Raw genomic sequence first — 57,671 nt, 5'->3', positions numbered from 1 at the left:
CGCTCCTTTAACAGCGCCGCCCCGGCTTTCACATAATAGTCGGTCACTTCCTTTCCCAGGTGCCGGCTCCCGGAATGGATCACCACATAGAGATTTCCTTCCTCATCCCTGTCAACCTCAATAAAATGGTTGCCGCCGCCCAGCGTCCCCAGGCTCAATACCGCCTTTTCCCGGCTCACATGCTTAAAACAGCGAAGCTCCTGCAGTTCAAAGGCCTCCGCCCGGTGATGGGACTTCTGCCTTATTTTAAAGCCGGATGGAATTCTTTCACGTATCACCTTATCCAGCTTCTGAAGCTCCATCCGTTTTTCCCGGAGCTGTATACATACAATGCCGCAGCCGATATCAATGCCCAGCAGCTGCGGAATGATTCTTCTGCCGACCGTCATAGTAAGTCCTATCGGCCCTGCCTGACCGGGATGTACATCCGGCATAATTCTCACTATGCAGCCGTCGCTCACCTCATTATTGCATATCATCTCGATCTGCGCCTTTGCGTAGTCCTCCGCATCGTCTGCAAAAATCTTCGCCTGCGCATATTTTCCTGTTATCTTTTCCATATATTTTTCTGTCTCCATACTTCCGTTTTCTGATTTTGGGCGCAAAAAAAGCACCTCAACAAGAGGTGCCGGATTGCCTTACTATATATGAACCGTCTAATCTTCTATATACGAACCGTCTATACAGTCCTGCCAAGAGTAAGAGCAGCTGCGCCTTTTGCCTTTTGTCCCATATATTCTGTTTTCCCTTTTGTTATCCACAGCATGACAATCACTCCTTCCATTTAAACATGTTCGTTGTTACACAGCTACTTTAACATACCTTATGAATACTTGCAATTATTAATGCAAAAAATTCCCCTTAATTTGGGGACTTTACAGGACTATCAAAAGACGGGGCAAACCATTCAGAACCAACATTTTTTCTTTCAGCTATAATCATATTATTCCGCCTGCCTGAATGAATATAATACTGATTCCGAATATGTTTTAGCGCAATCATACCCTGCACCTCATTATCTCCCTCAACAGGCAACTCATATGCCTCATATCTGTTTAACAAACAAAAACCTCAGTGAAGATCTTCACTGAGGTTCTTAACAGGGCTACAAGGATTCGAACCTTGAAATGACGGAGTCAGAGTCCGTTGCCTTACCGTTTGGCGATAGCCCTATCTGTATTTTGTACAAGCTTTTTTTGCCGCTTGCAAGAATAGATTATATATGATTCCCTGAAATAATGCAAGTACTTTTTTCATAATTTTTTGAAAATTTTTCAATTTTTTTAATTTCAGCAAAAAGCGCTTTAAAAATACTCTTTCCGCCAAAAAACACCGCCGGATTTTCCGGGCAAACAGCCCCCGGCGGTTCCAAATGAGAGCCGCCGGGGCTCTTTTCAGGGCTTAAACCCGTTCTTTTATACTTCAAACATCAAATCGCCATAGGTAGGGAACGGCCAGTCCGCTTTATCCACCAGCATTTCCAGCTCATCCGCAGGCGCTCTCAGCGCTTCCATGGCGGGCACCACCACATCCTTATAGCGGAATGCCTGCGCTTTCACATCTTCCATGGCGAAGGCCGCCGCCTCTTCTCTCTGCAGCACCTCCAGCGCTTCCTTCATCTCAGTAAGCTTGCTGTTCACCCTGGACAAAAGATCCGCCTGCACAACAGGCTCCACGCCTGCCGCCTTTACATCAAGCACTGTTTTTGCCAGCTTCTGACTGTACTTTATAACCGCAGGGATTATCTGCTTGGAAGCCATGTCAATCATGGTCAGCGCTTCAATATTAATGCTCTTCGCATAGGTCTCATACTCAATCTCTTCACGGGATTCCAGCTCTGCTTTGGTAAAAATATGAAACCGTTCAAACAGCTTCACCGTTCTTTCCGTAGTCAGGGCGCCTGCCGCTTCAATCATGGACTTGATATTGGGAAGTCCCCGTCTCTCCGCTTCCTTCACCCATTCCTCAGAATACCCATTTCCATTGAAAATAATCCTGTGATGCTCGGTCAGATACTGTTTAATCAGATCATGCACGGCCATGTCGAAATCATCCGCTTTTTCCAGAATATCCGCCGCTTCGCAGAAAGCCTCCGCTACAATGGCATTCAGTGTAATATTAGGGCTTGCCACAGAATCCGCGGAACCTACCATACGGAATTCAAACTTGTTCCCCGTAAAAGCAAAGGGTGAGGTCCTGTTCCTGTCCGTGGCATCCTTGGGAAGATCCGGCAGCGTGGATACACCGGTCATCAGTTTGCCGCCCAGAAGGCAGGACTTGGCTTCTCCGGTCTCAATCAGCTGTCTTACCACGTCCTCCAGCTGCTCGCCCAGGAATACGGAAATAATAGCCGGAGGCGCTTCATTGGCTCCAAGCCTGTGATCATTTCCCACATCAGCAGCGCTCTGACGAAGCAGATCCGCATGGATATCCACAGCCTTCAGGATACAGGCCAGCACAAGCAGGAACTGGATGTTTTCATTGGGTGTCTCGCCGGGATCCAGCATATTCATGCCGTCATCCGTAGTGATAGACCAGTTGTTGTGCTTACCGGAACCGTTCACGCCCGCAAAGGGCTTCTCGTTCAGCAGGCATCTGAGTCCATGGCGTTCCGCCAGCTTTTTCATCGTTTCCATTATAATCTGATTGTGGTCTACCGCAATATTGGCCGTTTCATAAATGGGAGCAAGCTCATGCTGCGCCGGAGCCGCCTCATTATGCTGCGTTTTGGCAGTGACGCCCAACTTCCACAATTCAATGTTCAAATCCTTCATGAAAGCGCCCACGCGCTCCCTGATAACTCCGAAGTAATGATCCTCCAGCTCCTGTCCCTTAGGCGCCGGCGCTCCGAACAGCGTACGGCCTGCGAAAATCAAATCCTCTCTTTTCAGATATTTCTGGCGATCCACCAGGAAATACTCCTGCTCCGGTCCCACGGAAGCCGTTACCTTGGTAGCTCTCGTATTCCCGAACAGCTTAACAATACGCAGCGCCTGCTCCCCGATTGCTTCCATGGAACGAAGCAGCGGTGTTTTCTTATCCAGCGCCTCGCCCGTATAGGAACAGAAGGCGGTGGGAATACAGAGAATCACCCCCGTGGCATCCTCCTTCAGGAAAGCGGGAGAGGTAATATCCCACGCCGTATAGCCTCTTGCTTCAAAGGTGGCCCGCAGGCCTCCTGAGGGGAAGGATGACGCGTCCGGCTCTCCCTTGATCAGTTCCTTTCCGGAAAACTCCATCAGCATCCTGCCGTTTTCATCCGGATGACCGATAAAAGAGTCATGCTTTTCAGCCGTAATGCCTGTCAGCGGCTGGAACCAGTGGGTATAATGGGTCGCGCCGTGTTCTACAGCCCAGTCCTTCATGGCCTTCGCCACAATGTCCGCGGTTGCAAGGGAAAGCTCCCCGCCCTGGTCCATGACCTTCTTCACCTCTTTATATACATTCTTGGGAAGACGCTCTCTCATAGTGCCCAGGTTGAATACGTTTTCGCCGAAAATTGCTTCAACGTTCAAAACTTCGCTCATTTTATCCTCCATTCCGCCGCCGCGAATTACGGCTTTCTCTCTAAATTTTCACGCCCGCAGTCCCGCAGGCATCCCGCATCCGTTATGTATGCGTTTCCTGACGGAAACCGACTTTCCACCTTCGGAAAAAACAAAGCTGCGCCGTTGCCATAACTCCCCGCCTTCCCCGGATTTTCTGCTGCCCATATCACAAAGTTCCGGCAGCCCGGGTTTTTTCAACTTATATTATCACAACTTTTTTATACTTGCATCAAAAAAATTAAAAACATGCCCCAAATCAGACAATATGCAGACAGCAGCCCGGAAAAAAGCGTTTTCCCCGGCAGCTGTTAATCGTTTTTAACTCTCAGGATATCATACTGTTCCGGCGCCGCCGAAAGCTGCAGGAATAAAACCTGCCTTGGATGAGGCGCGCTTTCCACCTCGTTTCCCTCCTCATCAAGAATACGTTCCACCTTAACGGGGATATTCCTTCCATCGGGCTTCATGATTTCTATTTCGTCCCCGGTACAGAACTTGTTACGCTGCTCGATTCTGGCAAGTCCGTCTTCCCGGACAGCGCCGACAATACCCAGATAAATATATTCACTGACATAAGTGTTATTGTCATAAATCTGCGCCTGCTCCGAAGGTTTGCCGAAATAGAATCCGGTAGTAAACTGCCTGTAGGTACATTTGGCGATTTCGTCCCTGTACCACGGCAGGTTATTCCGGTATTCCTCCTCCGAACGCAGATAATCGTCAATGGCCTTCCGATAGGTACGGGCCACGGTTGCCACGTAGAGGGCGGTTTTCATCCTGCCCTCAATTTTAAAGCTGTCGATTCCGGCCTCCATAAGCTCCGGAATATGTTCTATCATACACAGATCCCTGGAATTAAAAATAAAAGTCCCTCTTTCATTTTCATAAACCGGCAGATATTCGCCGGGGCGGCTTTCTTCCATCACCGCATATTTCCAGCGGCAGGGATGGGTGCATTCCCCCTGGTTTGCATCTCTTCCGGTAAAATAATTGCTCAGCAGGCACCTTCCCGAATAAGAAATACACATGGCCCCGTGCACAAAACTCTCTATTTCCATTTCCTCCGGAATATTCTCACGGATTTCCCTGATTTCCTCCAGCGAAAGCTCCCTGGCGGAAACGACTCTTTTCGCCCCCTGCTCCCACCAGAAGCGGTAGGTCATATAATTGGTGTTGTTGGCCTGGGTGGAGATATGGATTTCAGCCTCCGGCCATACCTGCCTGGCAATGGAAAACATGCCCGGGTCGGAAATAATCAGCGCATCCGGGCCGATTTCCCTAAGCTCCCCAAAATAAGCGCGGGCGCCCTCCAAATCCCTGTTATGCGCCAGGATATTGGCAGTGACATATACCTTCACGCCGTTCTCATGGGCAAAACGGATTCCCTCCTGCATATCCTCTTTGGAGAAATTCTTGGCCTTCGCCCGCAGGCCAAAGGCTTCTCCTCCAATGTATACCGCATCCGCACCGAAAATAACCGCGGTCTTAAGTACCTCAAGATTACTGGCCGGAATCAGAAGCTCCGGCTTTCTGTTTTTTTCACTCATACCGTTCTTATCCCTTTCCGTTACAGCAGCAGTCCGGATATCCAGACAGCCGCTCATGATCCGCAAAACGCCGGAAGAAGCACAATCAGCTCCCTCCAGGCGTAATTCAAAGTCCGTTATTTTTACTCTTTACACTGACGGCCACACCGTCTCCCACAGGAAGCACGGAGGTAATCAGCTCCGGATGATGCTTCAGTACATACAGGTATTCCCGCATACGGGCATGGATGGTCCTGTCCCTTCTGGTCACCGCGTACCGGGATTCCAGAATGTCCCCGTCCTGGAGCACATTATCCGATATCAGCAGCCCGCCGTCCCTTAACAGGCGAAGCGTATCCGGCAGAAAATGCAGATACTGGCCTTTGGCCGCATCCATAAAAATAAAATCATAGCTTCCGCTCAACTCCCTGAGCACCTCTGCCGCATCACCTTCCAGCAGGTGAATCTGCTCTTCCTTCCCAAACCTGCGGAAATTCTCTTTTGCAATGGGAATTCTTTTTTCATATTTTTCAATGGTTGTGATCTGACAGCCCTGCGGTGCATATTCACTCATGCAAAGGGCAGAAAAACCAATAGCCGTCCCCACCTCCAGAATCCGTGCAGGCCTGTTAATGGATATCAGTGTCCTTAACAGGCTCTGGGTTTCCGTGCGGATAATCGGCACATTGGTTTCCCTTGCTTCCTTTTCCAGTTCGTTAAGATATGCCGGATTCCCCGTATCCAGGGAATTGATGAAGGCCGTCAGGCGTTCATCGGTTATCATAGGTTAACTTCCTTCCCCGTCCTGGTCCTCCTCCGAAGAGGCCGCCATAATCTGTATCATTTCATCCGGCGTCATGGAGGTGTTCAGCGTATAGGTTCCCGCTTTCAGGCCATCCTTATAGCCGGCCAGCTTCTCCTGCAGGACAAACAGGCCTGCGTCACGGACCAGCCCCGCATCCTCAAGCTTCTGCGCAATCACCTTCACATCGTCGCCGTTCTGAATCATAATTTCTATATCAGTTCCGGGGGCATCTGCCATCGGCGGTTCTCCGAAGATTCTTTCCCCGTATTCAAAGGCCATGCTTCCCAGACGGTAGATGACCATGACCACAAGTACGATTACAACGATTTTAATTACGGAATGCACCGCCATTCCCGCTGCCTCTTTTTTCTTCATCGACCGCTTTTTTCCCTTCCTACTCAAAATCCATTGCCTCCGCCAGTTTTACGTCAATTTCCTGCATCATACGGCAGAAAGCCAGTTCGGCATCCAGGAATTCCTCCACCAACGGGTCTTCCCTGAATTTCTCATATTCTCTCTCAAAAGCATCCAGCTTGTCAAGTAAATCTTCTGTCTGAACCGAATTCTGCAATTCAAAGTTACGGACGCGGTACTCGTCAATCTTTTCCCGCATATCGCCCGTATTATCCACTTTCTCGCTCTGTCTGCGGTATTCCCGGTATATGTCAGAGTCCTTTATCGCCTGGGCCAGCTGTTCCAGAGCTTTCTGTACTTCCATCCTTTTATCACTCCGTTTCACTCATCTAGACTTCCATAATGATGGGAAGTATCATAGGACGGCGTTTCGTCTTTTTCCAGATGAAATCACCGAGAGAATCCTTCACTGTGGATTTGATTTTGCCCCAGTCGCTGCAGCCGCGGCCTATGCAGTTGTCAAGGACATTCGTCATCAGGGCTCTTGCTTCTTCCATCAGCTCATCGGATTCCTTCACATATACAAAGCCTCTTGATACCAGATCCGGTCCGCTTACCAGCTGTCCTGTAGCGGAATCCAGCCCCAGTACCACGATCATGATTCCGTCCTCCGCCAGATGCTGGCGGTCCCTGAGCACCACATTGCCCACATCACCGACGCCAAGGCCGTCAACCAGAATGGAGCCAACCTGTACCTTGCCGGTCACCTGAGCCTTTTCCTCATCCATTTCCAGAACATCTCCGGAATTTATCATAAAAATATTTTCCTTGGGTATTCCCAGATCCGCCGCCAGCCTTGACTGCGCCTTACGGTGCTTGAATTCACCGTGGACAGGGATGGCATATTTAGGCTGTACCAGTGTATAAATCAGCTTGATCTCTTCCTGGCATGCATGTCCGGATACATGGACATCCTGGAAAATTACCTCCGCACCCTTTATGGAAAGCTCATTGATTACCTTGGTAACCGCCTTCTCGTTGCCGGGGATCGGATGGGAAGAGAAAATAATAACATCATTGGGAGTAATGGAAATCTTCCTGTGCGCGCTTCCCGCCATACGGCTCAAAGCCGCCATGCTCTCTCCCTGGCTCCCCGTTGTAATGATAACGGTGCGTTCATCCGGATAATTCTTCAGCTGTTCAATATTAATCAGCGTATTTTCAGGAATATTCAGGCAGCCCAGGTTCATGGCAGTATCAATGATATTTACCATGCTCCGGCCTTCCACAACAACTTTACGGTTGTATTTATACGCAGAGTTAATAATCTGCTGCACCCTGTCCACATTGGAAGCAAAGGTGGCAATCAGGATTCTCTGATTGGGATGCTCATGGAAAATGGTGTCAAAAATGCGGCTCAAAGTCCTCTCGGATGGTGTAAAGCCGGGTCTTTCGGCGTTAGTGCTGTCGCACAGCAGAGCCAGTACGCCTTTTTTCCCGATTTCTGCAAAACGCTGCAGATCTATGGCATCACCGAATACCGGTGTATAATCCACTTTAAAGTCCCCTGTATGAACAACGGTGCCCGCCGGGGAGTAAATAGCGAGAGCTGCCGCATCCACAATACTGTGGTTTGTCTTAATGAATTCAATCCTGAACTGGCCCAGATTAATGGACTGGCCGAATTTGATAACCTTCCTCTTGGTATGATTCAGAAGGTTGTGCTCCTTGAGCTTGTTTTCGATAATTCCCATCGTCAGACGGGTGGCATAAACGGGGATATTCAGCTGCTTTAATACATAGGGGAGCGCTCCGATATGGTCTTCATGTCCGTGGGTGATCACGAAGCCCTTTACCTTGTCCACATTTTCCTTCAGGTACGTGATATCCGGGATCACCATATCGATTCCCAGCATATCGTCGTCGGGGAACGAAAGACCGCAGTCCACCACAACAATACTGTCCTCGTACTCGAAGGCAGTAATGTTCAGTCCAATCTGCTCCAGCCCGCCCAAAGGTATTACTTTCAGCTTGGAGCCGCCATTATTCACTTGTTTTGTTTTTTTCAATCAAATTACCTCCACATTCCTTACAGTACCCGTAGAGCTTCACCTCATGATCGGTAACCTTAAAGCCTGTCGTCCGCGCAATTTCTGCTTCCAGTTCGTCCAGCAGATCATCCTCCACGCTCATGACCCTGCCGCACGAAAGACAAATCAGGTGATGATGGTGATGGCTGTTTTTTTTCGTCCCCATATCGCCAATTTCATACCTTACAAATCCATCATCCAGGTTAATCCGGTCTATCAGATGCAATTCCATAAATAACTGTATTGTTCTATAAACAGTAGCCAGCCCTATTTCGGGACTGTCTGTTTTAACTAAATCATATATTTCCTCTGCAGTCAGGTGGGAATCCGGCTTCGATGCCAGCGCGTTCAGCACAACAAGACGCTGACGGGTTACCTTCAGTCCTTTTTCTTTCAGTATTCCTTTAATCTTTTCTTCATCAAGGGCCATGTCCACTACCTCCTACCGAAAAATTGCTGACCGGCAGGAAAGCTTATCCAACGTAACATTTCCTGACTGCTAATTTTCCCGGATTATTTTTCCAGGTCGATATCCTCCAGCATATCGGAAAAAATCTCGGCCACCGCATCCAGCTCGCGTTCATCCTCCACGATTTCATAGATGGCCTCTTTATCTTCAGGTGCTGAGATATCCTTCAGGATCAGGGCTTCCCCCTCTTCCTCCTCCGAATCCATGGAATCGGTTACCAGGATATAATCACAGCCTCCCAGTCTTGTCTGTTCCAATACGTAAAATTCAACTTTTTCGCCGCCGTCGGGGCAAAATTCAATCTTTTCCAAAATAACTTTCCTGCTTTCTTCTCTCTTACAGCCCGGTTTCCATCCGGACTTCTGTTTCTCCGGCATCCTCGTCCGGCTCAGGCTTTTCCTGCTCCAGAACACCATCCTGTCTGTTCTTCCTGTAATCCAGATAGCCCTGCAGTATCAGGACCGCAGCGATCCTGTCCACATGCTCTTTCCTGTCTTCCCTGCGGATTCCCGCTTCTATCATGGTGCGGTCCGCAGCCACCGTGGTAAGCCGCTCATCCCAGAAGGTAATGGGCAGCGCAGTACGCCGCATCAGCTTTTCCGCAAATTCCTTGGTCAGGGCGACACGGTCTCCCTCCGAATCATTCATATGCTTCGGATATCCCAGCACAATTTCCTCCACCTCATACTCCAGAATCAGTTCCTCAATCCTGGCAAGCGTCTGGCGGAGTTTGTTTTCTTCTTTTCTACGGATAATCTCAATTCCCTGGGCAGTAATCAATAAAGGGTCACTGATGGCGACACCCACCGTCTTTGACCCGAAGTCCAGTCCCATAATTCGCATATTTACCATCCTTTTACGGGGTCCACCCGTTCCCGGCCGCAGCCCCCTGCCGTCCCGTCAGGCCGCGCTTACCGCTTGTCCCAGTTATTGTTCTTAATATACTCCTTGAGCATCTCTTCCACCAGCTCGTCGCGCTCCGCACGCATAATCATGCCTCTTGCGTTCTTATGGCTGGTAATATAAGTCGGATCTCCGGACATAATATATCCCACTATCTGGTCAACCGGGTTATAACCTTTTTCCGTCAGTGCTTCATAAACCGCAGCGAGGATAACCTTTACCCCGTTCTCCGGCTCTTTTTCCACCTTAAAATACTGCGTGCTGCCAAAATCCTGGTCCTGCATTTTATACTCCATTCCGTCTTCCGCCTGCCGTTTTCATATAAAACAGAGGGCGGCATTCCTGTCAAGATACCTGTTCCATTCTATCTTACTCTACTTTCCGGAAAATTTCAACGTAATTTAATGTGTGCAATAACGAATCCGTTTTTTTGTAATAATGCCTTTTTATCTTCGGTCCGTTTTTTCCACATCCATACACAAAGGCACTCGCAGGGAAATCCTCTGTACAGGCCAGACGGAGAAATCCTGGGATCTAGTTTTCCAGCAGAAGGATATCTTCCTCAAGCAGTTTTACCGCCCTGCCGGATATTAACTGGTTTCCTCCCGCCTTTTCTGCCAAAACCGCCGCCTTCACATACGTTTCGGTATGGCCGACACGATACTCTTTTCCGTCAATTTCCCTGGCTTCTTCCGTGAGAATCGTAATTTCATTCCCTATGTAGCCCTGTCTGTATGCCGCTGACTGCTGCCGCTCCAGCTCCAGCAGCCCGGCGCTGCGCTGCGCCTTCACCTGCTCCGGCACCTGATTATCCATGGCGGCAGCCACGGTTCCCCGACGCCTGGAATACTTAAACACATGCATTTCGAAGAAATTCACCTTCTCCAGGAAACGCTTTGTCACCGCAAATTCTTCCTCCGTTTCCCCGGGGAATCCTACAATCACATCTGTCGTAACCGCGGGATTGGCAAAAACACGCCTGAGAAGCGCCACCTTGTCATAGTATTCCTCCGTCGTATAATGTCTATTCATTCTTTTTAAGGTTTCATCACAGCCGCTTTGCAGGGAAAGATGAAAATGAGGGCACACCTTGGGAAGCGCAGCCAGGCCGCCGGCAAACTCCTCCGTAATAATCCTCGGCTCCAGTGATCCCAGCCGGATTCTTTCAATCCCGTCAACAGCTGCAATATCCCTGATCAGATTCAGCAGATACGCCCTTTCCATGGCTGTTCCCCGCAAATCCTTCCCGTTTTCCAGATAATCCCCATCTGTTTTATCAATGAAATCCATCCCGTAGGAGCTCAGATGAATCCCTGTCAGGACTACCTCTTTAACACCGCTTTCCGCCAGCCCCCTGATTTCCCGCAGCACATCCTCCTGACGCCTGCTGCGCACCCTGCCCCTGGCATACGGTATAATACAATAGGAACAAAACTGATTACAGCCGTCCTGGATTTTGATATAAGCCCTCGTATGGGCAGACAGCGCCGTCTCTCCGGACTCTCCGCCGGCACCAAAAGCCCCTCCGCCAACGCCTGCCGGATCCCCATCTTCAGGGCCGCGCCCCACGTTAGAACCGGCTTCTCCACCGATCCCCTCCTCATCCTGAGGCCGAAGCAGCGTCATCTCCTCATACGCCTCCTCCCGGCTGATATCCACTACAGAACGCCGGGAAAGCGTCTTCTCCTCCCACACATCACCGCCGGATTCCCTCCCGCCGGCCTTCTCCCTCTTTGCAAGAAAGGCCTCCAGAATCTCCACAATATCCTTCTTCCTGTTATTGCCCACAGCCAGATCGATACTGCCGTCAAGCAATGCCTCTTCCTTCCCCGCCTGCACATAACAACCCACTGCCACCACCACCGCATCCGGGTTCATCTTCTTCGCCCGATGCAGCATCTGCCGGCTTTTCCGGTCCGCAATATTTGTCACAGTACACGTATTTACGATATATATATCCGCTTTTTTATCAAATGATACAATATCGTATCCTTTTTCTTGTAACTTTTGTCCGATTACCTCTAACTCATAGGCATTTACTTTACAACCCAAATTATGTAATGCTACACTTTTCATATTATTCCCCACTATTTTTGTCATGTTTGGTGCTTGACTTTTACCCCCCATCCCTTTAATATGTAAGCAGAAGGTATAAGATAACGTAACCGGTATGCCGGCCATTGTTATCCAACAAATAAGGAGGTAAAACAAAATGAAAACCGTTAAGATTTCATTAAATTCCATTGATAAGGTAAAATCATTTGTTAATGACATTACCAAATTTGATTATGACTTTGATTTAGTATCCGGAAGATACGTAATCGATGCAAAATCAATCATGGGCATCTTCAGCCTCGACTTATCCAAGCCGATCGACCTGAACATCCATGCTGAGGATAACTCTGACGAAGTTCTGGAAGTACTCAAGCCTTACATGGTTTAATCCTTCCCGCAACCGTCCAAGTTAAAAACAAATGAGAGAAAAGGGCAAGAGACCACCCCACAAAAAAGAAGGGAAAGGGAACTTGTTCCTTTCTTTTTTTATAGCTACGAGCCGGGCGCAAACCCCAAATAAGAACTGCCCGAAATACAGATAACCGCCCTTTATTATCTGCATTTCGGGCAGTTCTTATTTGGGGATTTGCATGCGGCGACAGCCGCAAAGTTTCAGAATTCCCGCAGGGGATTCTGAAACCTGTCCGGCTCGATCCACCCGTGCGATGGGGCCCCCGCCCCGAGCCCGTCTCCCTCTCCTCTCATTAGCGATGGGACCCCGGTCCCAAGCCTACCTCCTCCCCCCATTAGCGATGGGACCCCCGGTCCCGAGCCTACCTCCTCCCCCCATTAGCGATGGGGACAGCGCAGCGCCTCCCCGAGCCCGCCCCTCACTCCTCTCCCCAAACCATCTCAATCCTTCCCCACAACCACCAATTCCTTCGACTCCACAGCCATCTTCACCAATTCATCGATCTTATCATCCAAAAACCTCTCATGCTTCCGGATCACATTCAAATTCGGCTTCGTCACCGGATGCTTTGCCACAAAGATCGTACAACAATCCTCAAACGGCAAAATCGACGTCTCATACGTCCCAATCCTCTCAGAAATATCAATAATCTCCTGCTTATCCATCCCAATCAGCGGCCTGTACACCGGCATCTCACACGCATCATCCGTAGCCGCCAGCGAATGCATCGTCTGAGAAGCCACCTGCCCGATACTCTCGCCCGTAATCAGCCCCAGACACTCCGTATCCCTTGCGATCATCTCCGCAATCCGCATCATATACCTTCTCATAATTATCGTCAGCTCATCATGCGGACACTTCTCATAAATATACAGCTGAATATCCGTAAAATTCACCACATGCAGATAAATCGGCCCACTGTACCTTGACACCAGCTTTGCCAGATCCACCACCTTCTGCTTCGCCCTCTCGCTCGTATACGGAGGCGCATGAAAATAAACCGCATCAATCTTCACACCGCGCTTTGCGATCATATACCCCGCCACAGGAGAATCAATCCCTCCCGAAAGCAGCAGCATCCCCTTACCATTCGTCCCCACCGGCATTCCTCCCGGCCCGGGAATCTCTATGGAATAAATATAAATCTTCTCCCGGATCTCAATATACAGCATCACATCCGGCTTATGCACATCCACCTTCATATCCGGGAACGCATCCAGCAGGACGCCGCCCACCTCTGAATTGATCGTCATAGAATCCAGCGGATAATTCTTCCTTGCCCTTCTCGCACTCACCTTGAACGTAATATGCTTGTCCGCATACACATCGTCCATATATTCCACAAGCGTACCGCACAGCTTGTCAAACCCTTCGTCCTCCACCTGCACCATCGGACAGATTTCCGCGATACCGAACACCCTCTGCAGATGCTCCACCGTCTCATCATAATCATACTCCTCAGACAGCACGTCCACATAGATTCTGCCCCGGGTACGATGAACCGCGAAATCTCCCTCACACCGCTTCAGCGCATACTTAATCTGCTGCACAAGCGCATCCTCGAAAATCCCCCGGTTCTTTCCCTTTACGCCGATTTCTGCGTACTTTATCAAAAACGCCTTAAAAACCATACATCCTCCTATCCTGCCCTGCCCGGCTGCTTTTCACATGCCGCCCGACAGCCCAACGACTCCTGCCGGTTTTTCGTCCGGCCAAAAGGCCGGACGCCGACTCTATCTTCTTGTAAACCTGCGCAGCATGGGCACCATCTCATACAACGCATTCAACGCATAACGGATCTCTTCCTCCGTGGTAAACACCGACAGGCTGAAACGAAGCGTAGAGCCCATCAGCTCCTTATCCAGACCAATCGCCCGCAACGTAGCCGATGCCGCCGTTCCCGGCTTATTGGAAGAACATGCGCTTCCCGAAGAAACATAAATTCCCCGCTCCTCCAGCGCATGCAGCAGAACCTCGCTCCGGATTCCCCGGAAAGAAACACTGATAACATGAGGCGCGCTCTCACGCCCGGTCAGCCCGTTAATCTGCACGCCGTCCAGCTGTGTCACACCGTCAATAAACATCTGCTTCAAAGCATACAGCCTGTTCACATCCTCATCCAGATTTCCATACATCTCCTCGGCGGCCTTCGCCAGCCCTGCAATTGCCGGTACATTTTCCGTCCCGGAACGCATGCCGCGCTGCTGGCCCCCGCCGAAAATAATCGGCTGGATTTTTACCGCTTCATTGATATAAAGAAATCCCACGCCCTTGGGCCCGTGAATCTTGTGTCCGCTCACAGACAGCATATCGATTCCCATTTTTTTCGGCAGAATCCTGTATTTACCAAATCCCTGCACCGCATCCACATGAAAAAGCGTTCCCGGATTCATCTGTTTAATCAGCCTGCCCGCCTCAGCGACAGGCTGCAGGGAACCGAGCTCATTATTCGTATGCATAATGGATACCAGAATCGTATCCTGCCTCATTGCATACTCCAAATCCTCCAGCCGGATCCGCCCATAGCAGTCCACCGGCAGATAAGTCACTTCAAAGCCCTGTCCTTCCAGATACTGCATCGTCTGCAGGATTGCCGGGTGTTCAATAGAGGTTGTTATCAGATGCCTTCCTGCCCGGCAGTTTGCATAAGCGCTTCCGATGAGGGCAAGATTATCCGATTCCGTACCTCCCGAGGTGAAGAAAATCTCTTTTTCATTCACCTTCAGGATTCTTGCAATCACATCTTTGGCATAGCGCAGATACTGCTCTGCCTGCACTCCTTTCATGTGCATACTGGATGGATTGCCATAGTCCTGACACATGACCTGGGTCATGATAGCCGCTACGCTGTCAAAGCATTTTGTCGTAGCAGAGTTATCCAGATAGCATTCCATAATTTTTCCCAACTTTCTGTATTTGATTTGCCGGTAAAGAAGCGCGGACTCCCCAATCGGAATCCGCCTAACTTATTATATGTCTGCTTTCGACAATTGGTACTCCTAAACGCCCTGATCCGCCTCCAGCTGATACATAATCCAGGCAAGCACGGTAAAGCCTGCCGTTTCCGTCCGCAGAATGCGCCGCCCCAGTGTCACCGGCACGAAACCGCACTCCGAAGCAGCCTCCACCTCACCATCCTCAAAACCGCCCTCCGGCCCGATGAAAACCGCGATGGACTGGCCGGGGCGGATGCCTGCGATCAGCTCCTTTGTCTTTCCCATACCTTCAGCCAGCTCGTAAGGAAAAAGCTTCACATCCATATCCTTTGCAAAATGCAGCGCCTCCTGCATGGACATCACCGGCATTACCTCCGGTACGATGCGGCGTTTGCTCTGCTTGGCCGCAGACTCGGCAATTCCCTGCCACCTTGCCAGCTTGCTCTTTTCCTTTTTCGCATCCAGCTTTACCACACAGCGCTTAGCCGCCACAGGCACCACTGCAAAGGCCCCCAGCTCCACCGCCTTCTGGATGACAAGCTCCATTTTATCCGCCTTAGGCAGACACTGGAACAGGTAAATCCTGGAAGGCAGCTCCAGCCCATCCTCTTTGATAAAACGAAGCGTGCAAACCACCTCGTCTTCCCGGATTTCCTCAATCCCGCATCTGTACTCCCGTCCATCGACGCCGTTGCTTACCGCGATTTCCTCTCCCGGCTTCATACGCAGTACATTCTTAATATGATTCACATCACTTCCCGTGATGATAACCGTCTTTCCCTGAATCTGCCCGGACTCCACAAAAAACTGATACATTCCGATTCCCGCTCTCCTGTCAAACTGGCTGTTACTGTCACACTGGCTTTCTCGCCGTCACGCCAACCCATTCACCCTGATAATTGACCTCAAGAAGCTCCAGCCCGGCAGCCTTTACCGCATCTACCACCGTTGTTTCCTTGTCATCTATAATTCCTGAAGTAATATAGATTCCTCCCGGCTTCAGCTGGCTGCAGATCACCGGCGTCAGGTTTACCAGTACATCAGCCAGGATATTTGCCGCCACAATATCATAACAGCCATACCCCACCCGATCCTGAACTTCTTTTTCCGTAATGATATTGCCAATCATCATTTCGAATTTATCCGGGTCAATATGATTGGATTCCAGATTTTCACGTACCGCTTCCACTGCGCAGGGATCCAAATCAGTTCCCACCACGCTCCTTGCTCCGAACATCAGCGCAAGAATCCCCAGGATTCCGCTGCCGGTGCCCACATCCAGAAGCACGGTTTCCGGCGTCACAAACTTTTTCAGCTGCCTGATGCAAAGCTGTGTTGTCTCATGCATCCCCGTCCCGAAGGCCGTACCAGGATCAATATGAAGGACCATCTTGTCCTTATCCGTTTCCTCCACCTCTTCCCAGGAAGGGATAACAAGGAGATCATCAATATAAAACTGGTGAAAATACTGCTTCCAGTTATTGATCCAGTCAATATCCTCCGTCTCATCCACGGAAATGCTTCCTTCTCCAATGTCGCAGAATATCCGCAGCTCCTCCAGCTCCCTGCGCACATTTTCCATAACGGACTCCTCGTCCGTCTCTTTGCCGTCTACCAGAAGATGCCCGTCCTCTGTTTCCTCCACGAAAAAGCTGAGCCACGCAATCCCGTCATCCTCCGGCCCATCCGGCAGGATGTCCACGAACATCTGCTCCTTTTCCGCGGCCGTCAGCGGCACCTTATCCTCGATCTGCGCCCCTTCCAGGCCAATATCATAAAGGGTGCTGATAATTATGTCCTCCGCATCCGTTATTGTTTTTATCCTGAATTTTTTCCATTTCATATTATATGCTCCTTACAGGTATTCTTTATCCATAATTTTTCACAGCCCGGAAATCAGCCTTACAGTTTCATCCGTAATGATAATTCCCGTCTCCTCAATGACAGGAATTGCCTTTAACGATCCGCAGGACTCCGACATAAAATGAAGATAGCCAAAAGAAGCCGACGCCTCTTCTGGCCTTTCCCAAAAACCTAAATAAAATAAGGCTTTAATTTCGGCTCTTCCCAAAACGCTCCTTCCGCTCCTTTATGCAGGCAGGACAGATGCCTTTGTTTTATCCGGCCGAAAGGTATCTGCTGTAAAGATAAAACTCAAAGAAACCTTCTGTATTCCATCTTTTTTCAAGTTCATACTTCGGCATATTATACCATTAACCAACTGTTGTTTCAATAAGTTAAAACGCAAGATTAAATTTTTAGGACCATACATTCTTTTTTATAGAAACAGATACCATATTTTATAATATCTTTATATCCCTCCATCTCTAATTCCATTGAATATTTTCGCGTCTCAATCTGGTTAAGCGCCTGGATACACCCTGCTTCCATTTCCGAAAAATCGTCTGCCACCTTTAGCTCCATAATAATTGCAAGCCCGCGTATACTTGCGGACTTCATAATAATATCCGGCCTTCCCAGCCCCGACTCCTGATTGGATATCACCCGGTATTTATTTTGTGTTTTCAGCAATCCTGTTAAAAATCCATGATAATAATTTTCCGCATAGTCATAAAAGCTTATCGTCTCCTGCAGACAGGCTGAGAGTTCTTCTTCCATATATCGCACATTTCCCCGCTCAATCGCAGTAAAAAACTTTCCCAGATCTTTCTTTTCAATTTCCTCAGTAAACCAGTTCCGTATGGTACCCTTAAAAATATGCTTAACCTCAATATTGGGAATGGCCATTAAGATATATTCCGTTTCAGCCTGCAGCCGTCTGTCCACCAGCTTCAGATATCCGGTAAAGAATAAAAAGTTCCATAGATTATCATCTGAACCGTATATACTGTCATAAGTAATATCTTCATGTACAGGTTTTTCAATCACCCCGCCATCGATTAAATGCTCCAGTTCTCCCTTGACTGAGATATCCGCCCGCTCTACAAGGCTTTTAACAATATCATTCGAGCTTGTATTCGCCCAATACGGCATCGGCAAGGCTCCTGCATTTTCCCGAAGCGCATCAAGAAAATTAAGTACACTCCAGGGATTATAGACCTCGGCATTACCAAACCGATAGCCATTATACCATTCCTTCATTATTTCCATCTTATCTGCCCGATCGTATTCATCTAACAACGCCTCGGTTTCCTTTTGAGTAAAACCAAAGTACTCATCATATATATTGCTGAGGATGGATACCATTTTCAGGTTATTCAACCCTGTAAAAATCGACTCTTTTGTTATTCTCAGGCATCCCGTGATCACTCCAAACTCAAGATAAGGGTTTGACTTTAAGGCAGATTCAAAAAGCGAACGGATAAAATCCGACATTTCTTCATAGAAACCATTGAAATAAGCATTTTCCAGCGGAACATCATATTCATCTATTAATATGATCGATTTTTGACCTGTACTCTCCCAAAGTGCCTCGCTTAAAAACTGAAGGGCTCCTGAAAAATCATCTTCGGAAGCGGTTTCCTCCAGAATTTTTTGATATCTGACCGCTTTTTCTGGAGAAAGCCTCTCTTTTATTTTCCTATGCCTGTCGAATTCATTGGCCAGTTCTCTTCGCAGCTTATGATAGGCCGATTGATAAGTACGCTGTTTACCGGATTTCAAGGTCAGACAGATAACAGGATACCTTCCCATCTCCCCTCTATACCGTTCTCCTGCTTCCATGATGCCCAGACCATCAAACAGCTTTTTATTTTCCTCCAATTCGGGCTGAGAATCTTTCTTCTCAAAAAAATATCTCAGCATACTCATATTAAGTGTTTTCCCAAATCTCCTGGGCCTTGTAAATAAATTTACATCTCCTTTTTTATCTAACAGTTCCTTTATAAACAACGTTTTATCAACATAATAATATCCGCTTGTAATAAGCTTTTTAAAATCATCAACATCTATTGGTAATGGCTTTTTCATGCTTTACCTCCGTTGAGTTACAGCTTCACAATTCTATCAGCTTCCAGTCTATCATAGGCATGTCGGCTTAGCAAGGATTACCCGGGTTCAACAGCAGTTAAGTATAAACTGTCAGTTACTACTATTACAAACGTTCCAGCCCCATACGGACCGCCTCTATATGATCGAAGGCCAGTCCCCGTTCCGCTTCCACATCAAATATCGGCCTGCACCTCCGTTCGCCTTCACCCTTCGCTTCCTTTTCCACCGCATAGGCAAAACGAACTCCCGCTTCTGCTGATTCCAGGAAAATACATTCCCCGTTTTCCCCTTCCTCCTTCCAAACCCGGAACCAGACAGCTTCCGCTGCATCGTCCCCGGCCCGGACTGAAAGCTCTTCATCATCCACAACAGCCATAAAGGCCACCGAAATTATCCGTGTACGGGGATCACGCTCCACCTCTCCAAATGTGTAAAGCTGCTCCAGACGCATTCCCTTTACGCCTGTTTCCTCCTCCAATTCCCTGGCGGCCGCCTCCCGCAGAGACTCCTTCATCTCCACAAAGCCTCCCGGCAGCGCCCAACAGCCCAAATACGGATGATTTTTCCGCTTTATCAACAGAAGCCTCTTGTTTTCGCCTGACTTATCCACAGCAAAAATGAGCATGTCCACCGTAACCGACGGACGTTCATAATCCCGGGGCTGATATTGGCTGAGAAACTCCTCCTCCGTCAGACCATTTTCATCCACAAGCTTTCCTTCTTCATTTTTCCGCATTCTGTTCCCGCCTTTCTGATTACATTTTTTATTTATAATTAGTTTACATTTTTTCTTCTATACATTCTTTCTGCGGATTATATAGTATCCGCCTGCCTGTTTTTCTTTATTCTAACACATAGCACACCCCTGCACCAGACATCCCGCATCGGGAAAAATCTGATTTTTATTACCCGGCTCAATTATTCAGCTGGCTGAAATTCTGATTTTTATCTGTTGCTCCTTATTTATTGCTTCTTATTTGTTGCTTCTTATTTGTTGCTTCTTATCTGTTATTTCTTATCTGTTATTTCTGTCTGCCATTCATCAAATCATACTGCAATTACACCTGTCCTTTTAGTTTCCAGGCTGATATAATTAAATCAATTATTTTTCCGCAGACACTTGAGCAACAGATAACGGCGCCAAAGATATACTGGCATGAGGTTTACTATCCTTAACCACCGCGTCGGCTGCCGTCCGTATACGCGCGCGCAGAATACCGGATGGCACAGGTCCATGTGGGGAAAAAATCATTTTCAAGGAGGCCCTTTATGCAGATAATCGAATATTTTGAAGATGGGAAAAAAGAATGCTGGATAGAAAAAATCGGGAGCTGCAACTGGAGTGCAGCAAAATATCTGGCAGTGCTGCTCAGGGACGGCCGGTTTGAAACGGTGCTGGGAACAGGCGGCAAGCTTTTTCTTCTGTGCGATGAAGATGAACTTGTTTCCTTTGTTACCCTGACACATCAGGACTGTATCGATGATATCCGGCTGTTTCCCTGGATGGGGTTTGTATTTACAGCGCCTGAGTACCGGGGACACAGATACAGTGAGCAAATCATCAGCCATGCTTGTGAAGAAGCCAGGAGGCAGGGACATAAAAAAGTATATCTGGCTACGGATCATATTGGGTTCTATGAAAAATACGGATTTGTTTATATGGGAAACCGGCCGGATACGGGCGGTGAGGACAGCCGGATTTATTTTAAGCCGCTTTCCTGACAGCTGTATTCCATTCATACAGCGTTCTCTTATGCAAAGCGCTCCTAAGGCGCTCGTCTGTTATCTACCCGTTCCCTCCGGAGAAACGCCGCTATATACAAAAGGCAGCCCCGCGGGCTGCCTTTTGTTATCTGTCAGGAATCCGGAAATTCCTATTTCCAGAATCCTTTTTTCTTCTTTTCTTTCCCTTCCGCAGTTCCGCCATCGCCCATTCTCTTCGCCGCATTCAGGCTGTCGCCGGAAACTTCGTCGAATTTTCTGAGCAGTTCCTTGGCTTCGCCGGAAAGCTTGTCGGGTACCTGGACTACAAGAGTTACGTAATGGTCGCCGCGCACCTCTTTGTTACGCAGGTTGGGAACGCCTTTTCCCTTCAGGCGGATTTTGGTGTCCGTCTGGGTTCCGGGCTTCACATCATAAATAACCTTGCCGTCCACCGTATCAATAACTACCTCGCCGCCAAGAGCCGCTACGGCAAAGGATACAGGGACCGTGGAATAGATATTGTAATCCTGGCGCTGGAATATGGGATGACGCCCTACAATGACTTCTACAAGCACATCTCCCCTGGGGCCGCCGTTGACGCCCGGTTCTCCCATGCCAGCCAGACGCTTGCACTGGCCGTTGTCGATTCCCGCAGGGATATCCACCTCAAACCGCTTCTTCATGGGTACATAACCGCTTCCATGGCAGTCAGTACATTTATCTTTAATTACCTTGCCGGTGCCGTTACAGTCCGGACAGGTCTGTACATTGCGGACCGTGCCGAAGAAGGACTGCTGGGTAAACACCACCTGGCCCTTACCGCCGCACTTGGGACAGGTAATGGGCTGTGTGCCCTCCTTGGCTCCCGTTCCGTGACAGGTCTTACATTCTTCCTTTACATTCAGTTCTATGGTCTTAGATGTACCGAATACCGCTTCTTCGAAGGTTATGTGCACACTGGTACGAAGATTGGCGCCCTTCATGGGTGCATTGCTCGCCCTGCCGCTTCTGCGGGATCCGCCGCCGAAGAAATCACCAAATATATCACCGAAAATATCGCCAAAATCTGCGCTGTTGAAATCAAAGCCGCCGAAGCCGCCGCCACCTGCGCCGTTGTCAAAGGCTGCATGGCCGAACTGGTCGTACTGGCGCCGTTTCTCAGGATCACTCAGTATCGCATATGCCTCCGATGCTTCCTTAAATTTCTTTTCCGCCTCCGCATCTCCCGGGTTCATATCAGGATGGTATTTTTTGGCGAGGACTCTGTATGCTTTCTTAATGGCTGCGTCGTCAGCATTCTTCTCAACGCCTAGGACCTCATAATAATCTCTCTTTTGTTCCGCCATAAATATGCCTCCCTTGGTTCTGCATTCACCGCAGAATCATCTTTTTCTGAACGCAACACTAAGGGACACGGCAGTGCCCCCTAGTGTTGTATTTTTTAAGCTTAAACCTCTCTGAAATCACCGTCAATTACATCATCATCCGGTGCGGAGCCTGCGCTTCCGGCTGCACCGCCCATGTCAGGGCCTGCGCCTGCTGCGCCGCCGGCTGCCTGCGCCTGCTCATAAACCTTGGAGAACAGGGTCTGTGCGCTCTGCATCAGTTTTTCCTGGGCAGCCTTCATATCTGCAACCTGGGATTCTGTCATTTCCTGATCCTTGGTCTGATCCAGCAGAGTCTTCAGAGCAGCCAGATCTGCCTGTACGCTTGCCTTGTCAGCTTCCGGAATCTTGTCACCTACATCTTCCAGCGCTTTTTCTGTCTGGAATACGAAGGAATCAGCTTCATTTCTTGTGTCAATTGCTTCTTTTCTCTTCTTATCCTGAGCTTCGTACTCAGCAGCTTCCTTTACCGCTTTCTCGATATCACCTTCAGACATATTGGAGCCTGCGGTAATGGTGATGTGCTGTTCTTTTCCTGTGCCCAGATCCTTTGCGGATACATTTACGATACCGTTGGCATCGATATCAAAGGTAACTTCAATCTGAGGAACACCGCGTCTTGCCGGCGGGATACCATCCAGTCTGAACTGGCCGAGAGATTTGTTATCCTTTGCAAACTGTCTTTCACCCTGCAGTACGTTGATATCAACTGCAGTCTGGTTATCTGCCGCTGTGGAGAAAATCTGGCTCTTCTTTGTAGGAATGGTAGTATTTCTCTCAATCAGCCTTGTAGCAACACCGCCCATGGTTTCAATGGACAGGGACAGAGGGGTAACATCCAGAAGAAGGATATCGCCTGCGCCTGCGTCGCCTGCCAGCTTGCCGCCCTGGATGGAAGCGCCGATAGCAACACATTCATCCGGATTCAGGGTCTTGCTGGGCTCATGGCCTGTCATCAGTTTTACCTTATCCTGTACGGCAGGAATACGTGTGGAACCGCCTACCAGCAGTACCTTGCCAAGCTCAGATGCTGTGATTCCCGCATCTCTCAGGGCGTTCTGCACGGGGATTGCTGTTCTTTCCACCAGGTCATGGGTAAGTTCGTCAAATTTGGCTCTTGTCAGATCCATATCAAAGTGCTTCGGTCCATCTGCTGTTGCTGTGATGAAAGGAAGGTTGATGTTGGTTGTTGTTGCGCTGGAAAGCTCTTTCTTGGCTTTTTCTGCAGCTTCTCTCAGTCTCTGCATAGCCATCTTGTCGCCGGAAAGGTCGATGCCTTCCTGCTTCTTGAATTCGCTTACCATCCAGTCGATTACTTTATTATCAAAATCATCACCGCCCAGACGTGTATCACCGTTGGTTGCAAGTACTTCGATTACGCCGTCACCGATTTCGATGATGGAAACATCGAAGGTACCGCCGCCCAGGTCGTATACCATGATTTTCTGTTCTTTTTCATTATCAAGGCCATAGGCAAGCGCTGCTGCCGTAGGCTCGTTGATGATACGCTTAACATCCAGGCCTGCGATCTTTCCTGCATCCTTGGTTGCCTGACGCTGTGCGTCATTGAAGTAAGCGGGAACTGTGATAACAGCTTCGTTTACTTTTTCTCCCAGATAGTTCTCCGCATCTGCTTTCAGCTTCTGCAGAATCATTGCGGAAATTTCCTGCGGGGAGTATTTCTTACTGTCAATGTCTACCTTGTAGTCGCTTCCCATATGTCTCTTGATGGAAGCAACCGTTCTGTCCGCGTTGGTTACTGCCTGACGCTTTGCAGGCTCTCCTACCAGTCTTTCCCCTGTCTTGGTGAATGCGACAACACTGGGTGTTGTTCTTGCGCCTTCCGCATTGGCGATAACGGTGGGCTTTCCACCTTCCATTACTGCCACACAGCTATTTGTTGTACCTAAGTCGATACCAATAATTTTGCTCATGATTCTCCTCCATTCTACCGCTTAATACGGCTATTTCATCAGGCCATGCCTGAAATACTTAATTTGCCACCTTAACCATACTGTGTCTTACCACAGCGTCATGATATGTGTAACCCTTCTGGAATTCCTCCACTACGATGTTCTCACCGTATTCCTCATCCTCCACATGCATCACTGCATTGTGGAAATTAGGATCGAATTCCTGACCTGCAGCTTCGATGGGCTTTACTCCCATGTTGTCCAGCTCGGTCATCAGCTGTTTATATACCTTGTTCATGCCTTCCACAAAAGCGGAATCCTTTTCATTCTCCGGTACGGCTGCCAGACCTCTTTCAAAGTTGTCAACCACCGGGAGGATTTTCTCTATCACACTTTTTGCTCCGGTTTCGAACATTGCTGCCTTTTCTTTGTCGGTACGTTTTCTGAAGTTTTCAAATTCGGCCATCTGACGTTTTACCCTGTCTTCCAGTTCGTCTATTTTCACTTTGAAGGCCTCTTCTTTTTTATCTTTCTTTTTCTTTTTGAAGAATCCCTCTTTTTCTACAGAGGAATTATCCTCCGCCTGTTCGGAATCCTCCTGGGTATCCTCCGATGCCCCGGCTTCACCGCCTTCTCCGTTTCCTTCGGAAGAATCAGTATCCGCGTCTGCCGTTTCCTCTGTCCTGGGAGCTTCTGCTGTCTCTTCTCCGGCCTTCGCCTCAGAAGCAGTGTCCATCTCTTCTTCCAGATTACGGTTATCTTTATTTTCCATTTTCTGCTTCACTCCATTCTGTGTACCTGACACTTCTATTTTTTCTTATACAGCGTATCCAGCTGGCTCATGAGATTCTTCAGAATGCCCACGACTCTGTCGTAATCCATTCTCTTCGGTCCGATGATTCCCACCGTCCCTTTCATTCCTTCTCCCAGTTCATAGGTTGCTGTAACAATACTGCAGTCCTTCATTGTCTGTACCGGGGTCTCATCACCGATATATACCTGTATGCCGGTGCTGTTCTCATCAGCAAGTGTTTCCTGAACTATCTGGTTTAATGCCTGTTTTTCTTCAAATGTGGTAATAAGCTGTCCGGCCAGCTCCTTATCCGCCAGCTCCGGATATTTAAGGATGTTGTTGGTGCCGCTGGTATAAATCTCCAGGTCTTCATCCGCCTGAATGGCTTCCGCCACCGCATCGATAATTTCTCCCACCATGCTGCTGTGTATTCCTGCCTGCTGCTTCAGGTTGGCTATTGTCCCCAGATTAATCTCATCCATGGATTTGCCGTTTAAATGCGTATTCAGCAGGATGTTGAGCTTAAGCATGGTTTCCTGATCCGGCGCCTCGTCCACGTGGAGCATTGTGTTCTTAATCACATTGCCTTCCACAACGATAACCGCCAGCACCTGATGTTCATCCACTCTTGAAAGCTGAATGAACTTCAGCTTGTTTCCATGATAAAGCGGCGATGAAATCATTGCCGCATAATTGGTATTTACCGCAAGAACCTTCGCTACCTGCTGGAGAAGATGTTCCATCTTATCTTCCTTCTCCACGAGAAGCTCCTTCAAATCAGCGACTTCCCTGTCCTTCTCTTCCAGCATGCTGTCCACATAAAGACGGTAGCCTTTATCGGAAGGGATCCTGCCTGCCGAGGTATGAGGCTGAATGATATAGCCGAGCTCTTCCAGATCAGCCATCTCATTGCGGATGGTAGCTGAACTCAGGTTCAAATCCGTATATTTGGAAATTGTCCTGCTGCCCACCGGCTCTCCCGTCTCCAGATAGTTCCGGATGATAGCCTGCAGAATCTTCATTTTACGTTCATCCAGTTCGCTCTGCATTACCTCACCTCTTTTTTAAGTTGTTAGCACTCAACCCTTAGGAGTGCTAACACCTTCTGAACATACATTATCACTTCTCCCAAACGTTGTCAACTCGTTTTTTGAAATAAATTAGTGAAAAAAATATGAAAATCATGAACGTAAACTTAAGAAAAAATCAAATATCCCTGTATGAGGAAACATTTTCAAAAGAAACGCCGTATCCTTAAAGAGGCCGGAATCGGACGGATCAGACAAAAGATCCGCCGTTCCTGTCCGGATACGGCGTGTAAATGATGTGAAGTTATATGCAGCCTTATGCTGCGTCAGAACGGTTCTATGTAATACAGTCCTCTGTTCCCTGGGATCAGATGGCAAAGCTGCCGGTAACGTCTCCGTTGATTACATAATATACACTGCTCTCTTCCGGCTTTACATACAGTTCTACGGTTTTGAACTCTTCTTCGTTTCTGCCCAGGTCATATTTCCATACGTCCTTCGCAATTTTTACCAGATCCTCCGATGAGTAGGATTTTCCTGCAAACTGTACGGTTACTGTCTCTTTGATCTCTTCCCTGGCCGCTGCTTTTTTCGCAGGGGCTGCTGCGGGCTTCTCAGCCGCTTTTTTCACAGGAGCTTTCTTAACAGGCTCTTTCTTCACAGTTTCCTTCTTTACGGTTTCTTTCTTTACTGTCTCTTTCTTCACAGCTTCCTTTTTTACAGCTGTTTTCTTTGCAGGCGCCTTTTTGGCAGGTGCCTTTGCCTCTGCGGGCTCTTTTACGGCCGCTTTTACTGCTGGTGTTTTTTCGGGTTCTTTGGTTTCGATTTTGGGCGCATCAGCTTTTGCAGCGATTTTCTCAACAGGTTTTACAGTTTCCTTTGCTTCGGTTTTCTTCGTTTCTGCCATAATTTTTTCTCCTCCTTTAGACCCAGGTACTTTGTCCAAGCACAATACACATAGCAGTAATATACCTGAATATAGGACTAAGTTTACCGCAAAGCCGCGAAGTTGTCAACTTTTCGTCTGATTTCCCGGGATCGTCACCGCAAAACAGCTGCCTTTCCCCGGCTCGCTTTCCAGTTCAATATGACCGTTATAGTACTCCGCAATATGTTTTACGATGGACAGGCCGAGCCCTGTGCCGCCCATCTTTTTGCTGCGTCCTTTGTCCACGCGGTAGAAGCGTTCGAAGATCCTGTCCTGATCTTCCTTTCTGATTCCGCAGCCGTCGTCGCGGACACGAACGCACATATCCGTCCCCCTGGCGCTGATTTCAACCCATACATTACCGCCGGGATGGTTGTATTTGATGCCGTTGCTGACCAGATTCATAATCAGCTCCCGAAGCTGTTTGGCGCTGGCCTCTATGGAGACAGGCTCGCATTCCTTGTGAAGCGTTACCTGATATTCCGCGGCAATGGGTTCGACAGATTCAAAAATTTCCGTAAGCAGCGGCACCATTCGCACCGTGGAGTAGGTCACCTCCGCTTCCTTGGCTTCCAGCCTGGATATCATGAGGATATCATTGATCAGATTTGTCATATTGTCCGTTTCCTTCAGAATCCTGGCAATAAAATCCTTTTTGACGGCCTCATCCGTCACAAAGCCCTGATCCAGCAGCTCCGCATAGCCTCTCACCGATGTGATAGGGGTTTTAAGCTCATGGGAGGCATTGCTGAAAAATTCCTGGCGGATACGTTTTTCCTTTTCCAGGCGATCCATGTGCTCCCGGATTTCCTCCGCCATTTTCATGGTGGTTGCAGAAATCACGTTCAATTCCTTATATTTATAGGTTTTAAAGGTAAAGCTGGGATTGTCGCTGCGCACCTTTTCCATCTCCCTGGAAATCTCATTTAAGGGCGTGGTAATCGTATTTGTAAAACGCACGGCGATGACGACGCTCATGGCAAAAGCAATCCCTGTGCCCAGAAGAAGCACCGGGAAAATCAGTATCATGTAATCCAGCATATTGGTATAAGGAACCGCCATGCGCACCACATAGGGTCCCTTCTTGGAATGAACCGCCACATACAGCATGTTCTCTCCCAGGCTTTCCGAATTCCTGGTAGCAAAACCGGAGCCGCTGCGCAGCGCCTCTTTCACCTCTTCCCTCTCCAGATGGTTTTCCAGGGAATCCACCTGTTCAATTTCGTTGTCCGCCACTACCGTGCCGTCTTCACCGATAATGGTGACGCGGGAATTTTCATCCATGGTCGCTTCATGCAGACGGCTGAGCTGTTCCTGCAGATCCCCGTCATAATTCAGGGAATAGTCCACCACATGAATGGTATTCAGCATGGATTCCCGATTGCTTTTCAGCATATTTTTGCCGATAAAATAGTAAGAAAAAACACTGCTGACCGCGAGGGCCAGCATGAGTATCGCTACGAACCGGAGTAATATCGCTCGTTTCATAATTTAATTATCCCTGTTTTCCGTCTCCTGCGGGAGCACAAAACGATAGCCCACGCTGCGGATAGTCTTGATATATCTGCTGCCTTCCTCGCCCAGCTTCTGGCGCAGGGTACGGATATGAATGTCCAGTGTGCGCGTTTCTATGTCTGCCGTATAATCCCAGAGTTTGTTAAGAAGCTCATCCCGCTCCACCACTCTGGCCCGGTTATCGATCAGATACATAAGAAGCTCATATTCCTTATAAGTCAGAACCACCGGCTCCCCGTTCATGGCCACTTCCCTGGCTGCCGTATCCACACACAAACCGCCCAGACGCACCTTTCCCTCGGACTGCACAGGCTGCTGCTCGGACGCCCTTCTAAGCAGCGAACGAATTCTCGCCGCCAGCTCCAAAACCCCGAAGGGCTTAGTCACATAATCATCCGCGCCGCCGTCCAGCCCCACCACCTTATCGTACTCCTTATCCTTAGCCGTAAGCACAATAATCGGCATACTCTTCAGCTCATCCTCCCGCCCCCTGATAATCCGAATCGCAGAAAGACCATCCATGCCGGGAAGCATCAAATCAAAAACCGCCAAATCCGGCTTCTCCCTCCCAACAACCTCCAACGCTTCCTCCGCAGTCTCAAAAGCCGCCACCTGATAGCCATAACCTTCCAAAGCAATTTTCACCAGATTCCGGATATTCTCATCATCCTCAATCACAAATATCTTCTGCATCCTACTCTCCATTCCGCCACATGCCATTAAATCCTTAACCTGTTTTCATAAAACCCGGTGCCAAGATGTGCCTGGTTCTGGTTCAGCTTCGTGTATGTGGGCGCCGTGCTCTGCCTTCACTGCGGTTCCCTTTGGCCCGGCAGTGTTCCCTGTAAAGGCCGTTTAAAAACGCCGGTCCTTACGCCACGTCTTTTGTGGCGTTAGTACCGCTGCGTTTTTAACCGAGCGAAAGCGTGCCTTTTCAGGGAATACTGCCGGACCAAAGGGAACCGCAGTGAAGGCAGAGCATGGCGCACACATGCACGAAGCTGGACCAGAACTCTCGCCGCTTCCTACCGGGGTTTCTGACAACAGTATATCACTCTTCGTCCAACGCAGGAAGTGGTTTGCGGGATTCGCTGACCACATACCCCGCAATGTTGGTGGCATGATCCGCGATTCTTTCCAGATTGCTGATCAGATCCAGGAATACCACGCCGCTTTCTGGTTCGCATTTCCCTTTGGAAAGACGCTGGATGTGTTTCTCCCGCAGCTCATCCTCCAGCTTATCCACATTCCTTTCATAATCCGCTTCCTGAATTGCATCCTGTGTGCTGGAAAGCTCCCTGGCCTTCAGCGCGCTTTCCAGCGCCAGTATGGTTTCACTGGAAATCAGCTTCAAATCCTTGAAGCCTTTCTTGGAAAAGGAGATCTCATCCTTGCGCATATTTTCGGCAAGCTCCGCGATATTTTCCGCGTGATCTCCTACCCTTTCCAGGTCACTGATGGTATAGAAAAGATTTTTTACCACCTTATGCTGCCCCTCGGTAAGGGAAAGATTATCCACCCTCACGAGGAAGGAGGTGAGAACCTTTTCCATTTCATTTATGATTTTTTCCTTATCAAACACAGAGCGGATCAGTTCCTTGTTGCCTGTCTCCACGCCTTCCAGGGCCGCCTTCAGGTTTTCCAGGGCGGACTGGCCCATCACATTTACCTCTCCCATCACGGTATCCATGGCAAATGCAGGGTTTTCCAGAATACGTTCGTCCAGATGGCGGCGCATTTCCCCTGCCGGCGTTATTTCTGCGATCTCCGCTTCCTTATCATCCCTTATTATATAGGTAGAAAGCTTGACAAGCTTATTTGCAAAAGGAATCAGCATCAGGGTATTGAGTACGTTGAAAATTGTATGGAAAACAGAAATTTCCACACTGTTAATGGCTGCCGCGCCCCATGCCGCATTAAAACGGAACAGGATAAACATGATAATGCCGAAAACCACAGCGCCGATGACATTGAACAGCAGGTGGATAACAGAGGCTCTTTTTGCATTCTTCCCGGCTCCCGCGCTGGAAATCAGGGCGGTCACACAGGTCCCGATATTCTGGCCCAGCGTAATGAACACAGCGGACTGCCAGTTTACCACACCGTTGAGCGCCAGCGTCTGCAGGATACCCACAGAAGCCGAGGAGCTCTGGATAATGGCGGTAACCACAGCGCCGGCCAGCACCGCGAGAACGGGATTCCTGCCAAGGACGGCAAAAGCCTGTGCAAATATGGGCGCTTCTCTGTATGGCTTAATCGCATCGGACATGAAGGAAAGGCCAATAAACAGGATACTGAAGCCTACCAGAATCTCTCCGATTTTTTTCTTTTTTTCTGATTTTGTAAAAAGTACGAGGAACGCGCCGATCCCCAAAAGCAGCGGGGCAAAAAATTCCGGCTTCATTACGCTCCCCCATTCGCTCATGGAAACAATCCATGCCGTAATGGTAGTACCGATATTGGCGCCCATGATAACGCCCACTGCCTGGGCAAGCTCCAGCATACCTGCATTTACAAAGCCTACCACCATAACCGTGGTGGCTGAAGAGCTCTGTATGATAGCGGTGACTCCTGCGCCTACAAGAATAGCCATCAGCCTGTTTTTTGTCAGAAAGCCCATCAGCTTCTGCATTTTTCCTCCGGCTGATTTCTGAAGGCCGTCGGCCATGATATTCATCCCGTAAAGGAACATTCCCAGGCCGCCGATGAAAGAAAACAACATTCCTACATCATTAATAGACATCTCATCTCTCCTCTGCCCTCATCAACGGATATCGCTGTCTGAAACTTACTCGAAATCCTGACGTATCCCTCATTCCGCTTCGGGGCGGTATCTTTTTCCTATGTTTCCGATGAAAAACTGCTGTCCTCCGGATTCTGGCCGGACCACGGCATTTTCTCATTGTCCATCATTATTTTAACAGGTGAGTGTAAAGTACACGCTTAGGTTATGTAAAATCTATGTAAAATATCAGAAATCCAAACCTTACATAAGCCAAATGGCATCTTGTCGTGCACAAGGGTATCTTATCCTGCGCCACATTGTATTTCCTCTGCTGTCCGGCTATAATAACCTCAATCCCAAAGGAAAGAAGGGCTGACCTATACTTTATATGACAAATATCATATTTATTCCCGCCAGGGAACGGGGACTGCGTTATAAAAATACTGTGTATGACAATATCATGTATTTTCCAGCGAGGAAGTGGATGGGCATCGGCACAAAGGAGCCGCTGAAATCTATGGCAGACGAAACTGCACGCAGGGATAAAGTGACCTTTCTGATATCCTCCCACGATTTAAGCCTTTTCAGCAATCTGGCCGACAGCTGTCTGCTCCTGTTTCACGGGCGCATTGTCTGTCGGACTGGGGAAAAACCGGAGGCGGAGGAAATCAGGAAAAAGTATGAAGAATGCAGAATCCGCAGCTTATGCGAAAAAGAAAGGCAGGTGTTTTATTCCGGGGCATTGGAAAAAGAACGGATATGCGTCATTTTTAGCACCCATTAACGTAATTGCGAGGAGGTTCCATGAAGCTGATAATACATCAGGATCGGCAGATTACTGAAACTGAAATTACCATCCGCTGTGCACGCATGGATACCCGGCTGGAGCAGCTGGCCGGACATATCAGGCAATTTGGTTTTTCCCTGACGGGCTATCAGGAGGATAAGGAATTCCAGCTGCCGCTGGAGAAGATATTTTTTATGGATTCCGCAGATGGAAGAACCTATCTTTATCTGGAGAAAGAGGTGTACTACTGCCGGGAGACTCTGGCCTCCCTGGAGGCCCGCCTTTCCCGCACTTCCTTTACCAGGATCAGCAAAAGCTGTCTGGTCAACACCAGCTTCCTGCAAAGTGTGCGGCCGCTGTACAACCACCGGCTGGAGGCCACCCTGCAAAATGGAGAAAAGCTGGTAATTACGCGAAATTATATCGAACCTCTGAAGGAAAAGCTGAAAGGAGCAAATGTATGAAAAATTTTCTGACCGTACGGGTGCCGTCCACCTGTATCTGTTTTACCCTGCTGCTTCTTGCCAATGCCGCCCTGAATCTGCTGAGCGGTATTGATACCGAAGGGTATGATTTCACCGTCCTGGTCCTGTTTCTGATCATATTGCTGTGCCAGGGGGTGGATATTGCCCTGGATCATGTTGAATTCAGGACATGGAAGCAGTACTGCATTACAGAGTCATTAATTTTGTATGTGGTGAACCTGGCAGTATTCCGTATCATTTTCTGGCATTCCTTTTCGGCCAGGCAGCTTATTATTTTCACCCTGATTTTTTTAGTCATTGTAACCGCTGTATTTTCCTATTTCAGAAAGCTGCAGCGTATGCAGGTGGATGAAATCAATGCGCTTATTGCTAAAATGCAGTCAGATGCGCCGCGGCAATAAAAAAAGTCCGAAACTGCGCCCGGCTTCTAATAGAGGGCCGCAGTTTCCAGACTCAGTCAGGAAACATCTCTCGCTTTCAGTATGGCTAATTCCCATTTCGTAACTTGCCGGGCATGGGGTCAATTTCCGTGGCTAAAACACTTTTTTAAGAATAAAATCCTTTTTTCTATGTTATTCTGTGCAATTTGTGTCTTTATTGCCGAGTCATAACCGTGAATTGTGCCTTTTGTGTCGTTCAACTCAACTTTCGCCCCTGCTTCCATCAGTCTTTCAGCATACAAAATTCCTTCATCATGCAGGCAATCATATTCCGCTGTTTCAATGTACGTATCCGGAAGCTTATGAGGCAACAAATTCTGCATGGGCGATGCGTTCCTGATGTTTTCTCCTGTTACGTTCTTTAAATAGAATTCCCACATTTTTTTGTTATTTTGGGAATTCCATAATGGAGTATCAGAGTACAATTTTATGGATTTCGTGGACATGGACGCATCTGTCACCGGATATATTAACATCTGTGCACAGGGAATGGGCAAAGCTACTTTTTCATATGCATTGCAAATCGCAGCAGCAATTGCCCCGCCGGAACTATCTCCTGCGATTCCAATCAGTTCTCTGTCAATAAGCAGGCTTTCCGCATTCTTTAACAGCCATTTATATACGGACAATACATCCTGATATGCCGTTGGATATGGATGCTCCGGCAACAGATGATAATCCGGAAGGACCACCCTGCAGTTTGCTTCCAATGCATAGATACAGGCAAGCTTTTTATGATGGGCTGACGCCTTATAACTGAACGCACCGCCATGGATATATAGCAAACACGGAAGCTTATCCGCTGCTGAAGCAGGTTCGTATATTGCAACCTTTAACGGTAACCTGCCGTTTTCCCGTATTATTATCCGTTTGCAACTAATTTCCCTGGGAATTCCTGTTAATGCGAAAGCCAGCATCTGGTAGATATTTGCTGTCTTTATCAGGAACTTATTATACGGAACCCTCTTTGCTATGCTTTTTAATTCCGGGTCTATCAAATGTGTATAATTCATCTATGCGTTCTCCAAATACAAATTCGTCCGTCCTGGGCTATTAAAGCAACTCGCCAGCCTTCTACACTTCATTTTTCCCATAAATTCCATCGGTTATATCACGCTTTTGTCCATCGGGAGGGGCAATTTACACCCTGCTTAAATGTTGTTTTTTATTTTTAGATTTAATATGTGTAAATAATTTTGCACCAAAATAACAAATTTCTAATTTGCCGTTCAAATAATCAGGATATTATAATGAAACTTTTTTTATCTTCAACATTCCTTCTCATAAGTTTAATGTATCAATTATTCCACAAAGCTTATCGAGGGAGTCTATCGTATAGTTCTGGTTAAATGTCTTAACAGCATTGCTTCTATTAATCAGCACTGAAACCGCCCCGACACTGTTTGCCCCAACTATATCTTTTTCTTCATCTCCCACATAAATCATTTCGTTTGGCAGTATATTAAAACACTCTGCCGTTTTCAAAAATCCTTCTTTACATGGTTTTCTGTAGCCTACATCTACAGAAGTCAGAATTAAATCAATATAAACAGTAAGCATTGCAAAGTCCTTTAAAGAGAACTCGTTATCCATTCCATAAGCAACATCGGTCAATATTCCTGTTTTTATTCCCTTGCTTTTCAATCCTTTTAATGTTTCAATTACTTCAGGAAATGGATGGGCGTCTGCCTGAAAAAAAGAATAAAACGCGGATTTCATGGCATGCAAATCCGCGTTTAAACAATCCCACGCTGACATAATTTCTTTAAAAATTATGTCAGACGTAATTTCAGTCTCTCGATAATTGACTCTTGTGTTGTATTTTGTAAGAATTTCTGCTGCAACGTCCATCATACCGTCTGCCAAAACTATATTGCATTTGGCGGCTGCTTCACAAAGCGCAGGACGATATAAGGAAGTCCAGCTTAAGGGATTATTGTATTTTATTAACGTATGCCCAACATCAAAGGATACTACTTTTATCATATTCCAATCTGCCTTTTAAAAATATCAGCAAAATACCATTTTGCCGGAAACATACAAACATACGCTTAACCAGGCCACCACAAATTTACGCAGCAATCACATAAAAATACAGCAGCACCAGAATACCCAGCACGATACGGTACCAGCCGAAAACCTTGAAATCATGCTTTTTAATATATCCCATGAGGAAGGAAATCACACCCATGGACACTACAAAAGCCACCACCATGCCGATAATCAGAAGCGACGCTTCGGTCATGCTGAAGCCGAGCCCGAATTTCACCAGCTTCAGAAGGCTTGCGCCGAACATGACGGGAATCGCCAGGAAAAAAGTGAATTCCGCGGATACCACCCTGCTGACGCCGATGAGCAGCGCGCCCACGATGGTTGCGCCGGAGCGGGAGGTGCCGGGGAATACCGCGGCGATAAGCTGAAACAGGCCGATAATCAGGGCATCCCGGTAGGTCAGGGACGCCAGGCTTTTGATCCGGGGCTTCCTTCCCTTATTCCAGTTTTCAATTACAATAAAAGCCACGCCGAACAGAATCAGCATAATGGCCACCGTGGTGGCATTATACAGATACGGCTCCACCAGATCATCCAGGAGTATGCCGTAAATCATGGCAGGGATGCAGGCCACCAGAACCTTGAACCACATGACAAAAATATCCGTTTTAATAATGCCGTTTTTCTTACGCCGCTTTGAAAAATCAAAGGGGAACAGCTTATTCCAGAACAGAACCACCACCGCCAGGATCGCCCCCAGCTGAATCACTACCAGGAATACTTCCCAGAATTCAGGAGATACATCCAGCGTGACAAATTCATTCAGCAGTATCATATGTCCCGTGCTGCTGATGGGCAGCCACTCCGTAATACCTTCCACAATTCCAAACAAAACCGCTTTTAAAATTTCGATCATATCATTCTCCAATTTTTATACTGCTGCTGTCCGCCGGACGTACCGGCCAAACAGACAGCCTGTTTTCATTTTCCGAAAACTCCGCCGCCTATCTTTGCACGCTGTCACCGTTTTCCAGATAACGCAGCATATCCTCAAAGCACTCCCGGGCATCTGCATAGCCCTCCTCATAAAGCAGCCGCAGCTTCTCCTTATCCTTCTCTATTCTGCCAATACCGCTGGCCCTTTTCGGACGGATAACAAAAGCCTGGCCGTTTGCTGTCTGGGCATCCAGATAATCCAGCATCCGGTTATAGGCCACATGCCGGTTTGCCATCAGCTCGTAAACTTTGGGATACCTGGCATAACGCACCTTTACCAGTCCCAGATGGCCGGAAGGCTTCCTCCTGTAGCCGGTTTCCTTAGTGAGCACCACAATATTTTTCCGGTTGCCGTCCACAATGGAATGCATGATGGGCACGCTGTCGGAGAGACCGCCGTCCAGATACAGCTTATCCCCGATTTTCACATTTCTCGATACCAGCGGAAGGGACGCGGAGGCCCGCACCGCGATGATATCTTTATGCATATCCTTCAGACGCAGGTATTCCGCCTGACCGGTTTCAATATTGGTAGCCACCGCATACGCTCTGCCCTGATAAGCATTAAAAGCATCATAATCATAAGGATTCAGAACGTTTGGGATATCGTCATAACACATTTTTACCCCGAAAAGATCCCCTGTGGTCAGCACATTGCGCGCACTGCAGTAATGTGCGTCATCCAGATAATCCACGCTGATATCATAAGCCCTGCCCCGCTGGCGCGACAGGTAGCTGCACAGATGGCATGCGCCTGCGGACACTCCATAACAGCTGGAAAACTCAATATTTTGATCCATGAAAAAATCCAGGACTCCGGCGGTATAAATTCCTTTCATCCCACCGCCTTCCAGAACCAGTCCGGCCTGATACATACTGTCTACCTCCAAGTCAAATTTGCTGCCGCTTTACGCAAATTATCCGATACTAACCGATGTTTCCGTACTCCGCCGCCACAAATTTTCTCAGGGCAGCCAGGGAACGCTCCACCTTTTCCGTTTCAATACAGTAAGCCATCCTGAAATATCCGGGACATCCAAAGGTATCCCCCGGAACCAGAATCAAATCGTATTTCAGCGCCTTTTCACAGAAGATTTTCGCATCCTCCTCCAGAGCCTTCGGGAATATGTAAAAGGTTCCGCCTGGCTTCACACAGGTAAAGCCCAGCCCGGTCAGGCAATCATACAGAAGGTTCATGTTGGTCTCATAGACGGAAAGATCCGCCGTTTTATCCAGCACCTTAGCCACTGCAAGCTGGATGATGGAAGGAGGACAATTATGGCCGATCCCTCTGGAAATCTGCCCGCACATGTTCACAATCACTTCCGCATCAGGACAGGCAGGATTTACCGCCACATAGCCGATTCTCTCGCCGGGAAGGGAAAGAGACTTGGAATAAGAATAACAGGAGATGGTATTCGCGTAATAACGTGACACATAAGGCGCCTTAACGCCGGCAAACACGATCTCCCTGTAAGGCTCGTCGGATATAATAAAAATATCGTGCCCGTACTCCTGCTCTTTCTTTCTCAGTATATCCGCAAGCCGCAGGATAGTTTCCTCGGAATATACAATGCCTGAAGGATTATTGGGCGTATTGATAAGAACAGCCATTACCTTCTCACCCAGCATTTCTTCAAAGGCATCAAAATTTATCTGAAAACTCTCCGTATCCGGAGGCACCACCTTCAGCACAGCTCCGGTAAGATTCACATAAGGATTATATTCAGGGAAATAAGGAGCAAATGTCAGTATTTCATCGCCCGGCTTTGTTACCGCCCTGTAGGCATGGGCAAGCGCTCCTGCTGCACCGGAGGCCATAAAAATATGCTCCGGGCCGTAATTCATACCGAATCTTTCGTTCAGGGAAGCGGCAATAGCCGCCCTCACAGACGGTATTCCCAGACTGGGACTGTAGCCATGCAGCGAACATGGATCGCTGTTTTTAAGCATCTCTATCATACACTCCGTAAACTCCTCCGGAACAGGAACGGACGGATTCCCCAGGCTATAATCAAATACATTGTCATATCCTATCTCTTCCCCACGCTTCGTCGCAAACTCCGACAAAATCCGAATCACAGATTTGCCGCCCAGCATGGCTCTATACTGTTCTGATACCATAATTTCCCTCCAAACCGCCTCTTGGCTTTTCATCCCGACCATTGTAACACATGCGGGGTATTTGTTACAACAGTTTGTAAGGTTAAAGTTCGCCCCCTTCCACAGCCCCTGCCACCCGGAGAAGCCCGTGTCTTGCGCCCCGAACTCTAACTGCAAAGTATATTAAAAAAGCCTGAACATGCTGAAAACATGACTCAGGCCTAAATTTAAATTTATTTTTATCAGAAAATCTCTTCTTTCCAAATAATAGCTATAACTTATTTCGCTGTAACATTATGGCAGCCGGTTGTTTCGTTGTCGATGAAAAATTACAGATAATTATTTAAATCCATCGGCATGCGGTAAATCAGCAGGGCTACCAAAGGGATCAGGATTTCGCATACCTGGACGAAAAAGCTTGCAATGTCTTCGGTGATGCCGCCAAAATGTTTAAAGGCCACCCAGCAATAATAGAGGAATGCGATAAGAGCCCCTGCGAGGCAGCCGATGCCTACCACAAGATTCATCCGCAGCATAAAAAAGGCACAGGCCGCGATATAAAGGATCAGGACAGCCGCCACTATGAGCTTGGTTCTGCCTTCAGGTACATACAGCGTGCATTTGCTGGTCTGGGAATGGCGGAACCAGATGATGGACAGGCCATAGAGAGAACGGGAAAGAATAAAGCCGAGAGAAACCACCGGCCATCCGTCTATGGGCATTTCACTCCAAAGTCCTACTATGATAAGGAAATAACTGACACAGGTGATGATGGCAAAATAGCCGCTGTGGGAATCCTGGAGGATTTCCAGTTTGCCTTTTCTGGGCTGATGGGAGGACAGGGCGTCCACAGTGCGGAAAAAGCCGTCCATATATGCACCGCCGGAAAGAAGGAGCGGGATCATCACGCAGACAACAGACCGGAGGAACTCATAGTCCAGCAAATAGGGGTGTACTATCCGCCATTCTGTGATCAGGAAAGCAATGATGGCTCCTACCCACGGTACAAAACACAGAATATATTTCATGTTATCCTTTGTTTTTTCCACCTGGCGCGCAGGCACCACGGAGTACATGGAAAAAGCGAGTCTGAAGCTGTTCCAAACCTGTTTCATGCTTTTTGGTCCTTTCTCTTTCGTGCAGTCTGTCACTCTGATTACTCTATTACAACATCATCCGCATACTGATCCCAAATCAGGCAAATCCAGGTTTTTCCCTGGCTGAGTACGATAGGATCACCATTTTCGTCCACATAATAGGCAGGATCCGTATCCGCGTAGCGGGACCAGGTGCCTTCCGTCATTTTCCCCTGGGTGAATACCTGAACCTTCATGCCGTTGTCACCGTGGCAGCCAAAGGCCAGATAATCATTTTCATCGCGCACCTCACCGTAGCAGTACTGGAAAATAACATTGTCAAAGGCAAGCTGTTCTCCGGTGCTTTCATCAATATGGGGGCCGCCGTACTGGTAGCGGTAATATTTTCCGTCTTTTTCATTATATTCAAACCAGGCCTGCACCTTGCTGTAGCCGTTGGGCTGGTCTTTTTCCTTTCCGCCCGGATACAGCATTTCCGCAGTTTTTCCTTTGCTGTTGTCCGGCTTCTGCCCGTCTGCTGCAAAGGCAAATTTAGGCTTATGCGCATCATGGTAGGTACGGCTGTATTTCATTTTATCAATATCTTTCTGAAGGCCTTTAATGTCCAGATAGACATTGTGGGGCATTTTTCTTTCCGTTGTACGAAGAAAAGTATTGGGCGCAGGATGGTTAATCCCGGCAACGGGGCCGCTGATATTGTCCACCCGATCACTGTTGAGAAGCTCGCCCACATAAGGGGTTGCCTGTCCGAAGTGTGCATAAATGGCGTCAAATTCCAGGGCGCAGTATACAAAATAGTCCCGGCTGCTTCTGATATATCCTATTTTGTCCATGTCTCCATAATTTTCAAAAAGGCCCATCAGCCTTGTAATACGGCCCTCAACCGGAGCCTCATAGATAATGGAGGCTTTCGAAGTCCCTGTCTGGGGGCAGCCTTCCAGAATATTGTTAAGCATGACTGCAAGCGGCCTCTGCTTTACCTGTTCCGGATCCATTTTTTCTCCGGTAAGATAGCTGTGCTGTCCGTCATTTTCCACCAGGGCGGCCTGCTGGGTATTAGTCACAGCACCCGTTTCATTCGCTTTCGCCTGTTCGGTGGCGCTGACCGTCTCCTGTTTTGTCTGCGTTTCCGATTCCTGCGGAGGCTCCGTTTTCTTTCCGCAGCCTGTCAGAAGCGCCGCTCCCAATATCAGTGTGCTGAAAAAAACAGCGGTTTTATGCATCCTTTTTCCATCTGTCCGGAATTTTCTCATTCGTCTCTCCTGTAAAAAACAAAACTGACCGGCAGCCGCAATACTTTCCGCCGCCTGGCCTGCATCATCTGGCAAATACAAACAGAACCGGCGCAGCCTTTATCTGCACCGCCCGGTTCCTGCAATTTCTGTAAATCAGGCATCGGCTGGAAACCGGAATGCCTGTAAAGTCTATGATATTGTACTCCGCGAGGTTCTGAAAGTCCAGTATTTTATGAAAATCTTAATGAATGAGACGGCATTTTTCCGCTGCCCTGACCAGAAGCGCTCCTTTGGGAAGGGCCAGAAGATCTTTTCTTCCAACAGCTCCCAGTTTGATGGTCAGCACAAAATATATCGGAACCGCCACAAGGATAGCCGCCGCCAGGCAGATCACATTAATATGGATCAACAAATACAGGCCATGATATACGCCGAAGGCCGCCGCCCCCATAATCACTGCGGACCAGCCGGGAAGCAGGAAGGTCTTTATTATCTCCTGCCTGTATTTCAGTTCCTTCCTTACGGAAAAGCCGTTGAGTATGCACATTAAAAGAGAATAAAGCACGGTGGCGATGACCAGGGAAAAAAGTCCCAGCTCCGTCGCCAGCAGCAGCGGAACCAGAACCACAGTCTGGATTACCAGGGCAACCGCCGCATTGACTACGGGCAGATTCACCTTGCCGATCCCCTGGAGCACCGCATTGCTGATAGTGGAAAGGGCGTAGAACACCACGCTGATGCTCAGTGCCGCAAGCAGCCAGGAAACCGTATCCACAGAAGCCTTCTGGGGATATAAAAGCAGTGTGACCGGCTTGGCCAGCACGGCAAGGCCTACGGCGGAGGGAATGGAAAGAAACATGGTTGTTTTTATCGCCGTCCCGATCCGTCTGTTGGTTCCCGCGATGTCCCCCTGGGCAAAGCTTCCTGAAATGCCCGGTATCATTGCCGAGGACATGGCGGAGGCGATGGCGATGGGGATGTTGGCAATCTGTTTTGCCTTACCGCTGAACAGGCCGTACTGGGTATAGGCCTCCACCTCGCTGAAACCCTTTACATGCTCCATAATCCTGGTGTAAATGGTCAGGTTTAAGGAAGTGTTGCAGTTATAGATAAAGGTGCTCAGTATTACCGGCGTCACCATGGTGATGATGATTTTATACACCTCGCCTGTGGTGAGCAGCTGGGAGCTTCGATCCCTTTTTGTTTTCTGGTTGATATATTCTCTGTTGAGAAGGAATATCCCAAACATGAACAGCAGCGCGATAAGTACGCCTGCCCCGGTACCTATGGCGCTTCCCGAAGCGCCGAATACAGCCTGCGTGGTGGTATCCTTCCCGGCAACCGCCTTAATCAGAAGAAATGCCGCAAGTATGCTGACCACCGCATTCAGTATCTGTTCCACAATCTGGGAAAATGAGGTGGGCACCATGGTTCCGTGTGCCTGGAAATAACCTCTCAGCACGCCAAGAAGCCCGGAGAAAAATATGGTGGGCGCAAAAATACGAAGCACCGGCACGGAATTGCCGCCCACCAGGATTCCCGCGCCAAAGAAGGTAAACAGGCTGGCCAGGCCGCCCACGACTACCACATAGCCTATGGCACAGCGGAAAATTTTCTGGGCGTTCCTGTATTCCCTCAGCGCCAGCCTCTGGGCAATCACCTTGGAAATGGCCGAAGGGATACTGTAGGAGGATACTAGGAGTATGATGGTATAAATCTCATAAGCGGAAGAATAATAACCATTTCCTTCATCCCCGATAACGGCAGCCAGCGGGCTTCTGTATAAAATTCCAATGACCTTGCAGATGATTCCGGCAGCCGCCAGGATCCCTGCCTGCATGACAAAGCTGTTGCTTTTTTTATTATTACCCATAAATTAATCACCTGACCAGAATGCATTTACTCCGAAAGCCTGAAGGTAAGCAGCGCATCCAGCCTTCTTTCCACAACCTCATATACGAATATATCCGGCTGCTGCTCATCGATCATTGACTGTTCAAAGCATCCGTTCCAATGGGGCATATAGCTGTAGGAAAAATTGGATGCCAGCACAGGGGCCATAGCGCCTGCAAAGGAGTCCCTCACCAGGAAAAGCCGCCTTGGATCCGGCGCCTCCGACTGGTAAATCAGCTCCGTGGCGTCGATGGCCTGGATCACCGACAGATTGTTGGTGGCGTAGCCCGTCACATCATAGCTTACTTCCGCGGGCTTGTTCTTTTTATAATAGTTCTTCAGATTCATCATATTCGCAAGGTCGTAGCCTGAGAAGTCATTTTGCGAGATCGTCAGATCCTCAACGTCCGCAATTTCCACACCCAGCTCACGAAGCAGCGCTTTTGCGCCGATATAGCCGCCCAGATAATTCCAGTGGGTATCATAATGCCAGTAAAGATCGTACTGATCCTTATAAGCCATCAAATCCTCTCTGGGATAAACGATGCGCACGCCCGTTTCCTCACGCAGATAATTAATCACCTGCTCCGCCCTGGTCAGTTCCCCCCGTTTCCTGATATAATCCGGCAGCTGGGCGGAATAAATGTCTTCCTTATTGGAGGGGATCATGAGAATAAACTCTATGCCTCTGGCTTCCAGATAAGCTTTGGTGCTCAGGATGTTGTCCTTTATCACATCCAGCTGTTCCTGGGTGTACAGGTTCGTTCCCTTATAATCCTCAATACTTCCCTCATCTGTAAAAAATAACCAGTCATTTTTTCCCAACACCACACTGGCGGAGGAGGAATCGCCGAACAGCTTCATGTTCAGGATGCTGTTGGCTTCTATCATCTGGCTCCGGAAAGCCAGGTGGTCGTTATAGTAGCTGTTGTACTGGGATGCATAGTTGTGCAGATTGTCTCTGGTCAGCGCCGGCTTCTCGGCAAGCTGCCTGTTTTCCGTATTTTCTTCGGATATATGAGGCTCCGCAAAATAGTAGACAACCCTGGGGCCTATAATCATCAGGGCAAACAGGATTATCCACACCGCCGCCTTCTTTTTCGTCATGTAGCCATTCCTCCATTTTCAGCAAAAACCGCTGTCAGAAACTGCTGTCACACAGACTGACGCTAATAATCGCAATCATACGGGCCGCCACTAAAATTGCACTCATATGGGCTGCCATTAAAAATTGCAATGTACGGACTGCAGTTAAAAATTCATGTAAATAAATGCACTGTAGGTGCTGCTGACCATGAGCATAACGCTGTAGGCAAGAAGCAGCATGCAGAAAATCAGCTCTGCCGTACTGTTTTTAAATTTCTCCGCCCGGGGGCTGATTTTCACCGCGCACTTCTGCAGTACGCCACAGCCCAGGATACCGCAGGCCGCCAGGAAAAAGGCCCTGTTAGTTACCAGCTCCTGCACCGCAAAACCGGACGCCGTATACATCCAGGGAAGGAACATGCGCTTCAGATACTGCAGCGTAAGCCCCACGTCTCCCACCCGGAAGAAGGTCCAGCCCACACAGAGCACCAGTATCGTGTAAACATGCTTGATTACTTTTGTTTTCTCCAGAAGCTTTCCCAGCCCCAGGCGCTCCAGCACCATGAAAAAGCCATGGAAAACACCCCAGCAGATAAAGTCCCAGCTGGCTCCATGCCACAGTCCCGTGGCCACGAAAATAATGGAGATATTAATGTAGGTGCGCAGCTTGCCCTTCCGGTTGCCGCCCAATGAGAAATACAGGTATTCCCTGAACCAGGAGGTGAGGGAAATATGCCATCTGCGCCAGAAATCCGTAATCGTGGAGGCAATGTAAGGGTAGTTGAAGTTTTCCACCAGGGTAAAGCCAAACATCTTCCCAAGTCCCACCGCCATATCGGAATATCCGGAAAAATCATAATAAAGCTGAAGGGAATAAAAAATAATGGCAATCCATGCCAGCACGCCGTTCACATTTGCCAGATCCAGACCGTAAATCCGGTCTACGCAGGATCCCAGCGCATCCGCAATAATCACCTTTTTTGCCAGACCGTATACAAAACGGCGGATACCCTCTCCCATCAGGGACAGGCTCTGCTTTCTTTCGGTGAGCTGTTTTTCAAAATCCCTGTATTTTTCAATAGGGCCCTGGGTAATCTTGGGGAAAAACGCAAAATACAGAGCCATATTCAGGATGTTTTTCTGGGCGCCGTATTTTTTCTTATATAGATCGATCAGATAGGACATGGCCTGGAAGGTAAAAAAGGACACGCCCAAAGGCAGGGCGATATCCTTCATGGACAGCAACTCCCTGCCTGCAACCTTGTTCAGCGTATTGATGAAGAAGTTAAAATACTTATAATATCCCAGGATTCCCAGGTTTGCCAGGATTCCCAAAATAAGGGCGGTGCGCCTTGCTCCCACCGTCTGCGTCTTATCCATCACCAGCCCCAGCACATAATTGGCCAGTATGGAAACCAGAAGCAGCCACATATATCTGGGTTCTCCCCAGGCATAGAATACCAGGCTGGCCGCGAGTAATATCAGGTTCTGTAGCTTCCTGCTCTTCCCCGCGATTTTATCCAGTATAAACACGATGGGCAGAAACGCCCACAAAAATATCATTGAACTGAATACCATTATTTATTCTCCATCGGTAACTTTCCAGCTTCTCCGCAGCTCCGGGGAAAACAGTCCGCCTCCGGTAATGGCTGTCCGCTTTGCGCCGCTGCTTTATTTGAAAAGATACCTTTCTCTTCTTTTGTACTGCCCGTATCTTCTGAAACTGTTCACTGTCCTGTAATACTATCTTTTCTTATTATATACGGTGAGGGAGTTTTTTCAAAGTCTTTTTGTCAGATCCTTAATAACTTCCCCTGCCGCAATCAGCCCGGCCACGCTGGGAACAAAGGCCGTGCTGCCGGGAATGGAACGCCTTACGGAGGCTTTGTCCTCCTCCAGAGGGCTTTTCGCAGGCGTGCGGGGTTCTTCCCTGGAGTATACCACCTTCAGTTCCTTAACACCCCTGTTCTTAAGTTCACGCCGCATGACCCGGGCAAGAGGGCAGACGCTTGTCTGATAAATATCCGCCACTTCGAACCGGGTGGGATCCAGCTTATTCCCGGCTCCCATGCTGCTGATAACCGGCACGCCTGCTTTTTTCGCCCTGACAACAAGCTCCAGCTTGGCCGCCACGGTGTCCACCGCGTCCACCACATAGTCAAAGGATGAAAAATCAAACTCCTCCGCATTTTCCGGCAGGAAAAAGCATTCCCTTGTCTCCACCTCGGCCTCGGGATTGATGGACAGGATACGTTCCTTCATCACCTGCGTCTTGTATCTGCCCACGGTGTCCAGGGTAGCGATGATCTGGCGGTTCAGGTTGGAAAGCGCCACCTTATCGTTGTCAACCAGCAAAAAATGGCCTACACCGCTTCTTGCAAGCGCTTCCACGGTATATCCCCCCACGCCTCCGATGCCGAATATGGCAACGCGGGATCGGTTTAATTTATGAATTCCTTCCTCTCCCAGAAGAAGGGCGGTTCTTGTGAATTGTTCCTGCATGGCATTTCCTCCGCAGTTTGGACTCCGCATGCGCCGGAAGCTTACTGAACAACGGGGCAAAAGATATCCGGCATATGCGAAGACTTAATTTAAAATATATAATAAGGCATTTTATTATAACATTCTCTCTGGAAATCTGTCTATGAATACATGAAAAGTGAGTGGAAGGGGTAAATGCGGATAAAAGACATGAAAACTGCCAGCAGGGTAATTCTGCTGGCAATTGGCTTTTTTATTTTATTTTTATTTTCTGGACGCTATATTTTCCAGCATTTCAATTTTCTTATGATAAGTCGGTATTCTTTCTGCGATCTTCTCCCTATGTAGCCGTCCCCAAGCCCCACACCCGGAACCTGCCGGCTAGTCTATTTACTCACCAGGTATTCATGCAGCGCCGTCAGAAGCTGCTGTTCTTCTCCTTTAGGGTTCACCAGCTTTAAATCCAGCGCTTTTCCCGTTCCCAGCGCACATACGCCCAGAATGGATTTGGCATCTACCGTATAGCTGCCTGCCGCCAGATCATATTCCCCGTTAAATCTTCTGATGGTATTTACAAATTTCCAAACTTCATCCGCATTTCCAAAACGAATTTTTATTGATTCCATGCTGAATTCCTTTCTTTCTTCATTCCACGCCGTTTCCGGCGCCGGAATGCCCTTCAGGTATTGTAGCTAAAGTTTTCCCCTGTGCTTTCAAAATTATACAGTAATTGGAAAAAATTTCTTATTCCCGTAATTCTGGGCGGTATGGCCATTTCCGCTTCATCCCCCGACTCTCCTCCGTCGGCATCCGCATTTTAAAAACATATATCTCCCGGTCCTTAAGTATCCAGCCGCCATTTTGGCAAACAACGTCAAGACAAACATAAATGCACATGATAAATTAAATGAAACAGTAAAAACTCTAAACAGTTACATTTTCATAACACAACCATGCCCTTTATAACGGGAAACAGGAGGAAAACCACATGGAAAGCCGGGAACAGATTAATGCGGTTTGGCAGATGCAAAACTATATCGAAGGACATCTGGATGAACCGATTACGCTGCATGCGCTTGCAAAGAGCGCAGGCTATTCTCCCTGGCACTGCGCCAGGATTTTCAAAGAGCTTACCGGCAAGGCGCCGTTTGAATATATCCGTATGTACCGGCTCTCCAAAGCGGCCATGGAGCTGAGGGACAATGATATTAAGGTTGTTGATGTTGCGATGGATTTTTTGTTTGACAGCCATGAGGGCTTTACCAGGGCCTTCCGCAGGCAGTTCGGCATGAGTCCGAATGAATATAAGAAAAATACGCCGCCGATTTATCTTTTTCATCCCTGGTCCATACGGGAATATTATTATTGGCTCAGGGATATGCAGGAGGATGCACCGCCGCTTTCCGGGGACTTTTTTATACAGGTGCGCAATTTCCCCAAAAGAAAGCTGCTGTTAAAACGCGGCGTGTCGTCGGATGATTATTTTTCCTACAGTAATGAAAATGGCTGCGATGTATGGGGCCTGCTGTGCAGCGTCAAGGAGGCGCTGTATGAACCAGTCGGCCTGTGGCTTCCTGACACGCTGCGTCCGCCCGGTACCTCACGCTATGCACAGGGCGTTGAATTGCCGGAGGACTACGGAGGAACGATCCCGGAGGGCTTTGATCTCATTGATCTGCCCGAATGTAAAATGATGATGTTTCAAAGCGCTCCTTATGATGATCTTCACTTTGAGGAAGCGATATTAAATTTGTCGCAGATCATCGACGCCTATGACCCCACCCGGTCCGGCTATGAATGGGCGGATGAAGCCGCGCCGCGTTTCCAGCTGGATCCGCAGGGATGGCGGGGCTATATTGAAGCAAGGCCGGTAAGAGAGCTTCCCTGAAAACATCACAAGGAAAGTCAAGTACCCTCCCATTCCTTCTGCTATGCTTATTCCAGAAACGAAAAAAGCCCGCAATAAAGGAGGAAAAAGACATGGAAACACGAGAAAATATCGAAAGGCATTTGAACGTACTTTGTAAGGAAATCGGTGCAAGGCCCACTGGCTCAGAGGCAAATCATACGGCGGTTGAGTATGCGTGCAGGGAATTTGAGCGCGCCGGCCTGGACGTCCTGCGGCAGGAATTTGACTGCATGGACTGGGTGGGCAACGGCGGCATACTCACTGTCGGCGGCAAGGCCGTCCCCATGGCAGCCGCACCTTATTCGCTTCCCTGCAGCGTGCAGGGAGAGCTTCTCTGCGTCAGTTCACGGGAAGAGCTGCGGCGCGCGCCTGTCGCCGGGAAAATCGTTTTGCTTTGCGGTGAGCTGGCATCGGAACCGCTGATGCCCAAAGGCTTTGTCTTCTGGAATCCGGAGGAACACAGGGAAATCATCTCCTTGCTGGAAAACGGCGGCGTAAAGGCGGTGCTTACTGTCAGTCTTTCTCCGGAACGCTTTGTGCCGGTCATTGAGGACGGGGACTTTGAAGTACCCTGCGCCGTGGTTCTTCCGGAAAGCCTGCCCCGGCTATGCAGCGGGCTTCCCGCAGCCCTTACGCTGAACGCGGAACGTCGCCCTGCAAAGGCCGCCAATGTAATTGCCGTCTATGGCAGCGGAAAACATAAGGTATGTTTTTCAGCGCATATTGACACCAAACCGGGAACCCCGGGCGCTTTGGACAATGCCTCCGGCGTAGCCGTTTTACTCGCGATGGCAGAGGAGCTGTCGGGCAGGGAGCTGCCCTACCGCATTGAATTTGTCCTCTTTAACGGTGAGGACCATTATTCTAATCCGGGAGAAATGGCATATCTTGCCGCTTATCTTTCATCACCCTCGGAATACGTCTGCGCGTTTAATATTGACGGGGCGGGCGTAAAGGGACAGGATTTTGCGTACTCATTTTATGAATGCCCGGAACAGCTGACAAGCAGTATTTCCGGTTTCGCAAAGAAGGCGGAAGGCTTTAAACAGACAGAACCGTGGCCGCAGGGAGATCATACCTTGTTTTCTTTTTCCGGCGTTCCTGCAATCTCCATTACCTCCGCCGGAATATTCGCGCTGGCGGACAGCGTGCTCCACACAGAAAACGACACCCTGGAGCTGATTGATTCAAAAAGGCTGGAAACGCTGGTTAAGTTCCTGCTTTATTCTGTTTAAAGAAAAATACAAAGGAGTGGTTTACGGGCAGGTACTTGACCGAAACTCCCTGTCCGTAGAAATAAAACCAGCGGCAGCCGCCTCCTCCATCCCAAGGATGATTCCGGATGGAAGGAAGGCGGCATGCCGCTGGTTCTGGTTCCCCTATGGAAAAACAAGTCTTTTTACAACGCCCTTTCAATCAGCTCCACGCATCTGTCATATCCCAGCGTTGTGCTGTTCAGGCACAGATCATAGTTCATGGGATCTCCCCATTCCCTGTCCGTATACTGTTTATAATAATCCCTGCGCTGTCTGTCCTTCATACGAATGTAATCCTCCGTTTCTACCATGGCGATATTGTCAATCTGGTTGGCGCGTTCTTTACGCTCCGCCATAGAGGAGGCATAAATAAACACATTCAGGCTTCTGCATTTCCCCCGCAGCACCTCGCCCGCGCAGCGGCCGATAAAAATGCAGGGCCCTTCCATGCTAAGGCGGCGTATGGTTTCCGCCTGGGCCTGGTAAATCCGGTAAGGCATCATGCCTCTTTCATTTCCCCGGAAATTTTCCACGGCGGACGCCACAGTATACAGAAGGCTTTTATTTACTTTTTCATCGTTTGCTTTGACCACGCCGGGGTTCAGGCCGTATTTTTCAGCCGCCAGCATGAGAAGCTGCCCGTCATAAAAAGGGATGCCCAGCCTCTCCGACAGCCGTTTCCCGATTTCACGGCCGCCGCTGGCATATTGTCTTTCAATTGTAATTGTTCTCAGATGAGCCATTTTTCCGTCTCCTTTTCTGCTGCCGCAAGGCTGCTGTACTGTCCTGTAACTGTGATTTGCAGCCTCTTGCATTACGCAGTGGCATCTACGAACTGCGAATTGTAAAGCTCCGCGTAAAAGCCGTTCTTTGCAAGGAGTTCTTCATGATTGCCCTGTTCTATAATATCGCCATCCTTCATCACCAGTATGAGATCCGCATCACGGATGGTGGAAAGCCTGTGGGCAATGACAAAGCTGGTTCTGCCTTCCATCAGATGATTCATAGCCTTCTGGATCTGCTGTTCCGTCCTGGTATCCACGGAGCTGGTTGCTTCGTCCAGAATCATGATTTTATTGTCCGCCAGAATAGCGCGGGCAATGGTGAGAAGCTGCTTCTGGCCCTGGGATACGTTGCTGGCATCCTCATTCAGCTCCATCTGATAGCCGCCGGGAAGCGTCTGGATAAACCGGTGTGCATGGGCCGCCTTGGCCGCCGCAATAACCTCTTCGTCCGTGGCATCCAGCCGTCCATACCGGATATTTTCCATAATAGTACCCTTAAACAGCCAGGTATCCTGAAGCACCATGCCGAAAATCTCACGCAGCTCGCTCCGGTTGAATTCCTTTACATTGTGGCCGTCCACCAGGATAGCGCCGCTGTTCACATCGTAAAAACGCATTAGCAGCTTCACCATGGTCGTTTTCCCGGCGCCGGTGGGGCCTACGATAGCCACGGTCTGGCCGGGCTTCACGGAGCAGTTGAAGTTATGGATGATCACCTTATCCGGGTTGTAGCCGAATACCACATTCTGGAAATCCACCCTGCCTTTGGGGAATTCCAGGTGCACCGGATTCTGCGCAAGCTGTTCCTCCTCCTCTTCCTCAAGGAATTCAAAAACACGCTCCGCCGCGGCCGCTGTGGACTGCAGCATGTTGGATACCTGCGCCAGCTGGGTAATAGGCTGGGTAAAGTTTCTTACGTACTGGATAAATGCCTGGATATCACCTACCGTAATGGTTCCCCTCACGGCCAGGATGCTTCCCAGAACCGCCACGGATACGTAGCCCAGATTTCCCACAAAGGTCATGATGGGCTGCATCAGGCCGGAAAGAAACTGGGATTTCCATGCGGACTGGAACAAAATATCATTGGTATCATGGAAGGTCTTTTCCACATCCTCTTCCTTGTTATACGCTTTCACGATATTGTGGCCGCTGTAAACCTCTTCCACCTGGCCGTTGATTTCGCCCAGATATCTTTGCTGCGCCACGAAGAACTTCTGCGATTTTTTTACCACAATCCCAATCAGGCCTGCGGAAATGGGCAGGATGACTATGGCAATCAGAGTCATCAGGGGGCTGATGCTCAGCATCATGATCAGGACGCCGATCATGGTTGTGATGGAGGTAATCAGCTGGGTGATGCTCTGGTTCAGGCTCTGCCCCAGCGTATCCACATCGTTGGTAATACGGGAAAGGACCTCGCCTACCGTTCTGCTCTCAAAATATTTCATGGGCATACGGTTGATTTTTTCACAGATTTCCTGCCGGAAGCGGTAGGCCAGCTTCTGGGAGATACCTGTCATAATCAGCCCCTGTACAAAGGAGAGCACCGCGCTGAGCACGTACAGTCCCAACAGAAGCAGGAGGATATGCCCTATCCGTTCGAAATTAATGCTGCCGGTGCCGGAAACCTTGGCAACCAGGCCGTTGAAAAGCTCTGTGGTGGCTTTCCCCGAAATCTTGGGGCCGATGATGCCGAATATGGTACTGCCCACCGCAAAAATAAGCACTGCCACAAAGGCAGGCCAGTAACGGCCCATATATTTCACCAGTTTTTTTATGGTGCCTTTAAAATCCTTGGCCTTTTCACCGCCCATCCGGGCGCCCGGGCCATGCATTCTGGGGGGTCTTCTCTGTGTTTCACTCATGATGCGCTTCCTCCTTTCAGCTCCGCCTCAGACAGCTGGGAACGGGCGATTTCCTGATACGCCCCGCAGGTTGCCAGCAGTTCCTCATGGGTGCCGATGCCGGCGACTTTGCCGTCATCCAGAACGATAATCTGATTGGCATGAAGGATGGTGCTGATTCTCTGCGCCACAATGATAATGGTGGCGTCCTCAATTTTTTCATGCAGCGCTTTTCTCAGAACCATATCCGTCTTGTAGTCCAGCGCGGAAAAGCTGTCGTCAAACAGGAATATCTTGGGATCCTTGGCGATGGCCCTGGCGATGGACAGACGCTGCTTCTGCCCGCCCGATACATTGCTTCCGCCCTGGGCAATGGGACTTTCATAGCCTTCGGGCTTGCTGTCTATAAATTCCGTGGCCTGGGCGATTTCCGCCGCTTCTATCATTTTTTCATCTGAAATATGGGAACCGCCGTATTTGATGTTGGAGGCGATATCCCCGGAGAACAGATTTCCCTTCTGGGGTACAAAGCCTAACAGGCTGCGCAGCTTATGTTGGGAAATTTCCCGGATATCCACGCCGTCAATCAATATCCGGCCCGCCGTCACATCGTAAAATCTGGGAATCAGGTGGATCAGCGTGGATTTGCCGCAGCCGGTGCTTCCGATAATCGCCGTTGTTTCTCCCGGCTTTGCCGTAAAGCTGATATGCTCCAGCGCATCCTCCGCCGCCCCTTCATAACGGAAAGACACATCCTCAAAGGTAAGCTCGCCCTTCGCTTTTTCCAGCTCACCGTCCCTGGAAGCGGAAGGATCATGGATACTGGGCCGGGTGTCCAGCACCTCCTGGATACGTTCCGCAGCCACGCCGGCACGGGGCAGCATGACGGAAATCATGGTAATCATCAGGAAGGCCATGACAATCTGCATGGTATAAGTAATAAACGCCATCATATCGCCCACCTGGAGGTTTCCCGCATCGATCCCCTTTCCGCCAAACCAGATAATCATAACGGTAATGCAGTTCATGATCATCATCATAAGGGGCATCATAAAGGTCATAACCCGGTTGGTGAACAGCTGGGTTCTCATCAGATCCTTATTAGCTGTTTCAAATCTTTTTTCTTCAAATTTCTCACGGCTGAAGGCGCGGATAACGGGCACGCCGGTGAGTATTTCCCTGGATACCAGGTTCAGCCGGTCAACCAGGGACTGCATTTTCTTAAACTTCGGCATGGCTATCTGCATCAGGATCAAAACCACCACGGAAATTGCCGCAACTGCTACGCCGATGATCCAGCCCAGCCCGGTTCTGGTACTGGCTACCTTAACTATGCCGCCGATACCGATGATAGGCGCATAAAGCACCATACGCAGCAGCATGACCTCTACCATCTGTACCTGCTGGATATCATTGGTGCTCCTTGTTATCAGGGAAGCGATGGAGAATTTATTCAGTTCATTGCTGGAAAAGGAAACCACCTTGGTGAAAACCTTTCCTCTCAGATCCATACCTATTTTTGCCGCCGTCCTGGAGGACAGAAGGCCCGCCAGTATGGCCGCCGCCATCATAAGAAGCGTCAGGCCCAGCATTTTGGCGCCGGTAGAAAGCAGGTAGTTCATCTGCACATCATTCAGGTCCATTCCCATGGCTTCATATTCAGCCTTAATAAAAAGAATGGCTTTCTGGGTGATGATGGAATCGCTCATATCTCCCATTTCCTCAGCAGCCTGTTTTTTCATTTCCTGCAGCTTTGTATCGTCAATTCCCTTTGCCGCCATCATTTCCTTCAGGCCGGCCATGTCCGTCTGCCCGGACTCCTGAATGGAACTGAGTATTACCATAGGCATTCCGAAATCCTTGTTGAGGCGGTCAATCGTTTCCTTATCCGAGGTATTCCGTTCGTAAATGCCGTCCTTCAGATCATAAGCCTGAAGGGCCTCGTTTTTTTCGTCCTCCGTCATAAACAGGGACAGGCTGTCAAAGGTTTCCTCTCTCATTCTTTCAGGGACGGCATTTTCAATACCTCCCTGCTGTATTCCCACGTCCACAATATCCGAGGTGTAGGAAGGCAGCGCCAGGTCGCAATACGCCTGACCTACCAAAAGAAGAATGATTAAAAGGACGGCAGCCTTATGCTCGCCCAGGTGTTTAAACAATTTCCACATTCTTTCCTATTTCTCCTTTCTGCTGTTCCTTCTGTGCCATTCCTTCAAAAACGTCCCTGAAATTACTTTTCCATAATTCCGGGGCACGCTCTAAGAAGGATTCTCCGAAACCATTCCGATGTTTTTCTCCATGATGTCTACCAGCTCCTTCCACAAGGCAAGGAACGCATCCATTTTTTCTTCCCCCATCTCCTCCATCACCCGGTTGATATACTCGGTGGATACCTCCCAGGCGTACTGCCGGGCCTGTTCTCCGGCCTGCGTTAAACGGACATAGGTTTTCCTCCTGTTTTTACAATCAATCATCCGCTCTGCAAGCCCTTTTTCTTCGATGGACTTCAATGTCCTTGACATGGCGGGCGGCGACATAAAGGAACAGCGGGCAAGCTCGGATACACCGATTCCGCTGGCGTCAGGATTCCTCTTCATATAGATATGAACCATCTGAAGAGCCGTGAATTCTCCATGGGTAATGTTTCCAAGCCTTATTCCCATATTCACCCGTCCGTACCGAAATGTTGTTCTCAGCAAATCAATACGCATCTCATCCGTCGTCATTTCCATTCCTTTCCGCGACTGTTTGCAGCTGCAATATTTAACATTGTTAATAGTTGCTTTGGTTAAAGATTATAGTCTCTCCCTGCCTGAAATACAATTCTTTTTTTAGAAAAAAAGTATAAAAAAACTATAAAGAATCCGTCAATCCGCACAAAAAAACTCCGGTAAGCCTTCTGCTGTTTCCCGATAAGCTCCTGCTGTTACTTATTGACATAATCGGATTTATCAGGTAAAATCAAATGAAAGCATGTACTTGCATGGAGGAATGGATGGACGAAACAAGTCAGAAAATAATTGATGCAACAATGACCCTGATCCGGGATAAGGGCTATGTGGCCACCACCACAAAGGATATTGCAAAGCTGGCCGGTGTGAACGAATGTACCCTCTTCCGGAAATTCGGCAGCAAAAAGGATATCGCCCTGACCGGCATTGGGCAGGAGAAATGGCGGGGGAATATTTCCCGGGATATTTTTCAGGATGTGATATGGGAGCTGCAGCCCGATCTGGAAATGTTCATGAGGGCTTATATGGAACGGATTACGCCGGATTTCGTCAATCTTTCCATCGGCCTGCGCGCGCCGCAGCTTTACGAAGAGGCGGCCCCTTATATTATGAAGGTCCCGCAGGCCTTTTTATCCGCCCTGACCGAATATTTCCAGGAAATGCACAGAAAAGGAAAGCTTCCTTCCCTGGACTTCCCCAGCCTGGCCATGACAATTTTTTCCGCCACCTTTGGTTTTACTTTTTTAAAGGCATCCTTTGAGCAGAAGCTGTCGCCGGAGGATAAGGACGGATTCATACGCAAAAGCGTGGAATTGTTTATCAGCGGAATTCCCCATTGTTAAGCAAAACGGATGGGAAAGAGATTTTTATATCTGGATGACAGGACAGTCAAACTCCACACCGCAAGCAACGGGGCATCAAATTTGAAACGCCGTGAACAGCGGGGTATTTGGTCTACGCTCCGTTTCGGTCGGTGCAAAACATATGCCGCTGGCGCATAGCACCTCTCGCGGCTGCCCCTAATTGGAAAGTGCATCCGTTCGGCTCGTCGCCCGCGGAAATAATTAGTACCCGCAGTCCCCGGACTGCGGCTGTTACCGAAACAAATCAGCGCTGCCTGTATGCAGGCGGCGCACTTTTATCAGCGCTATGCAAGCGAGCGCATGCATTCATATAAATTTATATAAAGGAGGCTGAAAATAATGCAGATAACCGGAGCCCAACTATTTGTAAAAGCACTGCAGGCGGAGCAGGTGGACACCCTGTTTGCCTATCCCGGCGGCCAGGCAATCGATTTATTCGATGCGCTGTATGGAGCCGCTGTACCCAAGGTTATCCTGCCCCGCCATGAACAGGGTCTGGTACACGCTGCGGACGGCTATGCGCGTTCTACCGGGAAAACAGGAGTATGTCTGGTAACCAGCGGGCCTGGAGCCACCAATCTTGTAACGGGAATCGCCACCGCCAACTATGACAGTGTCCCTCTCGTATGCTTTACCGGGCAGGTTCCCACCGGGCTGATAGGAAACGATTCCTTTCAGGAGGTGGATATTGTGGGCATTACAAGGAGCATTACAAAATATGCCGTAACGGTACGCAGCCGCGAAGAGCTTGGCAGCATCATCAAAAAGGCCTTTTACATTGCCGCCACAGGAAAACCGGGCGTTGTATTGGTAGATATCCCCAAGGATATCCAGAAGGCGATGGGCAGTGACAGCTATCCCGACACCGTGGAAATCCGCGGATACCGGCCGAAGCCTTCTGTACACATCGGTCAGCTGCGCAAAGCGCTGGAGCTTCTGAACCGCTCCGCCCGCCCCCTTTTCCTGGTGGGCGGCGGCGTCAATATCGCGCGGGCCGGCAGGGAAATGACCCGGCTTGCCGAACTGACAGGGGTTCCCGTCGTTTCCACCATCATGGGAAAGGGCGCCGTTCCCTCCGGTCACCGCCTGTATGTGGGAAATATCGGCATACACGGAAGCTTTGCCGCTAATCTGGCCGTAAGCAAATGTGATTTGCTTTTCTCCATCGGAACCCGGTTCAACGACCGCATTACCGGAAGGACCGAAACTTTTGCCAGAGAAGCTTCCATTGTCCACATCGATATTGACGCCGCTTCCATTTCCAGGAACATTTCCGTAGATATCCCTGTTGTGGCCGATGCAAAAAGCGCAATCTCCGCCCTGCTGGAAAAGGCAGAGCCGCTTCCTACCGGGGAATGGCTGGCGCAGCTTGAGCGCTGGAAGCAGCAGCATCCCCTGCGCATGAAGCCCTCTGCCCTTTCTCCCCAGGCCATTCTGCAGGCGGTCAATCACTGCTTTGAGGACGCCATTATCGCTACGGATGTGGGACAGAACCAGCTTTGGGCAACGCAGTTCCTTGCGCTTGATGAGCACCGCAGGTTCCTGACCTCCGGCGGGCTGGGCACCATGGGCTATGGACTTCCGGCAGCCATTGGGGCCAGCCTGGGAAATCCCCGCACAGATGTCCTTGTGATCACAGGCGACGGCGGCATGCAGATGAATCTGCAGGAACTGGCAACTGCGGTTGTTTATGAGCTTCCTGTTATCATCTGTATTTTTAACAACAGCTGCCTGGGGAATGTACGGCAGTGGCAGGAGATGTTTTATCAGAGACGCTATTCCTCCACCTGCCTGCGGTACCGGAAAAGCTGCCCTGTCCCCTGCACCGGCCCCGGGGAAAACTGTCCTGAATATACGCCGGATTTCATCAGGCTTGCGGAAAGCTATGGCGCCAGGGGCATCCGGGTAACCACTCCTGAGGACATAGAACCGGCGCTGCTGGAAGCCAGGAACAGGAAAAACGGCCCCACGGTTATTGAATTTATGATTGAAAGAGAAGAAAATGTCATGCCCATAGTCCCGGCGGGGAATTCTCTGGGCGATATGATTCTGGGAGAGGAGGATAATGTATATGGAAAAAAGATGGATCAGCCTGCTGGCAGAGAATGAGGTAGGGGTTCTGGCAGGCATTACAGGCCTGTTTTCCGGAAAATCCTATAACCTGAACAGTCTTACCGCAGGCCCCTCGGAGGACCCTTCCATCTACCGGGTTACCATCGGGCTGACCGGTGACGACCGCACCTTTGAACAGATTAAAAAGCAGCTGAACCGGAGCGTTGAGGTAATCAAGGTAATGGATTTTACCGGGATTCCCGTACATTTAAAGGAGCTCATGTTCCTCCGGGTCAGCGGCTGCAGTCAACAGGATATGACGGAGCTGTTCAGACTGTCCCAGGTTCTGGGTACCCTGGTGATTGACTATGGTCCGTCTGCCGCGCTGCTGCAAAGTGTACAGACAGAGCGGAAAAATGACGATCTGGTATCCCTGTTTCAGTCCCTGTTCCCCGGACGGATCGAAATTGTGCGCGGCGGGAGCGTGGGGACGGAGGCGATCAGCCTTCGCGGAGAATAAGGTTTCTGGCGCTGAAGACAATCGAGTAGGAGAAAATTTCTCTGATTAGAGAAATTTTCGACCTCTCACACC

General features: G+C 49.0%; 54 protein-coding genes and 1 tRNA gene (1 of these 55 running past the window's edge). 10 read left to right on the top strand and 45 right to left on the bottom strand.

Annotated elements, in window-relative coordinates:
- The 14 genes from DXC51_RS24650 to mtaB form a co-directional block, all read right to left on the bottom strand.
- A protein-coding gene (locus DXC51_RS24650) for an RtcB family protein (protein WP_181970189.1) crosses the window boundary here: on the bottom strand, positions 1 to 560 show its 5' portion. It extends 559 nt beyond the left edge of the window; the window shows 560 of its 1,119 coding nt (coding positions 1-560); it begins with the start codon at positions 558 to 560; its stop codon lies off the left edge, out of view.
- A 540-nt stretch (positions 561 to 1,100) separates the two neighbouring features.
- A tRNA-Gln gene (locus tag DXC51_RS24640) sits at positions 1,101 to 1,172 on the bottom strand.
- A 44-nt stretch (positions 1,173 to 1,216) separates the two neighbouring features.
- A complete protein-coding gene (locus DXC51_RS29835) occupies positions 1,217 to 1,372 on the bottom strand; it encodes a hypothetical protein (protein WP_207660879.1) in 156 nt (51 codons plus the stop codon).
- Between the two features lie 43 nt (positions 1,373 to 1,415).
- A complete protein-coding gene (locus DXC51_RS24630; RefSeq protein WP_025488394.1) occupies positions 1,416 to 3,527 on the bottom strand; it encodes a glutamine synthetase III family protein in 2,112 nt (703 codons plus the stop codon).
- Between the two features lie 329 nt (positions 3,528 to 3,856).
- Entirely contained in the window at positions 3,857 to 5,095 is a 1,239-nt protein-coding gene (locus DXC51_RS24620) for a peptidase U32 family protein (RefSeq protein ID WP_035323381.1), read from the bottom strand.
- Between the two features lie 106 nt (positions 5,096 to 5,201).
- On the bottom strand, positions 5,202 to 5,858 hold the full coding sequence (locus DXC51_RS24615; protein WP_021638771.1) for an O-methyltransferase: 657 nt from the start codon (positions 5,856 to 5,858) through the stop codon (positions 5,202 to 5,204).
- 3 nt (positions 5,859 to 5,861) lie between these two features.
- On the bottom strand, positions 5,862 to 6,254 hold the full coding sequence (locus tag DXC51_RS24610) for an endolytic transglycosylase MltG (protein ID WP_021638772.1): 393 nt from the start codon (positions 6,252 to 6,254) through the stop codon (positions 5,862 to 5,864).
- A 19-nt stretch (positions 6,255 to 6,273) separates the two neighbouring features.
- Positions 6,274 to 6,597, bottom strand: a complete 324-nt coding sequence (locus DXC51_RS24605; protein ID WP_021638773.1) for a YlbF/YmcA family competence regulator — start codon at positions 6,595 to 6,597, stop codon at positions 6,274 to 6,276.
- Positions 6,598 to 6,622: 25 nt separating this feature from the next.
- Positions 6,623 to 8,302 (bottom strand): ribonuclease J, encoded by a 1,680-nt coding sequence (locus DXC51_RS24600; protein WP_025488391.1) that lies wholly within the window; start codon positions 8,300 to 8,302, stop codon positions 6,623 to 6,625.
- Entirely contained in the window at positions 8,277 to 8,753 is a 477-nt protein-coding gene (locus DXC51_RS24595; RefSeq protein ID WP_021638775.1) for a Fur family transcriptional regulator, read from the bottom strand. The genes DXC51_RS24600 and DXC51_RS24595 overlap by 26 nt, the downstream gene beginning before the upstream one ends.
- A gap of 83 nt (positions 8,754 to 8,836) precedes the next feature.
- Positions 8,837 to 9,103, bottom strand: coding sequence for a DUF1292 domain-containing protein (locus DXC51_RS24590; RefSeq protein WP_025488390.1), 267 nt, complete (start codon positions 9,101 to 9,103; stop codon positions 8,837 to 8,839).
- A gap of 25 nt (positions 9,104 to 9,128) precedes the next feature.
- Complete coding sequence (gene ruvX, locus DXC51_RS24585; protein ID WP_025488389.1) at positions 9,129 to 9,635, bottom strand: Holliday junction resolvase RuvX; 507 nt, start codon at positions 9,633 to 9,635, stop codon at positions 9,129 to 9,131.
- A 68-nt stretch (positions 9,636 to 9,703) separates the two neighbouring features.
- Positions 9,704 to 9,979 (bottom strand): IreB family regulatory phosphoprotein, encoded by a 276-nt coding sequence (locus tag DXC51_RS24580; protein WP_025488388.1) that lies wholly within the window; start codon positions 9,977 to 9,979, stop codon positions 9,704 to 9,706.
- 250 nt (positions 9,980 to 10,229) lie between these two features.
- Positions 10,230 to 11,771, bottom strand: a complete 1,542-nt coding sequence (mtaB, locus tag DXC51_RS24575) for a tRNA (N(6)-L-threonylcarbamoyladenosine(37)-C(2))-methylthiotransferase MtaB (RefSeq protein ID WP_117545605.1) — start codon at positions 11,769 to 11,771, stop codon at positions 10,230 to 10,232.
- Positions 11,772 to 11,907: 136 nt separating this feature from the next.
- Here mtaB and DXC51_RS24570 point away from each other — a divergent pair, with 136 nt between their 5' ends.
- The gene (locus DXC51_RS24570; RefSeq protein WP_009251471.1) at positions 11,908 to 12,138 is read left to right on the top strand and encodes an HPr family phosphocarrier protein; all 231 of its coding nucleotides are present in this window, start codon (positions 11,908 to 11,910) and stop codon (positions 12,136 to 12,138) included.
- 464 nt (positions 12,139 to 12,602) lie between these two features.
- On the opposite strand, the gene thiI is transcribed toward DXC51_RS24570, so the two are convergent.
- The 7 genes from thiI to DXC51_RS24535 all read right to left on the bottom strand — a co-directional run bounded on the left by thiI (position 12,603) and on the right by DXC51_RS24535 (position 19,785).
- Positions 12,603 to 13,793, bottom strand: a complete 1,191-nt coding sequence (gene thiI, locus DXC51_RS24565; RefSeq protein ID WP_117545587.1) for a tRNA uracil 4-sulfurtransferase ThiI — start codon at positions 13,791 to 13,793, stop codon at positions 12,603 to 12,605.
- A 102-nt stretch (positions 13,794 to 13,895) separates the two neighbouring features.
- Complete coding sequence (locus DXC51_RS24560) at positions 13,896 to 15,056, bottom strand: cysteine desulfurase family protein (protein WP_021634593.1); 1,161 nt, start codon at positions 15,054 to 15,056, stop codon at positions 13,896 to 13,898.
- 105 nt (positions 15,057 to 15,161) lie between these two features.
- A complete protein-coding gene (locus tag DXC51_RS24555; RefSeq protein ID WP_117545586.1) occupies positions 15,162 to 15,914 on the bottom strand; it encodes a 16S rRNA (uracil(1498)-N(3))-methyltransferase in 753 nt (250 codons plus the stop codon).
- Between the two features lie 37 nt (positions 15,915 to 15,951).
- A complete protein-coding gene (prmA, locus tag DXC51_RS24550) occupies positions 15,952 to 16,941 on the bottom strand; it encodes a 50S ribosomal protein L11 methyltransferase (RefSeq protein ID WP_117545585.1) in 990 nt (329 codons plus the stop codon).
- Positions 16,942 to 16,980: 39 nt separating this feature from the next.
- Complete coding sequence (locus tag DXC51_RS24545; RefSeq protein ID WP_025488385.1) at positions 16,981 to 17,169, bottom strand: hypothetical protein; 189 nt, start codon at positions 17,167 to 17,169, stop codon at positions 16,981 to 16,983.
- A 179-nt stretch (positions 17,170 to 17,348) separates the two neighbouring features.
- Positions 17,349 to 19,028 (bottom strand): AAA family ATPase, encoded by a 1,680-nt coding sequence (locus DXC51_RS24540; RefSeq protein ID WP_117545584.1) that lies wholly within the window; start codon positions 19,026 to 19,028, stop codon positions 17,349 to 17,351.
- A 124-nt stretch (positions 19,029 to 19,152) separates the two neighbouring features.
- Positions 19,153 to 19,785, bottom strand: a complete 633-nt coding sequence (locus DXC51_RS24535; RefSeq protein WP_117545583.1) for an NUDIX domain-containing protein — start codon at positions 19,783 to 19,785, stop codon at positions 19,153 to 19,155.
- Between the two features lie 533 nt (positions 19,786 to 20,318).
- Between DXC51_RS24535 and DXC51_RS24530 the strand changes: the two genes are divergently transcribed.
- A complete protein-coding gene (locus DXC51_RS24530; protein WP_181970188.1) occupies positions 20,319 to 20,771 on the top strand; it encodes a GNAT family N-acetyltransferase in 453 nt (150 codons plus the stop codon).
- A 152-nt stretch (positions 20,772 to 20,923) separates the two neighbouring features.
- On the opposite strand, the gene dnaJ is transcribed toward DXC51_RS24530, so the two are convergent.
- The 8 genes from dnaJ to DXC51_RS24490 all read right to left on the bottom strand — a co-directional run bounded on the left by dnaJ (position 20,924) and on the right by DXC51_RS24490 (position 31,058).
- Positions 20,924 to 22,099: a molecular chaperone DnaJ gene (dnaJ, locus tag DXC51_RS24525; protein WP_117545581.1), complete on the bottom strand. Its 1,176-nt coding sequence runs from the start codon at positions 22,097 to 22,099 to the stop codon at positions 20,924 to 20,926.
- A 101-nt stretch (positions 22,100 to 22,200) separates the two neighbouring features.
- Positions 22,201 to 24,072: a molecular chaperone DnaK gene (gene dnaK / locus DXC51_RS24520; RefSeq protein WP_117545580.1), complete on the bottom strand. Its 1,872-nt coding sequence runs from the start codon at positions 24,070 to 24,072 to the stop codon at positions 22,201 to 22,203.
- Positions 24,073 to 24,130: 58 nt separating this feature from the next.
- Positions 24,131 to 24,823 (bottom strand): nucleotide exchange factor GrpE, encoded by a 693-nt coding sequence (gene grpE, locus DXC51_RS24515; RefSeq protein ID WP_025488381.1) that lies wholly within the window; start codon positions 24,821 to 24,823, stop codon positions 24,131 to 24,133.
- A gap of 35 nt (positions 24,824 to 24,858) precedes the next feature.
- Positions 24,859 to 25,893 carry a heat-inducible transcriptional repressor HrcA gene (gene hrcA, locus DXC51_RS24510; protein ID WP_021634604.1) on the bottom strand — a complete coding sequence of 345 codons (1,035 nt, stop codon included), beginning with the start codon at positions 25,891 to 25,893 and terminating at the stop codon, positions 24,859 to 24,861.
- Positions 25,894 to 26,239: 346 nt separating this feature from the next.
- The gene (locus tag DXC51_RS24505) at positions 26,240 to 26,779 is read right to left on the bottom strand and encodes a DUF6465 family protein (protein ID WP_025488380.1); all 540 of its coding nucleotides are present in this window, start codon (positions 26,777 to 26,779) and stop codon (positions 26,240 to 26,242) included.
- A 105-nt stretch (positions 26,780 to 26,884) separates the two neighbouring features.
- Positions 26,885 to 28,288 (bottom strand): sensor histidine kinase, encoded by a 1,404-nt coding sequence (locus tag DXC51_RS24500; protein WP_117545579.1) that lies wholly within the window; start codon positions 28,286 to 28,288, stop codon positions 26,885 to 26,887.
- A 3-nt stretch (positions 28,289 to 28,291) separates the two neighbouring features.
- A complete protein-coding gene (locus DXC51_RS24495; RefSeq protein WP_117545578.1) occupies positions 28,292 to 29,008 on the bottom strand; it encodes a response regulator transcription factor in 717 nt (238 codons plus the stop codon).
- A 358-nt stretch (positions 29,009 to 29,366) separates the two neighbouring features.
- The gene (locus tag DXC51_RS24490; protein WP_025488378.1) at positions 29,367 to 31,058 is read right to left on the bottom strand and encodes a Na/Pi cotransporter family protein; all 1,692 of its coding nucleotides are present in this window, start codon (positions 31,056 to 31,058) and stop codon (positions 29,367 to 29,369) included.
- A gap of 499 nt (positions 31,059 to 31,557) precedes the next feature.
- Here DXC51_RS24490 and DXC51_RS24485 point away from each other — a divergent pair, with 499 nt between their 5' ends.
- The 3 genes from DXC51_RS24485 to DXC51_RS24475 are packed head-to-tail and all read left to right on the top strand — an operon-like array spanning position 31,558 to position 32,713.
- Entirely contained in the window at positions 31,558 to 31,824 is a 267-nt protein-coding gene (locus DXC51_RS24485; protein ID WP_147332401.1) for a hypothetical protein, read from the top strand.
- Between the two features lie 20 nt (positions 31,825 to 31,844).
- The gene (locus tag DXC51_RS24480) at positions 31,845 to 32,291 is read left to right on the top strand and encodes a LytTR family DNA-binding domain-containing protein (RefSeq protein WP_117545576.1); all 447 of its coding nucleotides are present in this window, start codon (positions 31,845 to 31,847) and stop codon (positions 32,289 to 32,291) included.
- Positions 32,288 to 32,713 carry a hypothetical protein gene (locus DXC51_RS24475; RefSeq protein ID WP_117545575.1) on the top strand — a complete coding sequence of 142 codons (426 nt, stop codon included), beginning with the start codon at positions 32,288 to 32,290 and terminating at the stop codon, positions 32,711 to 32,713. The genes DXC51_RS24480 and DXC51_RS24475 overlap by 4 nt, the downstream gene beginning before the upstream one ends.
- A gap of 119 nt (positions 32,714 to 32,832) precedes the next feature.
- On the opposite strand, the gene DXC51_RS24470 is transcribed toward DXC51_RS24475, so the two are convergent.
- The 12 genes from DXC51_RS24470 to DXC51_RS24415 form a co-directional block, all read right to left on the bottom strand.
- Positions 32,833 to 33,765, bottom strand: coding sequence for an alpha/beta hydrolase (locus DXC51_RS24470; RefSeq protein WP_117545574.1), 933 nt, complete (start codon positions 33,763 to 33,765; stop codon positions 32,833 to 32,835).
- 268 nt (positions 33,766 to 34,033) lie between these two features.
- The gene (locus tag DXC51_RS24465; protein WP_117545573.1) at positions 34,034 to 34,738 is read right to left on the bottom strand and encodes an HAD family hydrolase; all 705 of its coding nucleotides are present in this window, start codon (positions 34,736 to 34,738) and stop codon (positions 34,034 to 34,036) included.
- An 85-nt stretch (positions 34,739 to 34,823) separates the two neighbouring features.
- Positions 34,824 to 35,660: an undecaprenyl-diphosphate phosphatase gene (locus DXC51_RS24460; protein ID WP_021634615.1), complete on the bottom strand. Its 837-nt coding sequence runs from the start codon at positions 35,658 to 35,660 to the stop codon at positions 34,824 to 34,826.
- 88 nt (positions 35,661 to 35,748) lie between these two features.
- On the bottom strand, positions 35,749 to 36,615 hold the full coding sequence (locus DXC51_RS24455) for a patatin-like phospholipase family protein (RefSeq protein WP_025488372.1): 867 nt from the start codon (positions 36,613 to 36,615) through the stop codon (positions 35,749 to 35,751).
- A 52-nt stretch (positions 36,616 to 36,667) separates the two neighbouring features.
- The gene (locus DXC51_RS24450; protein ID WP_102287472.1) at positions 36,668 to 37,864 is read right to left on the bottom strand and encodes a pyridoxal phosphate-dependent aminotransferase; all 1,197 of its coding nucleotides are present in this window, start codon (positions 37,862 to 37,864) and stop codon (positions 36,668 to 36,670) included.
- 308 nt (positions 37,865 to 38,172) lie between these two features.
- Positions 38,173 to 38,958 carry an adenosylcobinamide-GDP ribazoletransferase gene (locus DXC51_RS24445; protein WP_021634618.1) on the bottom strand — a complete coding sequence of 262 codons (786 nt, stop codon included), beginning with the start codon at positions 38,956 to 38,958 and terminating at the stop codon, positions 38,173 to 38,175.
- A gap of 41 nt (positions 38,959 to 38,999) precedes the next feature.
- The gene (locus DXC51_RS24440) at positions 39,000 to 40,193 is read right to left on the bottom strand and encodes a DUF3048 domain-containing protein (RefSeq protein ID WP_117545572.1); all 1,194 of its coding nucleotides are present in this window, start codon (positions 40,191 to 40,193) and stop codon (positions 39,000 to 39,002) included.
- A 223-nt stretch (positions 40,194 to 40,416) separates the two neighbouring features.
- Complete coding sequence (locus tag DXC51_RS24435; protein ID WP_117545571.1) at positions 40,417 to 42,048, bottom strand: putative polysaccharide biosynthesis protein; 1,632 nt, start codon at positions 42,046 to 42,048, stop codon at positions 40,417 to 40,419.
- 26 nt (positions 42,049 to 42,074) lie between these two features.
- Complete coding sequence (locus tag DXC51_RS24430; RefSeq protein ID WP_021634621.1) at positions 42,075 to 43,175, bottom strand: alginate O-acetyltransferase AlgX-related protein; 1,101 nt, start codon at positions 43,173 to 43,175, stop codon at positions 42,075 to 42,077.
- Positions 43,176 to 43,319: 144 nt separating this feature from the next.
- On the bottom strand, positions 43,320 to 44,732 hold the full coding sequence (locus tag DXC51_RS24425) for an MBOAT family O-acyltransferase (protein WP_025488369.1): 1,413 nt from the start codon (positions 44,730 to 44,732) through the stop codon (positions 43,320 to 43,322).
- A 201-nt stretch (positions 44,733 to 44,933) separates the two neighbouring features.
- Positions 44,934 to 45,656, bottom strand: coding sequence for a tRNA threonylcarbamoyladenosine dehydratase (locus DXC51_RS24420; protein WP_117545570.1), 723 nt, complete (start codon positions 45,654 to 45,656; stop codon positions 44,934 to 44,936).
- A gap of 365 nt (positions 45,657 to 46,021) precedes the next feature.
- Positions 46,022 to 46,261: an HPr family phosphocarrier protein gene (locus DXC51_RS24415; RefSeq protein WP_021634625.1), complete on the bottom strand. Its 240-nt coding sequence runs from the start codon at positions 46,259 to 46,261 to the stop codon at positions 46,022 to 46,024.
- A gap of 362 nt (positions 46,262 to 46,623) precedes the next feature.
- Here DXC51_RS24415 and DXC51_RS24410 point away from each other — a divergent pair, with 362 nt between their 5' ends.
- Positions 46,624 to 47,523 (top strand): helix-turn-helix domain-containing protein, encoded by a 900-nt coding sequence (locus DXC51_RS24410; protein WP_117545569.1) that lies wholly within the window; start codon positions 46,624 to 46,626, stop codon positions 47,521 to 47,523.
- A 92-nt stretch (positions 47,524 to 47,615) separates the two neighbouring features.
- Entirely contained in the window at positions 47,616 to 48,779 is a 1,164-nt protein-coding gene (locus DXC51_RS24405; protein ID WP_117545568.1) for a M28 family metallopeptidase, read from the top strand.
- A 164-nt stretch (positions 48,780 to 48,943) separates the two neighbouring features.
- Here the strand turns inward: DXC51_RS24405 and DXC51_RS24400 are convergent, their stop codons facing one another.
- From DXC51_RS24400 to DXC51_RS24385, 4 genes are all read right to left on the bottom strand, one after another.
- Entirely contained in the window at positions 48,944 to 49,543 is a 600-nt protein-coding gene (locus DXC51_RS24400) for a cytidylate kinase-like family protein (protein WP_117545604.1), read from the bottom strand.
- A gap of 71 nt (positions 49,544 to 49,614) precedes the next feature.
- Positions 49,615 to 51,453, bottom strand: coding sequence for an ABC transporter ATP-binding protein (locus DXC51_RS24395; protein WP_021634630.1), 1,839 nt, complete (start codon positions 51,451 to 51,453; stop codon positions 49,615 to 49,617).
- Positions 51,450 to 53,600: an ABC transporter ATP-binding protein gene (locus DXC51_RS24390; RefSeq protein WP_021634631.1), complete on the bottom strand. Its 2,151-nt coding sequence runs from the start codon at positions 53,598 to 53,600 to the stop codon at positions 51,450 to 51,452. The genes DXC51_RS24395 and DXC51_RS24390 overlap by 4 nt, the downstream gene beginning before the upstream one ends.
- A gap of 90 nt (positions 53,601 to 53,690) precedes the next feature.
- Positions 53,691 to 54,164 carry a MarR family winged helix-turn-helix transcriptional regulator gene (locus tag DXC51_RS24385; protein ID WP_117545567.1) on the bottom strand — a complete coding sequence of 158 codons (474 nt, stop codon included), beginning with the start codon at positions 54,162 to 54,164 and terminating at the stop codon, positions 53,691 to 53,693.
- Positions 54,165 to 54,427: 263 nt separating this feature from the next.
- Here DXC51_RS24385 and DXC51_RS24380 point away from each other — a divergent pair, with 263 nt between their 5' ends.
- From DXC51_RS24380 to ilvN, 3 genes are all read left to right on the top strand, one after another.
- The gene (locus tag DXC51_RS24380; protein ID WP_117545566.1) at positions 54,428 to 55,006 is read left to right on the top strand and encodes a TetR/AcrR family transcriptional regulator; all 579 of its coding nucleotides are present in this window, start codon (positions 54,428 to 54,430) and stop codon (positions 55,004 to 55,006) included.
- Between the two features lie 360 nt (positions 55,007 to 55,366).
- Positions 55,367 to 57,136 (top strand): biosynthetic-type acetolactate synthase large subunit, encoded by a 1,770-nt coding sequence (ilvB, locus tag DXC51_RS24375; protein ID WP_117545565.1) that lies wholly within the window; start codon positions 55,367 to 55,369, stop codon positions 57,134 to 57,136.
- Positions 57,099 to 57,599 carry an acetolactate synthase small subunit gene (gene ilvN / locus DXC51_RS24370; RefSeq protein WP_117545564.1) on the top strand — a complete coding sequence of 167 codons (501 nt, stop codon included), beginning with the start codon at positions 57,099 to 57,101 and terminating at the stop codon, positions 57,597 to 57,599. Before ilvB ends, ilvN begins: the two co-directional genes overlap by 38 nt.
- Positions 57,600 to 57,671: the final 72 nt, after the last annotated feature.

It is taken from the genome of Eisenbergiella massiliensis (assembly GCF_003435485.1).
This window is presented reverse-complemented; position numbering and strand designations above follow the sequence as displayed.

What these genes read in the sequence shown, in the direction of transcription:
- DXC51_RS24630 (WP_025488394.1), bottom strand. Translation starts at nt 3,527, where the DNA reads ATGAGCGAAGTTTTGAACGTTGAAGCAATTTTCGGCGAAAACGTATTC.
- DXC51_RS24620 (WP_035323381.1), bottom strand. Translation starts at nt 5,095, where the DNA reads ATGAGTGAAAAAAACAGAAAGCCGGAGCTTCTGATTCCGGCCAGTAAT.
- DXC51_RS24615 (WP_021638771.1), bottom strand. Translation starts at nt 5,858, where the DNA reads ATGATAACCGATGAACGCCTGACGGCCTTCATCAATTCCCTGGATACG.
- DXC51_RS24610 (WP_021638772.1), bottom strand. Translation starts at nt 6,254, where the DNA reads ATGAAGAAAAAAGAGGCAGCGGGAATGGCGGTGCATTCCGTAATTAAA.
- DXC51_RS24605 (WP_021638773.1), bottom strand. Translation starts at nt 6,597, where the DNA reads ATGGAAGTACAGAAAGCTCTGGAACAGCTGGCCCAGGCGATAAAGGAC.
- DXC51_RS24595 (WP_021638775.1), bottom strand. Translation starts at nt 8,753, where the DNA reads ATGGCCCTTGATGAAGAAAAGATTAAAGGAATACTGAAAGAAAAAGGA.
- ruvX (WP_025488389.1), bottom strand. Translation starts at nt 9,635, where the DNA reads ATGCGAATTATGGGACTGGACTTCGGGTCAAAGACGGTGGGTGTCGCC.
- DXC51_RS24580 (WP_025488388.1), bottom strand. Translation starts at nt 9,979, where the DNA reads ATGCAGGACCAGGATTTTGGCAGCACGCAGTATTTTAAGGTGGAAAAA.
- mtaB (WP_117545605.1), bottom strand. Translation starts at nt 11,771, where the DNA reads ATGAAAAGTGTAGCATTACATAATTTGGGTTGTAAAGTAAATGCCTAT.
- DXC51_RS24570 (WP_009251471.1), top strand. Translation starts at nt 11,908, where the DNA reads ATGAAAACCGTTAAGATTTCATTAAATTCCATTGATAAGGTAAAATCA.
- thiI (WP_117545587.1), bottom strand. Translation starts at nt 13,793, where the DNA reads ATGGTTTTTAAGGCGTTTTTGATAAAGTACGCAGAAATCGGCGTAAAG.
- DXC51_RS24560 (WP_021634593.1), bottom strand. Translation starts at nt 15,056, where the DNA reads ATGGAATGCTATCTGGATAACTCTGCTACGACAAAATGCTTTGACAGC.
- DXC51_RS24555 (WP_117545586.1), bottom strand. Translation starts at nt 15,914, where the DNA reads ATGTATCAGTTTTTTGTGGAGTCCGGGCAGATTCAGGGAAAGACGGTT.
- prmA (WP_117545585.1), bottom strand. Translation starts at nt 16,941, where the DNA reads ATGAAATGGAAAAAATTCAGGATAAAAACAATAACGGATGCGGAGGAC.
- DXC51_RS24540 (WP_117545584.1), bottom strand. Translation starts at nt 19,028, where the DNA reads ATGAAAAAGCCATTACCAATAGATGTTGATGATTTTAAAAAGCTTATT.
- DXC51_RS24535 (WP_117545583.1), bottom strand. Translation starts at nt 19,785, where the DNA reads ATGCGGAAAAATGAAGAAGGAAAGCTTGTGGATGAAAATGGTCTGACG.
- DXC51_RS24530 (WP_181970188.1), top strand. Translation starts at nt 20,319, where the DNA reads ATGCAGATAATCGAATATTTTGAAGATGGGAAAAAAGAATGCTGGATA.
- dnaJ (WP_117545581.1), bottom strand. Translation starts at nt 22,099, where the DNA reads ATGGCGGAACAAAAGAGAGATTATTATGAGGTCCTAGGCGTTGAGAAG.
- dnaK (WP_117545580.1), bottom strand. Translation starts at nt 24,072, where the DNA reads ATGAGCAAAATTATTGGTATCGACTTAGGTACAACAAATAGCTGTGTG.
- grpE (WP_025488381.1), bottom strand. Translation starts at nt 24,823, where the DNA reads ATGGAAAATAAAGATAACCGTAATCTGGAAGAAGAGATGGACACTGCT.
- hrcA (WP_021634604.1), bottom strand. Translation starts at nt 25,893, where the DNA reads ATGCAGAGCGAACTGGATGAACGTAAAATGAAGATTCTGCAGGCTATC.
- DXC51_RS24505 (WP_025488380.1), bottom strand. Translation starts at nt 26,779, where the DNA reads ATGGCAGAAACGAAGAAAACCGAAGCAAAGGAAACTGTAAAACCTGTT.
- DXC51_RS24500 (WP_117545579.1), bottom strand. Translation starts at nt 28,288, where the DNA reads ATGAAACGAGCGATATTACTCCGGTTCGTAGCGATACTCATGCTGGCC.
- DXC51_RS24495 (WP_117545578.1), bottom strand. Translation starts at nt 29,008, where the DNA reads ATGCAGAAGATATTTGTGATTGAGGATGATGAGAATATCCGGAATCTG.
- DXC51_RS24490 (WP_025488378.1), bottom strand. Translation starts at nt 31,058, where the DNA reads ATGTCTATTAATGATGTAGGAATGTTGTTTTCTTTCATCGGCGGCCTG.
- DXC51_RS24485 (WP_147332401.1), top strand. Translation starts at nt 31,558, where the DNA reads ATGGCAGACGAAACTGCACGCAGGGATAAAGTGACCTTTCTGATATCC.
- DXC51_RS24480 (WP_117545576.1), top strand. Translation starts at nt 31,845, where the DNA reads ATGAAGCTGATAATACATCAGGATCGGCAGATTACTGAAACTGAAATT.
- DXC51_RS24475 (WP_117545575.1), top strand. Translation starts at nt 32,288, where the DNA reads ATGAAAAATTTTCTGACCGTACGGGTGCCGTCCACCTGTATCTGTTTT.
- DXC51_RS24470 (WP_117545574.1), bottom strand. Translation starts at nt 33,765, where the DNA reads ATGAATTATACACATTTGATAGACCCGGAATTAAAAAGCATAGCAAAG.
- DXC51_RS24465 (WP_117545573.1), bottom strand. Translation starts at nt 34,738, where the DNA reads ATGATAAAAGTAGTATCCTTTGATGTTGGGCATACGTTAATAAAATAC.
- DXC51_RS24460 (WP_021634615.1), bottom strand. Translation starts at nt 35,660, where the DNA reads ATGATCGAAATTTTAAAAGCGGTTTTGTTTGGAATTGTGGAAGGTATT.
- DXC51_RS24455 (WP_025488372.1), bottom strand. Translation starts at nt 36,615, where the DNA reads ATGTATCAGGCCGGACTGGTTCTGGAAGGCGGTGGGATGAAAGGAATT.
- DXC51_RS24450 (WP_102287472.1), bottom strand. Translation starts at nt 37,864, where the DNA reads ATGGTATCAGAACAGTATAGAGCCATGCTGGGCGGCAAATCTGTGATT.
- DXC51_RS24445 (WP_021634618.1), bottom strand. Translation starts at nt 38,958, where the DNA reads ATGAAACAGGTTTGGAACAGCTTCAGACTCGCTTTTTCCATGTACTCC.
- DXC51_RS24440 (WP_117545572.1), bottom strand. Translation starts at nt 40,193, where the DNA reads ATGAGAAAATTCCGGACAGATGGAAAAAGGATGCATAAAACCGCTGTT.
- DXC51_RS24435 (WP_117545571.1), bottom strand. Translation starts at nt 42,048, where the DNA reads ATGGGTAATAATAAAAAAAGCAACAGCTTTGTCATGCAGGCAGGGATC.
- DXC51_RS24430 (WP_021634621.1), bottom strand. Translation starts at nt 43,175, where the DNA reads ATGACGAAAAAGAAGGCGGCGGTGTGGATAATCCTGTTTGCCCTGATG.
- DXC51_RS24425 (WP_025488369.1), bottom strand. Translation starts at nt 44,732, where the DNA reads ATGGTATTCAGTTCAATGATATTTTTGTGGGCGTTTCTGCCCATCGTG.
- DXC51_RS24420 (WP_117545570.1), bottom strand. Translation starts at nt 45,656, where the DNA reads ATGCAGGAACAATTCACAAGAACCGCCCTTCTTCTGGGAGAGGAAGGA.
- DXC51_RS24415 (WP_021634625.1), bottom strand. Translation starts at nt 46,261, where the DNA reads ATGGAATCAATAAAAATTCGTTTTGGAAATGCGGATGAAGTTTGGAAA.
- DXC51_RS24410 (WP_117545569.1), top strand. Translation starts at nt 46,624, where the DNA reads ATGGAAAGCCGGGAACAGATTAATGCGGTTTGGCAGATGCAAAACTAT.
- DXC51_RS24405 (WP_117545568.1), top strand. Translation starts at nt 47,616, where the DNA reads ATGGAAACACGAGAAAATATCGAAAGGCATTTGAACGTACTTTGTAAG.
- DXC51_RS24400 (WP_117545604.1), bottom strand. Translation starts at nt 49,543, where the DNA reads ATGGCTCATCTGAGAACAATTACAATTGAAAGACAATATGCCAGCGGC.
- DXC51_RS24395 (WP_021634630.1), bottom strand. Translation starts at nt 51,453, where the DNA reads ATGAGTGAAACACAGAGAAGACCCCCCAGAATGCATGGCCCGGGCGCC.
- DXC51_RS24390 (WP_021634631.1), bottom strand. Translation starts at nt 53,600, where the DNA reads ATGTGGAAATTGTTTAAACACCTGGGCGAGCATAAGGCTGCCGTCCTT.
- DXC51_RS24385 (WP_117545567.1), bottom strand. Translation starts at nt 54,164, where the DNA reads ATGGAAATGACGACGGATGAGATGCGTATTGATTTGCTGAGAACAACA.
- DXC51_RS24380 (WP_117545566.1), top strand. Translation starts at nt 54,428, where the DNA reads ATGGACGAAACAAGTCAGAAAATAATTGATGCAACAATGACCCTGATC.
- ilvB (WP_117545565.1), top strand. Translation starts at nt 55,367, where the DNA reads ATGCAGATAACCGGAGCCCAACTATTTGTAAAAGCACTGCAGGCGGAG.
- ilvN (WP_117545564.1), top strand. Translation starts at nt 57,099, where the DNA reads ATGGAAAAAAGATGGATCAGCCTGCTGGCAGAGAATGAGGTAGGGGTT.